Source organism: Microbacterium sp. CH1, assembly GCF_001595495.1.
GTDB lineage: Bacteria > Actinomycetota > Actinomycetes > Actinomycetales > Microbacteriaceae > Microbacterium.
This window is the reverse complement of the sequence record NZ_LOSO01000002.1, coordinates 1-42305: the sequence shown is the minus strand read 5'-3', so window position 1 is coordinate 42305 and position 42305 is coordinate 1. Positions and strand designations below refer to the sequence as shown.

Below are 42305 nucleotides of genomic sequence, written 5' to 3'. Positions count from 1 at the left end.
CGCGGCCTCCACCGCCCGCCCCGACATCGCCAGCACGTTGCGCTGCACGAGCCGGTCCATGCCCGCGATGCCGATGGCGGAGAGAAGGGCGCCGATCGTGGTCGGGATGAGGCAGACGAGCAGGGCGATGAGGACGGGGATGCTCACCGGCGACGCCGCGTACGAGGCGATCGGATTCAGTGCGAGGACGACGACGACGAACACGATCGACAGGCTCGCGAGGAGGATGTTCAGGGCGATCTCGTTCGGGGTGCGCTGCCGGCTCGCCCCCTCGACGAGGGCGATCATGCGGTCGACGAACGTCTCGCCGGGCTTCGACGTGATGCGCACGACGATCTGATCCGACAGCACCCGCGTGCCGCCGGTGACGGCACTGCGGTCGCCGCCCGATTCGCGGACCACGGGGGCGCTCTCGCCGGTGATGGCCGACTCGTCCACGGTGGCGATGCCCGCGACGATGTCGCCGTCGCCCGGGATCAGCTCGCCCGCGGAGACGATCACGAGGTCGTCGCGCCGCAGCTCCGCCGACGACACCGTCTCCGTCGGCGCTTCGACAAGCTCAGCGACCCACTCCGCGCCTTGAGTCCCTGAGCCGAGGCCTTGGGTCCCTGAGCCGCCACCTTGGGTCCCTGAGCCGCCACCTTGGGTCCCTGAGCTTGTCGAAGGGCCCACCACCCGTCGCGCCATCGTCTGGGTGCGAGTGTTCCGCAGGCTCGCGGCCTGGGCCTTGCCGCGCCCCTCGGCGACCGACTCGGCAACGTTCGCGAAGAACACGGTCAACCAGAGCCAGATCGCGATGCCCCACGTGAATGCGGCCGGGACGGGGGTGCCGCCGGAGGAGGCGGGTCCGCCGAGGAAGGGCTCCGCGATCGCGAGAACGGTCGTGAACGCGGCGCCGACCCAGACGAGGAGCATCACGGGGTTGCGCACGAGTGTCGCGGGGTTGAGTTTCCGGAGCGCGCCAGGGAGCGCCTGCGCGAGCTGGGCGCCGCCGAACGAGCGTGGGGGACGGGCGGGGGCCGCGGGGGCGTCCTGCTGTTCGGGAGGGGTGGTCAGGAGGGTCATGGTCAGAGTCCTTCGGCGAGCGGTCCCAGTGCGAGCACGGGGAAGTAGGTGAGGGCCGTCACGACGACGGTCACGGTGAGGAGCAGGCCGACGAACTGCGGCCGGTGGGTGGGGAGCGTGCCGGTCGTGGCCGGCACCCGCTCCTGCGCGGCGAACGACCCGGCGAGGGCCAGCACGAGCACGATCGGGAGGAAGCGCCCGAGCAGCATCGCGACGCCCAGGGCGGTGTTGAACCACGGGGTGTTCGCGGTGAGCCCGGCGAACGCGGAGCCGTTGTTGTTCGCGGCCGAGGTGAACGCGTACAGCACCTCGCTCATGCCGTGCACGCCCGGGTTGAGGATGCTCGTGGACTCCACGTCCTCGCGGATGCCGGGGATCGCGAAGCTCAGGGCCGTGCCGCCGAGGACGAGCACGGGGACCACGAGGATGTAGAGGCTCGCGAGGGTCATCTCCCGCGGGCCGATGCGCTTCCCGAGCCACTCCGGGGTGCGGCCGACGAGCAGCCCGCCGACGAAGACCGCGACGATCGCGAGCACGAGCATCCCGTAGAGACCGGAGCCGACGCCGCCCGGAGCGACCTCGCCGAGCATCATGTTGAGCATCGGCATCATGCCGCCGAGCGCGGTGTACGAGTCGTGCATCGAGTTCACGGCCCCGGTCGAGGTGAGGGTGCTCGCGCTGCCGAAGAGGGTCGAGCCGAGGATGCCGAAGCGCTGCTCCTTGCCCTCCATCGCCGCCCCGGCGAGTTCGGGCGCGGCGCCGCGTCCCGCCAGCTCCAGGGCCGAGAGTGCGGCGAGCGAGGCGAGGAACAGGGTGCCCATGACCGCGACGATCGCGTACCCCTGCCGGTGGTCGCCGACCAGTCGGCCGAACGTGCGGGGGAGGGCGAACGGGATCACCAGGATCAGCAGCACCTCGAGGAGGTTCGTCCATCCGGTCGGGTTCTCGAAGGGGTGGGCGGAGTTGGCGTTGAAGAAGCCGCCGCCGTTGGTGCCGAGCAGCTTGATGGCCTCCTGCGACGCGACCGGACCGCCGGGGATCGTCTGCGTGCCGCCGGAGACCGTGGCGACGTCGGTGAAGCCGTTCACGTTCTGGATCACGCCGCCCGCGAGCAAGGCCACCGCGCCGATCAGGGCGAGCGGGAGCAGCAGCCGCCCCAGACCGCGGGTGAGGTCGACCCAGAAGTTGCCGATCGTCGCGGAGCCACGGCGCGCGAGACCGCGGATCAGGGCGATGGCGATGGTGAGGCCGACGGCGGCGGAGACGAAGTTCTGCACCGTGAGGCCCGCGAGCTGCACCGTGTAGCCCATGGTCTGCTCGGGCGAGTACGACTGCCAGTTGGTGTTCGCGACGAAGGACGCGGCGGTGTTGAACGCGAGTCCCTCCGGCACGGCGGGCAGGCCGAGCGACGCGGGGAGGAAGGCCTGGAGCCGCTGCAGCCCGTAGACGAGCAGGAGGCCGACGAGCGAGAACAGCAGCACGCTGCGGGCGTAGGCGCGCCAGGTCTGCTCGGAGCGGGGGTCGACGCCGATCACCCGGTAGAGCCCGCGCTCGACGCGCAGGTCGCGGCCGGAGGTGTAGACGTGCGCGATGTAGTCGCCGAGGGGGCGGTAGAGGAGCACGAGCACGACCACGACGGCCGTGATCTGCAGGACGCCGTACAGGACCGTCGCGTCCATCAGAAGCGCTCCGGGGCGACGAGCGCCACGACGAGGTAGACGACCGCGGCGACGGCGAGGACGGCGGCGAGGATCTCGAAGACGATCATGCGCGGTCCACCGCCTTGGCGATGAGGGACACGAGGGCGAACAGCGCCAGGGTCAGCGCGAGGTAGATGATGTCGAGCACGTCCTCGATCCAACTGCGCCGCCCCGCCGCATCCCTCGATCCTCACGTTTCCCCTACGCCCGTTCCCCGGATGCATGCGGGTTGCTCACGGACGGCCTTCGAATCGCGCACCTGGTCCCCAACCCGCCGTCGATGCAGCCAGGTGCGCGATTCGAAAGGGGGCGCCGGCCCTATGCTCACGAGGTGGGAATCAGAAGGAAGCGGATCGGCGTCGGGACGGGGATCGTCGCCGGGCTCGTGGCGGTCGCGCTCGTGTGCGCGCTCACGGGGTTCCTGCCGCGCACGGACGCCGGTGCACTCGGGGAACGGATCGCGCCCGTGCTGGGGTTCGTCGTCGCGATCACGATCGTCGCCGAGCTCGCCCGTGATGCGGCGGTGTTCGACGTCGTCTCGCAGCGCCTCGCGCGGTGGGGTCGTGGCCGCGTGGTCGTGCTGTGGGCGCTGGTGGTCGTGCTCGCCGTGGTGAGTACCGTGTTCCTCTCGCTCGACACGACCGCCGTGATCGTCACCCCTGTGGTCGTCGTGCTGGCGCAGAGCATCGGCGTCTCCCCGCTGCCGTTCGCCCTGGCCACCGTCTGGCTCGCCAACACCGCGTCCCTCGCCCTGCCGGTCTCGAACCTCACGAACCTGCTCGCCGCGCCCGCGATGGGGGAAGGCCCCGGGGTGTTCATCGCGCTGAGCTGGGCGCCCACGCTCGTGGGGATCCTGGTGCCGGTCGCGATCCTCACGGTCCTGCATCGGCGCACGGTCTTCGGTACGTACGAGACGCCCGAGCCCCGACGCCCCGCCGATCCGACGCTGTTCTGGAGCGCCACCGGCATCCTCGTCGTGCTGATGCCGCTGCTCGCCCTGACCCCCGACGTGTGGATCCCCGCCACGGTCGCGGCTCTCGCGTTGATCGCGCTGTTCGCCGTCCGCCGCCGCCACGCTCTGCGACTGTCGCTCGTCCCGTGGCAGGCGCTCGCGCTCGCCGCGTCGCTGTTCGTGCTGGTCGAGACCGCACACGCGCAGGGGTTGCTCGAGTTCCTGACGTCGCCCACCGCGAACGGCGACTCTCTCGGCGACCTGTTCCGGCTCGCGGCGCTCGGGGCTGTGAGCGCGAACGCGATCAACAACCTCCCGGCCTACCTCGTGCTCGAACCGGCGGCCGGGGACCCGGTCGCCCTGATGGCCCTGCTGATCGGTGTGAACCTCGGTCCGCTCATCACGCCGTGGGCCTCGCTCGCGACACTCCTCTGGCACCATCGCGTGACGGCGCTCGGGGTCGAGATCCGCTGGGGCCGCTTCGCGCTCTGGGGGGCCGTCGCCGCGGTGCCCACCGTGGCCCTCGCCACGCTGGCCCTCTGACCCCGTTTCGAATCGCTCGCTTTGCTGCACATCCGGCCGAGATGGAGCAAAGCGCGCGATTCGAACGGGGGTCAGACGCGACGCATCTCGGCGGCCAGGGCGGGGTGGACCGCGTCGAACCGGGCGGCGATGCGCTCGCGCACCTCGGGGGCCTTGTTCTGGCTGAGCTTGGCACGCGCCTCGAACCGAGTGACCCGGAGCCGCAGGCCCACCGTGCCCTTCGCCGCCCGCCGGGTGCCGGGCTCGTCCTCCGCGAGGCTCCGCCCGTGCGGCTGGCCACCCTCGAAGTGGTCGGTGAGCCGGGTGAGCATGGCGTAGTTCTCCTCCGCGGTGAGGATCTCGGGGGTGCCGGAGAGGTGCGCGGTGACGTGGTTCCACGTCGGGACGAGGTCACCGGGTGCATAGAGGCTCGAGGACACGTAGTCGTGCGGCCCCTGGATGATCACCAGGACCTCGTGTCGACCGAGCTCGTGCAGCTCGTCGTCCGGACGCCCGAAGTGGCTCACGAGCACGATGTCGTCCTCGCCCTCCTCGAGCAGTACCGGGTAGTGCGAGGCGACGAGTCCGGCGGAGGTCGGCGAGACGAACGTCGCCCACGGGTGGGCGCGGATGAGGCGCTTGACCTCGTCGGGGTCGGTCATGAGGTAGCGGGGGGTGTGACGCACGGCGCCTCCTGTCGGGTGGGGGTGGGGGTGGGACGAGAGCTGCGGGTGCGCACGGCGAGCCCGGCGCACACGACGACGGCGAGCCCGCCGAGCACCGTGGCCACACCGACGTCCTCATGGAAGAGGAAGGCGGCCCAGGTGATGCCCATGACGGGCTGGACGAGCTGGATCTGACTCACCTGCGCCATCGGGCCGATGGCGAGGCCGCGGTACCAGGCGAAGAATCCGAGGAACATGCTGACCGCGGCCAGGTAGGCGAATGCGAGCCACGCGGTGGGGCTGGCGATGGGCGGGGCGGCGACCCCGGCGGCCACGGCCACCGCGAGCATGACGGGAGCTGCGAGCACCAGGGCCCAGGAGATCGTCTGCCAGGCGCCGAGCTCGCGCGCGAGCAGGCCGCCCTCCGCGTAGCCGACGGCCGCCGCGATCACGGCGCCGAACAGCTGGAGGTCGGCGGGGCGGAGGGCGCCGGGCGTGCCGTTCTGCACCGTCGCGAAGACGAGGGCCGCCGCGGACCCGAGAAGCGCGAACACCCAGAACGAGGCGGACGGGCGCTCGCGGGTGCGCAGCACGACGGCCACGGCGGTCGCGGCGGGGAGGAGGCCGATCACCACCGCGCCGTGGCTCGCCGGCGTCGTGGTCATCGCGAACGAGGTCAGCAGCGGGAAGCCGGCGACCACACCGAGGGCGACGATCGCGAGTCGTGCCCACTGGATCGGGCTCGGCGGCTGTTGACGCGTGACGAGGAGGACGACCGCGGCGAGCACGGCGGCGACGACCGCGCGCGCGGAGCCGATGAACAGCGGCGAGAGTCCGCCGCCGAGCGCGATCCGCGTGAAGGGGAGCGTGAACGAGAAGGCGACGACGCCCAGCAGCCCCCAACCGGGACCGGCGGCGCGGGATAGCAGTGTTCCGTTCGGACGGATAACGCTACTGTGTTCTTTCATGAGTCAGGATAGCACCGCGCGCATCGTGGCCGGCCTGCGGGCGTGGATCGCCGCCGTCGCTCCCGGCGCCCGCCTCCCCTCCAACCGCGCGCTGACGGCCGAGTACGCGGCGAGCCCCGTGACCGTGCAGAAGGCTGTGCAGCAGCTCGTCCGCCTCGGGCTCGTGGACGCGCGACCCGGCGTCGGCACGTTCGTCCGCGCGGCGCGCACGGTCCTGCCGGCGGACTACGGCTGGCAGTCCGGAGCGCTGGGGGCCGCCGCCGTACGCCTGGACGGCCTCTCCTCGGCGCAGCGCCCGACCTCGCCGGACGCGATCGGGCTGCACTCCGGGTATCCGGCTCCGGACCTCCTCCCCGAGCGGCTCGTCCGGCAGGCCCTCGTCCGCGCCTCCCGGACCGCGTCCGCCCTCACCCGCTCGCCCGCAGCCGGCGAGCCCGGGCTGCAGGAGTGGTTCGCGGCGGAACTGGCCGCCGCGGCCCCGGCGGGGATCACGGTGCCGACCGCCCGCGACGCCGTCGTCATCTCCGGAAGCCAGAGCGGGCTGAGCTCGATCTTCCGGGCGGTCGTCGGCGTCGGCCGGCCGCTGCTCATCGAGTCGCCGACCTACTGGGGCGCCCTGCTCGCGGCGGAGCAGGCGGGGGTCGTGCTCGTTCCCGTCCCCTCCGGGCCGCAGGGCCCGGATCCGGACGCGGTCGACAGGGCGCTCGCCGAGACCGGAGCCCGGGCGTTCTACGCGCAGCCCACGTTCGCGAACCCCACCGGCGCGCAGTGGCCGGCGGCGACCGGGGAGGCCGTGCTCGACGCGGTCCGTCGCCACGGCGCCTTCCTCATCGAGGACGACTGGGCGCACGACCTCGGCATCGACGCCGACCCGCGCCCCGTTGCCGCCTCCGACCACGACGGCCATGTGGTGTACCTGCGCTCGCTGACGAAGAGCGTGTCGCCGTCCCTGCGGGTGGCGGCGGTGATCGCGCGCGGTCCCGCCCGGGATCGCATCCTCGCCGATCGCGCGGCGGAGTCGATGTACGTCAGCGGCCTCCTGCAGGCCGCCGCCCTCGACGTGGTGACGCAGCCGGCCTGGCGCACACACCTCCGCGGCTTCCGGGAGCAGCTGCGCTCCCGACGCGACCTCCTGCTGTCGTGCCTGACCGCCCAGGCGCCGACCGCGCTGGTGGAGGCCGTGCCGGTGGGCGGGCTGAACCTCTGGCTCCGGCTGCCCGACGGCACCGACGCCGCAGCCGTCGTCCGGGAGTGCGCGGCGCGCGGCCTCGTCATCGCGCCGGGGACCGAGTGGTTCCCCGCGGAGCCCTCCGGTTCCTACCTGCGGCTCAACTACGCGAGCGCCGACCCGTCCCGTTTCCCCGAGGCCGCGACGATCCTCGGCGCGGTCCTCGCCGGCTCCTGACCGCCGCCGTCAGGACTCGGACGGCGGCCCGGCGGGGCGGTGCGCCCGCCGCCCCGACACCACGACCGGCCGCCCCGCCCGCTCCTGCCCGGGCAGCGGACGCGAGCGCCGCCCGTAGATGAGCTCGGACGAATCGAGCAGCCACGGCACCAGGGTGATCGACACCCCGTGCACGAGCATGAGCTGGTTCGCGAGGCGGCGGGCGCGCCGGTTGTGCAGGAAGTTCTCCCACCAGTGCCCCACGATGTACTGCGGCAGGTAGACCGTGACGACGGAGGAGCCGTGCTTCTCGCGGTACTGCCGGATGAACTGGGTCACGGGCTGGGCGAACGAGCGGTACGGCGACTCGACGATCACGAGCGGCACCGGCACGAGGTGGTCGGTCCACTCCTGCTGCAGGCGCGCAGCGTCGTCCTGCGACACGGCCACGTGCACGGCGAGGGTCTTGTCGTGCTTGGCGGCGATCGCGTAGTCGATGGCCTTCATCACCGGCTTCTGCAGATGGTTCACGAGGACGATCGCGACGTCGCCGGAGGCGCCGAAGCGGGTGGTGTCGTCGATGGCGATCTCGTGCTCGACGTCCCGGTAGTACCGCTTGACGCCGATCATGAGGAACGCGAGCACCGGGATGGCGAAGAACACGAGGTAGGCGCCGTGCGTGAACTTCGTGATCGTCACGATGACCAGCACGAGCACGGTCAGCGTCGCCCCAGCGGAGTTGATGAGCAGCCCCACGCGTGCGGAACGCCGGTCCGCGGCGCCGCCGCCGTTCGGCGGGACGGGTGCCCGGAGCAGGCGTCGCCAGTGCCGCACCATACCGATCTGGCCCAGGGAGAACGACACGAACACGCCGATGATGTAGAGCTGGATCAGCGTCGTCAGCCGGGCCTGGAACACCACGAGCACCGCGATCGCGGCGATCCCGAGGAGGATCATGCCGTTGGAGAACACGAGCCGGTCGCCGCGGGTGTTCAGCGACTTCGGGGCGTAGCCGTCGCGGGCGAGCACGGCCCCGAGCAGGGGGAAGCCGTTGAAGGCGGTGTTCGCCGCGAGGAGCAGCACGCAGGCCGTGGCCGCCTGCACGATGAAGAACGGGATGCTGCCGCCGCCGAACGTCGCCGCGGCGATCTGCGCCATGAGGCTCGGCTGCGGGGTCGTGCAGTCGAACCCGATGAGGTCGCAGGGGTTCTCGGCGTAGTGCACGCCGGCGATGAGGGCGAGGGCGGTGAGTCCGGAGAACAGGCAGATCGCGATGGTCCCCATGAGCACGAGGGTCGACTGGGCGTTGCGCACCTTCGGGGCCCGGAACGCGGGCACGCCGTTCGACACGGCCTCGACCCCGGTCAGCGCGGAGCAGCCGCTGGAGAACGCCCGGAGGATGAGCAGCAGCACGGCCGCCTGGCTGAGGCTCTCCGCCTGCACGGCGAACTCCGCGCTGGACGCGATCGGGGCGTCGCCGAGTGCCGTCCGGACGAGCCCGGTGACGATCATGATGCCGACCGAGCCGATGAACACGTACGTGGGGATGGCGAACACGAGCGACGCCTCGCGTACGCCGCGGAGGTTCACGATGATGATGAGCACGACGAAGCCGACCGCGAGCTCCACGCGGAGCGGGTCGAGCACCGGCAGCGCCGAGATGATGTTGTCCACCCCGGACGCGACCGACACGGCCACCGTGAGCACGTAGTCGACGAGGAGGGCCGCGGCCACGATCACCCCGGGGATCTCGCCGAGGTTCTTCGACGCGACCTCGTAGTCGCCGCCGCCGGAGGGGTACGCCTTGATGAGCTGCCGGTAGCTGAGCACCACCACGAGCAGCAGCACGACGACGGCCGCGGCGACGAGCGGGGTGAACGACAGGAACGTGAGGCCGCCGATGAGCAGGATCATCACGAGCTCCTGCGGGGCGTAGGCCACCGAGCTCAGCGCGTCCGAGGCGAAGATCGGCAGCGCCATGCGCTTGGGGAGGAGCTGCTCGTCGACCTGGGCGCTCGTCAGCGGGTCGCCGAGCAGGATGCGCTTGGCGCGCGGCGGCGCGTCCGGGGTCGGCCTCGTTTGTTCTGACACGTCCGGCGACACTACGCCGACCGGAGGCGCCCTCACGCGATCCTCACGGAATCCCTACGGCCCGGTGGCGCTCCCTCACGGAATCCTCACGGCCTCCCGGTATCCTTGCGTCAGTGGGGGATCAGGTCGTTCTGGGGGTCATCGCCGTGGCGATCGGCCTGGCCGCGGGCGTCGTCCTCTTCGTGCCCTTCGTCGCGATCAGCTACCGCCGCCGCGGACGCCTCTCGCTTGGCCGCACGCTGCTCTGGCTCGCGGCGCTCGTCTACTTCTGGGCCATCTGGACGTACACGCTGCTGCCGCTGCCCGATCCGGACGCCATCCGCTGCGTGGGGGCGATCACCGACCCGATGTCGGTCGTGCGCGACGTGCAGAAGGCGTTCGCGGCGCCGGGCAACCCGCTGCGCCAGCCCGCCCTGCTCCAGCTCGTGTTCAACGTGCTGCTGTTCGTCCCGCTCGGGGCGTTCCTCCGCGTGCTGGGCGGCCGCGGCCTCCCGACCGCGCTCCTCGCCGGCTTCGGGCTCTCGCTGCTCGTGGAGACCACGCAGCTCACCGGTGTCTGGGGTCTGTACCCGTGCGCCTACCGCTTCTTCGACGTCGGCGACCTGATGACGAACACGACCGGAGCCGTGCTCGGCTCGGTGCTCGCTCTCGTGGTGCCCCGGTCGCTGCGCGGCCTGCAGGCGCGGGCGGATGCCGACGAGCCGCGCCCGGTCACCCGGGGTCGCCGCGCGCTGGCGATGCTGTGCGACGGACTCGCGAACGGGTTCGTCGTGCTCGCCGGGGGCGTCGCGGTGCAGCTCTGGCTCGAGTATGTCGTGCAGGACCGTCAGGCCGTGCTCGACGGCACCCTCGCCGGCACGGTGAGCACGGCGGCCGCCTGTGCGCTGTGGCTCGTGGTCATCCTCGTCACCGGCCGCTCGGTGGGAGACCTCGCCGTGCGGCTGCGCTACACCGGGTCGCCGCTGCCGGCCGCGCTCGCCCGGCTGCTGCGCTGGGCGGGCGGCATCGGCGGACTCACGGCTCTCGGGATGCTCGGTGGGGTGTTCGACGCGCTGTCCTCGGTGCTGATCCTCGTCGCGATCGTGCTGCTGTTCACCACCCGCCAGGGGCGCGGCCTCCCCGGTCTACTCTCCGGCCAGCACCTCGAGGACGCCCGCGTCGCGCTCTCGAATCCACAGGGGTTTCCGATCACGGATCGATAACGTCGTCCTCATGAGCGTGATCCCGGTCGACGAGCACCTGATCTCCGAGGCGAAAGAGCTCCGCGACCAGCTGCAGCGCTTCCTCCGCGAGTACGAGTTCGGGATGCGCGAGGTGGAGACGAAGATCTCGATCCTCCGCGACGAGTTCACCCACGATCACGCGTACAACCCCATCGAGCACGTGAAGAGCCGGCTGAAGTCGCCGGACAGCATCGTCGAGAAGATCGCCAGGAAGGGCATCGACGACCCCGACTTCGACCGCATCCGTGCCGAGATCACCGACATCGCCGGAGTGCGGGTGACGTGCAGCTTCGTCGCGGACGTCTACCGGCTGTTCGATCTGCTGACCGCGCAGGACGACGTGACCGTCCGCACGGTGAAGGACTACATCGCGAACCCGAAGCCGAACGGGTACAAGAGCCTGCACGCCATCATCGAGGTCCCCGTCTTCCTCTCGACGGGCGCGCTGTCCGTGCCGGTCGAGGTGCAGTTCCGCACCATCGCGATGGACTTCTGGGCGAGCCTGGAGCACAAGATCTACTACAAGTTCTCCAACCAGGTGCCCGCGCACCTCGTCGACAGCCTCAGCGACGCCGCCGACGCCGCTGCCGAACTCGACACCCGCATGGAGCGGCTGCACCGCGAGGCGCACGGTGTGCCGCAGCGGCAGCTCGCGCCGCCGCCTCCGCCCGCGCCGGGGATCGTCGAGGTCTGAGCAGCCCGACCCGCGTCAGGCGAGGAACTCGCGGGCAGCGGCGGACATCGCCGTGACCCCCACCTCGATCGTCGGATGGATCTCCGGCGCGAAGAACGGCGAGTGGTTCGTGGGGATGTCCTTCGCCACGGTGCCCGCGGCGACGGCCTCGGCGAAGCGGGCGGGGTCCACGCCGCCCCAGAACCAGAACACGAGCGGCACCTCGGCGTCGCGGGCGAACCAGGAGACGTCCTCGCTGCCGGTGAACATGCCGGGGTCGACGACCGCCGACTCCCCGAGCGCCCGACGCAGCGCCGCCGAGACCCGCGCCGTCGCCTCCTCGTCGTTGATCGTGGCGGGGAGCGTGTGCTGCGTGTGGATCTCGGGTTCGCGCTCCGCGCCGGAGGCCATCGCCTCGGCGCGCACGATCCGCTCGACGCTCGTCAGCACCTTCTCCCGCACGTCCTCGTTCGGATAGCGGAGGCTGAGCTCCAGCTTCGCCTCGGCCGGAATGATGTTGTTCTTGAGTCCGGCGTGGATCGAGCCGACCGTCACCACGGCCACGCCCTGCGGGTCGATCTCGCGCGAGGCGATCGTCTGCAGGCGCATCACGGTCGCGGCCGCCATCACGACCGGGTCGATCGTGGCGTGCGGGCGGGAGCCGTGGCCGCCACGGCCGTGCAGGGTGACGGTGAGACCGTCCGACGCCGCCATCTGGGTGCCGCTGCGAACGCCGACGATCCCGGCGGGGAGCGGGGTGACGTGCTGACCGAGCACCACGTCGGGCTTCGGGTAGCGGGCGAGCAGGCCGTCGTCGAGCATCGCCCTGGCACCGGCGCCGTACTCCTCGGCAGGCTGGATGAGCACGACGAGGGTGCCCGACCACTCCGCGCGCGTGGCCACGAGCTTCTCGACCGCGCCGATCATCGCGGTGACGTGCATGTCGTGGCCGCACGCGTGCATCACCGGCACGGTGGTGCCGGCCGGGTCGACACCCTTCGCGGTGCTCGCGTACGCCAGCCCCGTCTGCTCCTCGACCGGGAGGGCGTCCATGTCGGCACGCACCCACACCACCGGCCGCGGGAACTCACCCTGGGTCCCTGAGCTCGTCGAAGGGCCTGAGCTCGTCGAAGGGCCTGAGCCCGTCGAAGGGTTCCGCAGCACCCCGACCACGCCGGTCACGCCGACCCCCTCCTCGACGTCGAGCCCGAGGTCGCGCAGGTGCTGGGCGGCGATGCCCGCCGTCCTGGTCTCCTGGAACGACAGCTCCGGGTGCTGGTGCAGATCGATGTAGAGCGCTTCGAGGTCGATGGCCATGCGCCCGAGCCTAGCCGGGAGGATTCTCGAACCGGCGGGAACGGCGTGCCCTCGACGGCGATCCCGCTCGGATCGGTGAGGATGTGAGACCCCCCACCCGCCCGACGGAAACGCGACATGACGACCACTGCACTGCCCTATCAGGACCCCGACCTCACCATCCCCGAACGCGTTGCCGACCTCCTTGCCCGGATGACCGTGGAGGAGAAGGTCGGACAGATGCTCCAGCTCGACGCCCGCGACGACATCGACGACCACGTGCTCCGGCGGCACGCGGGATCGATCCTGCACGCCTCGGACGAGCGTCTGCGTCGCGCTGCCGCCCTGGTCGCGCAGACCCGGCTCGGCATCCCGCTGCTCGTGGGCGAGGACTGCATCCACGGCCACTCGTTCTGGCCCGGTGCCACCATCTACCCGACGCAGCTCGGCATGGCGGCGTCCTGGGACCCGGCGCTCGTCGAGCGCGTGGCGCGGGCGACGGCCGAGGAGGTCGCCGTGACCGGCATCCACTGGACGTTCTCGCCCGTGCTGTGCATCGCCCGCGACCTGCGCTGGGGACGGATGGGGGAGACGTTCGGAGAGGACCCGTTCCTCATCGGGGAGCTTGCGAGCGCGATGGTCCGCGGGTATCAGGGTGACGGGCTCGACGACCCCACGGCCATCCTCGCGACGGCCAAGCACTTCGCCGGCTACTCCGAGACGCAGGGCGGACGCGACGCCAGCGAGGCGGACATCTCCCCGCGCAAGCTGCGCTCCTGGTTCCTGCCGCCGTTCGAGCGGGTCGCCCGCGAGGGCTGCCGGACGTTCATGCTCGGCTACCAGACGACCGACGGGGTGCCGATCACGCTGAACGAGTGGCTGCTCAGCGACGTGCTCCGCGGCGAGTGGGGCTACACCGGCACCCTCATCACGGACTGGGACAACGTGGGCCGGATGGTATGGGGGCAGCGGGTGCAGCCCGACCTCACCCATGCCGCGGCCGCCGCCGTGCGCGCTGGGAACGACATGGTGATGACCACGCCGGGGTTCTTCGAGGGGGCGCTGGACGCGGTCGCCCGGGGGCTGCTGCCGGAGGACGCCTTCGACGACGCGGTCTCCCGCATCCTCACGCTGAAGTTCGAGCTCGGACTCTTCGAGGACCCGCGGCTGCCCCGCGACGACGTGTCCGCCGTGGTCGGCAGCGCCGCACACGCAGACCTCAACCTCGAGATCGCGCGCCGTTCGCTCGTGCTGCTCGAGAACGACGGCGTGCTGCCGCTGGATGCCGCGGCGCCGCTGCGGGTGGCGGTGACCGGGCCGCTCGCGGACGACGCGCAGACGCAGCTCGGCGACTGGGCCGGCGGTTCGGGCCAGGCGGGCTGGCTCGACGGACAGCCCCGCGAGATGATCACGACCGTGCTCGACGGCCTCCGTGCGGTGGACGCGTGGACGGTCACGCATGCACGCGGCGCCGACATCCTCACGCTCGCCGACGACCCCCGCGGCACGCACTTCCCGGACAACCAGCCGCGTCCTCCCGTGGTGCAGCCGTGCCCGCCGGATCCTGCGCTCATCGCGGAGGCGGTGGCCGCTGCCGAGGCCGCCGACGTCGTGGTGGCGGTGGTCGGCGATCGCATCGAGCTCGTGGGCGAGGGGCGGTCCACGGCCACGCTGGAGCTCATCGGCGGCCAGAACGCCCTGCTCGACGCGCTCATCGAGACCGGGAAGCCCGTCGTCGTGGTGCTCCTCGCGTCCAAGCCGCTCGTGCTCCCGCCCTCGGTGCAGCGGGCGGCGGCGGTGGTCTGGGCCGCGAATCCGGGTATGCAGGGCGGACGGGCGCTCGCCGACATCGTCACGGGTGCCGTGGAGCCCTCGGGACGGCTGCCCATCTCGTTCGCGCGGCACGTCGGGCAGCAGCCGACCTACTACAACCAGATCCGTGGTCAGCACGGCGACCGCTACGCCGACCTCACCCAGGCGCCCGCGTGGGCCTTCGGCGAGGGCCGGTCGTACACGACCGTGGCGTACGCGGAGCTGGAGCTGGAGCAGACGGAGCTGCGCCTCGGCGACACCGTGGTGGGGAACGTGACCGTGACGAACACGGGGGACCGGCCCGTCCGCGAGACCGTGCAGGCCTACGTGCGGGACGAGGTGACGAGCGTGAGCTGGACCGACCGCGAGCTCAAGGCCTTCCGGCAGGCGGACCTCGCGCCGGGGGAGAGTGCGCGCGTGCGGATCGAGGTCCCCGTCGCGGACTGCACGATCGTGACCGCCGCCGGCGTCCGGACCGTGGAGCCCGGCGCCTTCACGCTCCTCGTCGGCCCCAGCTCCCGCGAGGAGCACCTCCTCCCCGCCCCCTTCCGTATCTCCCCGGCCTGATTCCCCGAGACCCCGCTTTCCCGCCGAGACCCCGTCGTGTCCGCGCGGCGGAGGCGGGGTCTCGGCGTGAAGTCGGGGTCTCGGCCTCGATTTGACCTCAAGTGCGCTTGAGGTTTTACGGTGGAGGGCGTGAGTGGGACAGAGAAGAAGTCGCGATGACGTATGTGATCGCACTGCCGTGCGTCGACCTCAAGGACAAGGCGTGCATCGACGAATGCCCCGTCGACTGCATCTATGAGGGGGAGCGGTCGCTCTACATCCACCCCGACGAGTGCGTGGACTGCGGAGCGTGCGAGCCGGTGTGCCCCGTCGAGGCGATCTACTACGAGGACGACCTGCCCGACGAGTGGCAGGACTACTACAAGGCCAACGTCGAGTTCTTCGACGAGATCGGCTCGCCCGGCGGCGCCGCCCGCACCGGACTCATCCGGCACGACCACCCGCTCATCGCCGCGCTCCCGCCGCAGGAGGTGCACGAGTGACGCCGCGCATCGCCATCGTCGGCGCGGGCCCCGCGGGCATCTACGCCGCCGACCTCCTCCGGGCGCAGGTGCCGGAGGCGGCCATCGACCTGTACGAGAAGCTCCCCGCTCCGTACGGGCTCGTCCGCTACGGCGTCGCCCCCGACCATCCGCGCATCCGCAAGATCATCGACGCGCTGCACGACGTGCTCCTCCAGCCCGGCATCCGGCTGCGCGCCAACGTCGAGGTCGGCGTCGATGTGACGGTCGACGAGCTCCGCCGGGCGTACGACGGCGTCGTCATCGCGACCGGAGCCGACCGTGACGTGGCGTTCGACGTGCCGGGAGCCGACCTTCCCGGATCGTTCGGCGCCGCGGATTTCGTGGCCTGGTACGACGCGCACCCCGACGTCGCGCGGGGCTGGGGCCTGGAGGCGGAGTCCGTGGCCGTGCTCGGGGCGGGCAACGTGGCCCTCGACGTCACGCGCATCCTCGCGAAGCACGCCGCGGCGCTGGAGTCGACCGACACCCCCGACCACATCCTCGACGCGCTCGCCGCGAGCCGGGTCCGCGACGTGCACCTGTTCGCCCGTCGTGGCCCCGCCGATGTGCGCTTCTCGGCCCTGGAGCTGCGCGAGCTCGGGGAGCAGCACGACGTGGAGGTGATCGTCGATCCCGCCGACCTCGAGCTCGACGACCACGCCGCCCGCATGCTGGAGCAGTTCTCGCAGCGCCGCATCATCGTGCGGACTCTCACGGAATGGGCGCAGCGTCCGTCCACTGGGGCCTCCCGGCGCATCCACCTGCACTTCCGGCATCGACCCGTCCGCGTCCTGGGCGCGGACCGCGTGGAGGGCATCGAGTTCGAGCGCACGGCCTCCGATCCGCTCGGCCGCATGGTCGGCACCGGCGAGCTCGTCCGGTACGAGGTCGGCGCCGTCTACCGTGCGATCGGCTATCTCTCCTCGCCCGTGCCCGGTGTGCCGTTCGACGCGGCACGGGGTATCGTTCCGAACGCGGAGGGGCGGGTGCTCGATGCCGACGGCACGCCCGTCGCCGGCCTCTACGCGACCGGCTGGATCAAGCGCGGGCCGATCGGCCTCATCGGCTCGACCAAGTCCGACGCCGCGCAGACCGTGCAGCATCTCGTGGAGGACCTCGCCGCGACCCCGTCCGCCCGCATCGACCCGGACCCGCCCCTGGACCTCCCCGACGTGGTGGACTGGGAGGGTTGGTTGCGCATCGACGAGGCCGAGCGCCGCGCCGGAGCCGTCCGCGGCCGGGAGCGCACGAAGCTCGTCGACCGCGCGGCCATGCGCGCCCACGCGACCCCCACCCCCATCCCTCTCGAGGAGAGCACCCGATGACCCCCGACCCGCACACCACCCCGCACCCTGCCGCTCCGGTGCCCACGCCGGTCGGGGAGGGGCTCAAGGTGGCGTTCCGCACCCACCCCGCCGGTGTCGCCATCATCACGGCGCAGGGTCCGGACGGCCCCGTCGGCCTCACGGCGTCGAGCGTGTCGTCGGTCGCGGTCGACCCGGCGGCGATCGTGTTCTCGGTGACCAGGGCGACCGGGAGCGCCGGGGCCATCCTCGGCGCCGACACCTTCGTCGTGCACCTCATCGACGACGAGCACTCCGCGCTCGCCCAGAGCTTCGCGGTGAGCGGCTCCGAGCGCTTCACGCCCGAGCAGGGCTGGACGACGCTGCCGACCGGCGAGCCGCACCTGGCGGAGGCCCGTGTCGCGCTGCGCTGCCGGGCGATCCAGACCGTGCCCGTCGGCTCGTCGACCGTGGTGATCGCCGAGGTGCTCGAGGTGCTCACCGGCCGCCCCGCCCGCCCGCTCGTCTACATCGACCGCCGATTCCACGCCCTGTCCCACGACACCGCCCTCTGACCCCGTCACGAAAGGAACCCTCATGTCCACTCCGTACACGCTCCCCGAGCTGCCCTACGACTACTCGGCACTGGAGCCGCACATCTCCGGCAAGATCATGGAGCTACACCACTCCAAGCACCACCAGGCCTACGTGACCGGCGCGAACACGGCGCTGGAGCAGCTCGCGGCGGCCCGCGACAGCGGCGACCTCGGAGCGGTGAACAAGCTCGAGAAAGACCTCGCGTTCAACCTCGGCGGCCACATCAACCACTCCGTGTTCTGGCAGAACCTCTCGCCCGAGGGCGGCGGGGCTCCGGAGGGCGAGCTCTCGGCGGCGCTCGCGGACTCATTCGGGTCGATCGACGGTTTCCGCGCGCACTTCACCGCGACGGCCCTCGGTGTGCAGGGCTCCGGCTGGGCCGTGCTCGCCTGGGACTCGGTGGGCGCTCGTCCCGTGATCTTCCAGCTCTTCGATCAGCAGGGCAACGCGCCGCTCGGCGTCATCCCGCTGCTGCAGCTCGACGTGTGGGAGCACGCCTACTACCTCGACTACCTCAACGTGCGGGCGGACTACGTCAAGGCGTTCTGGAACCTCGTGAACTGGCCCGACGTGCAGCGCCGCTTCGAGACGGCGCGCACCGCGACCACCGGTCTCCTCGTCCCCTGACCCCCCTTCGCCGACCCGGCCCCTTGCGTGCGCCCCGGCCTGTTGCGATCGTCCGCAACGGGCCGGGGTGGCCGCAAGGGGCCGGGTCGTGTTCAGGCGAGGGTGAGGAAGAGCTTCTCCAGGTCGGGGAGGGGGACGGCGTCGTCCTGCGCGGGGTCCTCCAGGCAGGTCTTCATGGCGGAGGCGATGATCTGGAACCCGGCCTTGTCCAGCGCCGAGGTCACCGCGGCCAGCTGCGTGACGACGGCCCGGCAGTCGCCGCCGCTTTCGACCGCGGCGATCACGGCGCCGAGCTGTCCCTGTGCGCGCTTGAGGCGGTTGGCGATCTTGCGCTGCGTGTCGGTGTCGACGGTGGTCATGGTCTCTCCCTGAAGGCCGGCTGTGCGTTCTACTATACCCCTGGGGGTATAGTAGCTGGATACCCACCGGGGTATCAAGTGAGGAGTGAACACATGTGTCGAGCAGCCCGTTGCCGTACCTGCGGGAAGACCACCTGGGCGGGGTGCGGCCAGCACGTCGATGCCGTCCGCCGCACCGTGCCGGCGTCGGACTGGTGCACGGGCCACCCGAAGGACGAGGCCAAGGGTGGTCTCCTGTCCCGGCTGTTCGGCCGATGAGCGCGCCGCTCCGCGTCGTCATCGTCGGTGGCGTCGCCGGCGGCATGTCGGCGGCGACCCGGCTCCGGCGGCTCGATGAGTCCGCGGACATCGTCGTCTTCGAGCGCGGGCCCGAGGTCTCCTACGCCAACTGCGGCCTGCCCTACTACGTGGGCGGCGTGATCGAGGAGCGCGATGCCCTCCTGCTGCAGACTCCGGAGTCGCTGCACCGCCGCTTCCGGATCGACGTCCGCGTCCGTCACGACGTGGTCGGCATCGACACCGCGAGCAAGACGGTCGAGGTCGTCGATCTCGACAGCGGCCACCGCAGCACCCACCCGTACGACCGCCTCGTGCTCGCCACCGGTGCCCGCCCCCGCGGCGACGAGCCGACCGGAGCCCTCCCCGCGCGGAGCCTGCGGACCGTGGCGGATGCCGATGCGATCGACGCGGCCCTCCGCCCCGGGCTGCCGGTGGTCGTCGTGGGCGGCGGGTACACGGGACTCGAGGCCGTGGAGAACCTCGTCGCCCGAGGCGCCGCGGTCACCCTGGTGCAACGCGGTGCCCAGCTGCTCGCCCCGCTGGATCCGGAGATGGCCGCCCCTCTGGCGGCCGAGGTCCGGCGTCGCGGCGTCGACGTGCGCCTCGGCGTCGAGGTCGTGGCCATGGCCGCGGATTCCGTGACCCTGAGCGACGGTGCCACCCTCCCCGCGGAGTTCCTCGTCGACGCCTCCGGGGTCGTGCCCGAGGCCGGACTCGCCCGCGCCGCGGGGATCCGTCTCGGCGAGACCGGCGGCATCGCGGTCGACGATGCCTGCCGCACCAGTGCCCCGGACGTCTTCGCGGTGGGCGACGGCGTCGAGAAGGCCGACCTCATCGGTGGCGGTGCGGCGCTGGTGACCATGGCCGGTCTCGCCAACCGCCACGGCCGCATGGTGGCCGACGTCATCGCGGGTCGGGAGGAGTCGGCGCGCCCCGCGCTCGGCACCGGCATCGTGCAGGTGTTCGGCCTCGCCGCCGCGAAGACCGGTTGGAGCGAGAAGCAGCTCCGTGCCGCGGGCCGCGCGTTCTTCGCCGTGCACGTGCACCCCGGATCGCACGCCGGCTACTACCCGGGCGCGGAGACCCTGTCGATGAAGCTTCTCGCCGACCCCGCCACCGACCGCATCCTCGGGGCGCAGATCGTGGGTCGTGACGGCGTGGACAAGCGGATCGACGTCATCGCGACGGCGCTGCAGGCGGGCGTCACCGCCTCCGGGCTCGCGCACCTGGAGCTCGCGTACGCCCCGCAGTTCGGTTCCGCGAAGGATGCCGTGAACATCCTCGGATACGTGGCCGAGAACACCCGCAACGGCACCACGCCGACCCTCCAGTGGCACGAGCTCGACGACGCCCTGCGTGCGGGAGCCGCCCTCATCGACGTCCGCTCCGAGGCCGAGCATGCGAACGGCGCCATCCCCGGCGCCAGGAACATCCCGCTCGACGAACTGCGCGACCGCCTCGACGAACTGCCCGAGGGGCCTCTGGTGGTGCACTGCCAGGTCGGCCTTCGGGGGCACATCGCCACCCGGCTGCTGCGGCAGCACGGGCGCGCGGTGCGCAATCTCGACGGCGGCTACCGGACTTGGAAGGACGCGACCGCGGCCTGATCCCCGGTCGGCTCAGACGAGTCGCGCCGTCGTGCCTCGGACGTTGAGCTCGTACGGCAGGGCGGCGGGCGGCCGCACGGCATCGGGGTCGGTGAGCTTCGCGAGGACCGCATCGGCCGCCCGCTCGCCCTGCCCGAGCGGGAACTGGTCGACCGTGGTGAGACGGAAGAACTCGCCGAGCTCATGGCCGTCGATGCCCACGATGGACAGGTCGCCCGGCACCGCGAAGCCGAGGTCGCGGGCGGCGAGGAGCGCCCCGATCGCCATCTCGTCCGAGGCGGCGAACACCGCGGTGGGGCGAGGCCCCGGGCGCCCGAGGAGCTGCTTCGCGGCGCGGTAGCCGCCCTCGACCGTGAAGTCGGCGGGCTCCAGGAACGCGGGGTTCAGGGGGACGTCGGCCTTCGCCAGCGCCCTCTCGAAGCCGAGCCGGCGATTCGTGGGGATGTGGAAGTCGATGTCGAACTCGGGGTTCGCGCCGATGTGCGCGATCTCCGTGTGCCCGAGCCCGAGCAGGTGCTCCGTCGCGAGCTGGGCCACGGCGACGTCGTCGACCGTGAGGGTGTCGAGCTTCGGGTTCGGGCCCCCGATCGCGATCACGGGGAGCCCGAGGTCGAGGAGCTGCTGGGTCTCGTCCTCGTCCAGCTCGATGGACACGGCGATCACGGCGTCCACGCGCTGGCGGCGCAGGAACGTGTCGAAGACGTGGCGGCGCACGTCCTTGTCGGCGGTGATGTTGTAGAGCGTGATGTCGTAGCCCGCACGCATGAGTGCGGCGGACACCCCCGACAGCACGGTGCTGAAGAACCAGCGGTCGAGGAACGGCACGACGACCCCGATGTTGCGCGTGCGCCCCGACGCGAGACTCGAGGCGCGGGAGGACACGACGTACCCGAGGGAGGTGGCAGCCGCCTGTACGCGCTCGCGCGCCGACTCGGACACGTGCCCGCGGCCGCTCAGCGCGCGGGAGACCGTCGCGGTGGAGACGCCGGCGAGCCGGGCGACCTCGTCGATGCTCGCCATCGTCTGTCCTTCGGATCGGAGACGCCCGTGACACGCCCCGGGTGGAGCGCGCCACGGGCGCAGCGGGTGTCAGGCCTTGGTGTACCAGACGGCGGTGTCGACGGGGACCTCGGGGCCGTCGAACGGCTGGCTGCGGAGCAGGACGACCGCGCCCTCCGGGAGGTCGAGCGGAGCCGTGCCGAGGTTCGCCAGCACGTGCACCTCGCCGCGGCGGAAGGCGACGGCATCGGGACCGGCGTCCTCCCACACCAGCGACCCGGTGCCGAATCCGAACTCGCGGCGGCCGGCGAGAAGGCGCTTGTACAGGGCGAGGGTCGACGCCGGGTCGACCTCCTCGACGTCCCGGGCATAGTCCGCCCACTCCGCGGGCTGCGGGAGCCACGAGAGGCCCGTGTCGTTGAAGCCGAACGCCGGAGCCTCCGCCTCCCACGGCAGGGGCACGCGGCAGCCGTCGCGTCCGTAGCGCTCGCCGTTCGTGCGGAACCACGTCGGGTCCTGACGGTACTCGTCCGGGATCTCCATCGCCTCGGGCAGCCCGAGCTCCTCGCCCTGATACAGGTAGGCGGAGCCGGGGAGTGCGAGCATCAGCGTCGTGGCGGCGCGGGCACGGGCCAGGCCGATGGCGGTGTCGGGCTTGTCGGGGGTGTTCGGGCCGATGCCCTCGCCCTGCGGGTTGTCGATCGTGAGGGCGAGGCGCGTGGCGTGCCGGACGACGTCGTGGTTGGACAGCACCCAGGTGCTGGGGGCGCCGACCGCGCCGAACGCGTCCAGCGACTCGCGGATCACGTCGCCGAGTGCCTTCGCGTCCCACGCCGTCATCAGGTACGGGAAGTTGAAGGTCTGGTGCATCTCGTCCGGACGCACCCAGAGGGCGGTCTCCTTCAGCGTCGGCATCCAGGCCTCGCCGCAGAGCGCGCGGTCGCCGTCGTACTCGGCGAGCACCTTGTGCCAGTCGCGGTAGATCTCGTGCACGCCGTCCTGGCCCCAGTACGGCACGTTCGACTCGCCGCCGCCCATGGAGTCCGCATCGGTCGGCGGCGTGTAGTCGGGCAGGCCGTCGGTCTTGATCATGCCGTGGGCGACGTCGACCCGGAAGCCGTCGACGCCGCGGTCGAGCCAGAAGCGCAGGATCGAGCGGAACTCCTCCTGCACCCCCTCGTTGTTCCAGTCGAAGTCGGGCTGCGTGGCGTCGAAGATGTGCAGGTACCACTGGCCGGGCGTGCCGTCGGCCTCCGTGACGCGCTGCCACATGCCGCCGCCGAATACCGACTCCCAGTTGTTCGGGGGCAGGTCACCGTTCTCACCGCGGCCGTCGCGGAAGATGTAGCGCGCGCGCTCCGGGCTGCCCGGCGCCGCCTTGAGCGCCTCCTGGAACCAGGGGTGCTGGTCGGAGGAGTGGTTGGGGACGAGGTCGACGATCACGCGGATTCCGCGGGCGTGGGCGGATTCCAGCATCTCGTCGAAGTCGGCCAGCGTGCCGAACAGCGGGTCGACGTCGCGGTAGTCGGCCACGTCGTAGCCGGCGTCGCGCTGCGGGCTGGTCATGAACGGGCTGAGCCAGATCGCGTCGACGCCGAGCTCCTGCAGGGCGTCGAGGCGGCTCGTGATGCCCGGCAGGTCGCCGATGCCGTCGCCCGACGCGTCCGCGAAGGAGCGGGGGTAGATCTGGTAGATGACGGCGCTGCGCCACCACTCGGAACCGGGGGCTGCGATCTGTTCGAGCTGTGCCATGCGATCAGGCTACTGCAAACGCTTACAGTCCCGCCACCACAGGTATCGAAACGGTTCGGCGCCCTCTCTCCCCCTCTCCGTCGACCCACCCCTTTCCGTCCGACCCACCCCCTTGCGGACGGCCGGAAGGGGCCGGCAGGAACGGAAGGGGGTGGGTCGACGGGGGATGAGGGTCAGGGCGTGGGCATGCCGCCGTTGACGTTCAGGGTCTCGCCGAGCACGTAGCTCGACTCGGGCGAGGCGAGGAAGACGTAGGCGGGGGCGAGCTCGGCGGGCTGACCCATCCGGCCGAGCGGAGTGTCCTGGCCGAACTGTGCGATCTTCTCCTGCGGCTGCCCGTCGCTCGGCTGCAGCGGGGTCCAGATCGGTCCCGGAGCCACGGCGTTCACGCGGATGCCCTTCGGCGCGAGCTGCTGGGCGAGGCCCTTGGTGAACGCATTGATGGTCGACTTCGTCGAGGCGTAGTCGACGAGGATGTCCGACGGCGAGTAGGCCTGGATCGAGGTCGTGTTGATGATCGTCGAGCCCGCGGGGAGGTGCGGGAGGGCGGCCTTCGTGATCCAGAACATCGCGTACACGTTGGTCTTGAACGTGTCGTCGAACTGCTCGTCCGTCACATCGGTGAGGGACTCCTGGAAGACCTGCTTGCCGCCGTTGTTGACGAGGATGTCGAGCCCGCCGAGCGCCGCGACGGCCTCGGCCACCAGGGTGCGGCAGTACTCCGGGTCGCGCAGGTCGCCGGGGATCGTGGCGACGGTGGCTCCCGCCTCGCGGAGGATGCCGGCGATGCGGCTCGCGTCCTCCTCCTCTTCCGGCAGGTAGGAGATTGCGACGTCGGCGCCCTCGCGGGCGAACGCGATCGCGGTGGCCGCGCCGATGCCCGAGTCGCCGCCGGTGATGAGTGCCTTGCGCCCGGTCAGCCGTCCGGTGCCGCGGTACGACTCCTCGCCGAGGTCGGCCTTCGGGGTGAGATCGGCGTCGAGACCGGGCTCGCGCATGTGCTGCTTCTGCGGCTGGATGTCGGCGTAGAGCTCGACCGGGTTGGTGAAGGTGTACTGGTCGCGGGACATGGGGTGTCCTTTCCGGGAGGTCGGGGACGGGAGGACCATCGTGCGCGCCGTGCTCCGGGTGCGGCAAACGCCTTGCACGCATCCGGTCGCTTTGGTACACGCGCATGTGGCCGAAAGACACTTCCCCCGGTGCCTCCTGTCATGACAGGGTTGCGAGCATCCCCCCGTGTCGCTCGCGGCATGTCCCCCGGGGATCCTGCCGTCGAGAGGTCGTGATGTCCGCTTCCGCCCGCCGATCCGCGCCCTGGGCGGTCGTCGCCGCGCTCGTCGTCGGTGCCGTGCTCGTCGGCGCCGCCCCCGCCGTGTCCGACGCATTCGGTGCCCGCGCGCAGCCCCCGGCGGACCCGGTGAACGACCCCGCGGCTTCGGTGGCGCTCGCGTACGAGTTCCTCGACGCGCGGGTCGACGAGTTCTGCGACGGCGAGGGCCGCTGCCTGCCCCGCAGCTACGAGGGCGGGTTCTTCACCACGCCGTCCTGGGACTTCACGCCCTCCTTCGTCTACGACGACGCCCTGGTCGTGATCGCCTACACGGCCCGCGGTCTGCCGGACGACCTGCGCCGTGCGCGGGCTGTCGCGGACACCCTCCTCTTCGTGCAGGAGAACGACCCCATCGGCGACGGCCGCGTCCGCACCTCGTACGAGCCGCACGGCATCCGTCAGGGCCGGATGGAGATCACCGGGCCCGGCACCTTCACTGGCAACCAGGCCTGGGTGGGCATGGCGCTCACCCGCCTCTTCCATGCCACCGGGGAGACACGGTATCTCGACGGCGCGGTGCGCATCGCGGAGTGGATCCAGGACAACACCGCCGACATGACGCGGGCACCCTACGGCTACACCGGCGGGCAGACCGATGCCGGGGTGCCGCTGGAGTGGAAGTCCACCGAGCACAACAGCGACATCGCCGGCTTCTTCACGCAGCTCGGCCAGCTCACGGACGACGGGGTGTGGGCGGAGCGCGCGGCGGTGGCCGCCGGATTCGTCGCGGCGATGCAGAGCGCCGACGGGCACGTGGACACTGGGACGCTGCTCGACGGCAGCACGATCAACACCCGTCCCATCCCGCTCGACGCCCAGACGTGGAGCCTGCTCGGCATCGGGGGCGCCCGATACGGCTCGGCCGTGGACTGGACGCTCGCGCACCTCGTGGCCCAGGACGGTCCGTACCGCGGTCCGTCGATCAGCGACGCGGACGTGTCGAAGGTCTGGTTCGAGGGCAGCGGGCACCTCGCACTCGCGCTGCAGGAGCGGGGGGCCGCCGGCGACCAGGATCGCGCGGAGGAGCTGCTGGCCGACATCCGGCTGGTGCAGCGCGACGCGGCGAACGGCGACGGCAAGGGCATCGTGGCGACGTCGACCGACGGGCTCGACTCCGGCTTCGGCGACCTCTACTACGCGAGCCTGCACACCGGCACGACGGCCTGGTACCTGCTCGCGGCCGTGGGCGACAACCCGTTCCGTCTCCCCTGACCCGCCTGTCGACCCGGCCTCTTGCGGTCGACCCGGCCCCTTCCGCGCGCCCGCAACGGGGTGGGACGCGCGCAGAGGGGTGGGTCGAGGGAGGTATCAGGCGGCGACGCGGGCGACGGCGGCGATCGCGCTCGTGAAGAAGTCGAGGCCGTCCACGCCGCTGCGCATCGCGACAGCGGTGTCCGGACCGAAACCGGGCTCGGTGGCGTGCTCGGGGTGCGGCATCAGGCCCACGACGTTGCCGGCCTCGTTCGTCAGGCCGGCAATGTCGCGCAGCGAGCCGTTCGGGTTCACGCCGGCGTAGCGGAACGCCACGAGACCCTCGCCCTCGATGCGGTCGAGCGTCTGCTCGTCGGCGATGTAGCCGCCGTCCGCGTTCTTCAGCGGGATGACGATCTCCTGGCCGGTGCGGAAGGCGTTGGTCCAGGCGGTGTCGGCGTTCTCGACCGTGAGCTTCTGGTCGCGGCGCACGAAGTGCTGGTGGTTGTTGCGGATCAGGCCGCCGGGCAGCAGGTGGGCCTCGACGAGCATCTGGAAGCCGTTGCAGATGCCGAGGACGGGCATGCCCTTCGCGGCGGCGTCCTTGACCTCGTTCATGATGGGCGAGAGGGCGGCGATGGCACCGGCACGGAGGTAGTCGCCGTAGCTGAACCCGCCGGGGAGGACGAGGGCGTCGACGCCCTCGAGGTCGTGCGAGCCGTGCCACAGGGCGACGGGCTCGGCGCCCGCGATGCGGACGGCGCGCTGTGCGTCGACGTCGTCCAGCGAGCCGGGGAAGGTGACGACGCCGATGCGGATGGTCACTCCGCCACCTCGACGCCCACGACGTCTTCGATCACGGCGTTCGAGAGCACCTCGTCGGCGATGCGGCGGGCCTCGGCGAGGACCTCGTCGGTGACCTCGCCCTCGACGGTGAGCTCGAAGCGCTTGCCGATGCGGACGTCGGTGAAGCCCTCGACGCCCAGACGGGCGAAGGCGCCGGAGACGGCCTTCCCCTGCGGGTCGAGCAGTTCGGGCTTGGGCATGACGTCGACGACGATGGTGGGCATGACGGCTCCAAGAGTCGCGGGCGGACGGGCGGGTTCAGTCTACCGGCTCCCCGTCCCGTCGATTCGCTCCGCCGAGACCCCTGCTCCTCGCCGAAACCCCGTCCTGCGCGCGGCGCTCCGACGGGGTGTCGGCGAGAGACCGGGGTCTCGGGGTCAGGAGTGGAAGACGGTGTGGAGGTCGCCGATCGTGTCGCGGCCGCCGAGGCCGTCGATCTCGAAGAGCACCGAGATGCCGGCGACGTGGCTGCCGAGACGCTCCACGAGCTGCCGACCGGCGGCCAGGGTTCCTCCGGTGGCGAGCACGTCGTCGATGAGGAGGACGCGGGATCCCGCGGGGAGGTCGTCGTGCATCTCGATGGTCGCCGTGCCGTACTCGAGGGCATAGTCGACGGAGGCCGCGGGGCGGGGGAGCTTGCCGGCCTTGCGGATCGGGATCAGCCCGACCCCCGCGGCGATGGCGGCGGCCCCGGCGAGGATGAAGCCCCGCGCCTCGATGCCGGCCACCACGTCGAACTGTCCCGCGAAGGGCTCGATGATCGCCTCGGTCGTCGCGCGGAGGGCCTCGGCATCGGCGAGGAGCGGCGTGATGTCGCGGAAGATGATCCCGGGCTCCGGGTAGTCCGGGATGCTGCGGATCAGGGACTCGGCGCGGGCGAGGGCAGGAGAGAGGGTGGCTTCGGGCACCGGACAAGGGTACGCCGGTTGTGCGGGAGGCACCTGTAGACGGCGCTCTTGACATCGTGGGAGCGCTCCCATAGAGTTCACGACAACCTTGTGGGAGCGCTCCCACAAGCCCCCATGCACCACCACCCGCACGAACCCACAAAGGAGTGAACCGTGAACTCACGTGCCCGCACCCGGATCCTGGCGACAGCCGCCGTGGCATCCGTCTCCGCTCTCGCCCTGGCCGGCTGCTCCGGCAGCACCGGCGGCGACGGCGACTCCGGCGCCAGCGCCGACGAGAAGGTCACACTGACCGTGACCACCTTCGGCACCTTCGGCTACGACGATCTCTACGAGGAGTACGAGAAGGCGCACCCGAACGTGACGATCGAGGCGACCAACATCGACACCGGTGGCAACGCCCGCACCGACGCCTTCACCAAGATCGCCGCCGGCTCCGGACTCAGCGACATCGTCGCGATCGAGGAGGGCTGGCTCGGCGCCATCATGGACGTCTCGGACACCTTCGTCGATCTGCGCGACTACGGCATCGAGGACCGCAAGGACGACTGGGTCGACTGGAAGTACGGCCAGGCGACCGACGCCGAGGGCCGCGTCATCGGCTACGGCACCGACATCGGCCCGAGCGGCATCTGCTACAACGGCGCCGCGTTCGAGGCCGCCGGCCTGCCCAGCGACCGCGAGTCGGTCGCCGAGCTGCTGAACGGCGACTGGGAGAACTACTTCCAAGTCGGCGCCGACTACACGGCCAAGACCGGCAAGGCCTGGTACGACCACTCCGGCTTCGTCTGGAACGCCATGGTGAACCAGCTCGACGAGGGCTACTACACCGCCGACGGCGAGCTGAACGTCGAGGGCAACGACGAGCTCCAGGAGCGCTTCGAGCTCCTCGGCGCCGCGACCGAGGGCGGCCAGTCCGCGGCACAGACCGCATGGGACTGGAACGGCGGCAAGTCGTTCGTCGACGGTACCTTCGCCACCTTCGTCTGCCCCGGCTGGATGCTCGGCGTCGTGCAGGGCCAGGTCGAGGCCGGCGGCGGAGACGCGTCGACGGGCTGGGACTTCGCCGATGTCTTCCCCGGCGGTGCGGCCAACTGGGGCGGCGCGTTCCTCTCCATCCCGGAGTCGTCGGAGCACAAGAAGGCCGCAGCCGAGCTCGCCGACTGGCTGACGCAGCCCGAGCAGCAGGTGAAGCAGTCCGCCGCCGCGGGCAACTTCCCGTCGACCATCAAGGCGCAGGAGTCCCTCGCCGAGGAGGCCACGCCCAACGAGTTCTTCAACGACGCGCCGACCGGTGCCATCCTCGCCGAGCGTGCCAAGGGCGTCGTCGCGCAGTTCAAGGGCGCCGATGACTCGGTGATCCAGGAGAACGTCTTCGGGCCGGCGCTGAGCGCGCTCGACCGCGGCGAGACCGACACGCAGGGCGCCTGGGACCAGGCGATCGGCCTGCTGAACGACCTCGTCGGCTGATGATCACGCTTCGACAGGCTCAGCGACCCACGGTGGTTGCTCAGCGACCCACGGTGGTTGCTCCGCGACCCACGGTGGCTGCTCAGCGACCCGGATGGGTGGCTGAGCCTGTCGAAGCCCGGCTAAGGACACGCCCATGACCCTCACCGCCCCGCCGGCGAAGCCGCAGGCCGCCGCCCCCGCCGCGGCGGACGCTCCGCCGCGACGCTCCTGGCGCACCCGCGTCTCCCGTTTCGACCACCGCGCCTCGCCGTACTTCTACATCTCCCCGTTCTTCCTCCTCTTCGGGCTCATCGGCCTCTTCCCGCTGCTGTACACGGTGTGGGTCGCGGTCCACGAGTGGGACCTGCTGAAGGGCGAGGGACCGTTCGTCGGCTTCGGCAACTTCGCGGCGATCCTCGGCGACGGCATGTTCTGGAACTCCATCCGGAACACGCTGAGCATCTTCCTGCTCTCCGCCATCCCGCAGCTCGCCGTCGCCCTGGTGATCGCGTACCTGCTGGACCGCGGACTGCGGACGCCGACGTTCTGGCGGATGAGCGTCCTCATCCCGTTCGTGGTCACCCCGGTCGCCGTGGCGATCATCTTCTCCAGCATCTTCAACGAGGCGGACGGTCTGGCCAACAACCTCCTCAACCTCGTCGGCATCGCCGATCAGCAGTGGAAGCACGACACGGTCCTGTCGCACATCGCGATCGCCGTCATGGTGAACTTCCGCTGGACCGGCTACAACGCCCTCATCCTCCTCGCCGCGATGCAGGCCGTGCCCCGCGACCTCTACGAATCGGCCGCACTCGACGGTGCCGGGGCGGTGCGGCGGTTCTTCGCCATCACGATCCCCACCATCCGTCCCACGCTGATCTTCGTCATCATCACGGCGACCATTGGCGGCCTGCAGATTTTCGCCGAACCGCGGCTGTTCGACGTCTCCACCGCGGGCGGCATCGGCGGCAGCGACCGGCAGTTCCAGACCACCGTGCTGTTCCTCTGGGAGCTGGCGTTCTTCCGCCGGAACCTGGGTGAGGCCTCGGCCGTCGCGATCCTGCTCTTCCTGCTGATCGTCGCGATCGGCCTCATCAACTTCCTGATCTCCCGGCGCATCGCCACCGGAGACGCCCCGAAGAACCGCGCGGCCCGACGCCGCATCCGCCCGACCGGGAAGGAGGAGGCGCGATGACCGCCACCCAGGCCCTCAGCGTGCCGGAGCGGATCCGCCGCCGGCGCGGCACCGCGAGCGGGAGCGCCGGCCTCGGCAGCCGCCCGGGCTTCCTCACCTACGGGCTCCTCGCGGCCTTCGTCATCGGCGGTGCCTACCCGCTGTGGTGGTCGTTCGTCGTCGCGAGCGGGACGAACGCGACCCGCGGCGAGACCCTGCCCCTCATCCCCGGCGGCAACTTCCTTGCGAACGCGGCGAAGGTGTTCGAAGCGATCCCGTTCTGGCTCGCCCTCGGCAACTCGTTCCTCATCTCGACGATCATCACGATCTCCGTCGTCACGTTCTCGACCCTTGCCGGCTACGCGTTCGCGAAGCTCCGGTTCCGCGGGCGGGACGGCCTCATGGTGTTCGTGATCGCGACCATGGCCATCCCCACGCAGCTCGGCATCATCCCGCTGTTCATGCTGATGCGCGAACTCGGCTGGACGGGGACGATCGGTGCGGTGATCGTGCCGACACTCGTCACGGCGTTCGGGGTGTTCTTCATGCGGCAGTACCTCGTGGATGTGATCCCGGACGAGCTCATCGAGGCCGCCAGGGTCGACGGCGCGGCCCAGTTCCGCACCTTCCTCACCGTCGGGGTGCCCGCAGCGCGGCCGGCCATGGCGATCCTCGGACTGTTCACGTTCATGACCGCCTGGACCGACTACCTCTGGCCCCTGATCGTGCTCTCCCCCCAGAACCCGACGCTGCAGACGGCGCTCAGCCAGCTGCAGTCCGGCTATTACATCGACTACTCGATCGTGCTCACCGGCGCGGTGCTCGCGACCCTTCCGCTCCTCGTGCTCTTCGTGATCGCGGGGCGGCAGCTGGTCAGTGGCATCATGGCGGGCGCGGTGAAAGGATGACCCCTATGACGCGTGCCTTCCCCTCGGACTTCCTCTTCGGCGCGGCGACCGCGGCCTACCAGATCGAGGGCGCCGCCTTCGAGGACGGACGGACGGCCTCCATCTGGGACGCCTTCTGCCGGGTACCGGGGGCCGTGGTCGGCGGCGACGACGGGGATGTAGCGTGCGACCACTACCACCGGTATCCGCAGGACGTGGCGCTGATGAAGGAGCTCGGCCTCCAGACGTACCGCTTCTCCACCTCGTGGTCGCGCGTGCGCCCCGACGGCGGGGCGGTCAACCAGGCCGGGGTCGACTTCTACAGCCGCCTCGTCGACGAGCTCCTCGCGGCCGACATCCTGCCCTGGCTCACGCTGTACCACTGGGACATGCCGCAGGCCCTGCAGGAGGTCGGCGGCTGGACGAACCGCGACTCCGTCGAGCGCTTCCTGGAGTACGCGGGCACCATGCACGACGCCCTCGGCGACCGCGTGAACGTGTGGACGACCCTGAACGAGCCGTGGTGCTCGTCCTTCCTCTCCTACACCGGAGGCGAGCACGCGCCAGGGCACACGAGCGTCGCCGAGGGGCTGCTGGCCTCGCACCACCTGCTGCTCGCGCACGGTGCGACGGTGCGGGAGCTCCGCGGCCGCGACGCGTCCCTCAACCTGGGCATCACGCTGAACCACACGGTGGCCGACCCCGCCGATCCGCAGAACCCCGCGGATGTCGACGCCGCCCGGCGGCTGGACGGCCAGTTCAACCGGTGGTTCCTCGACCCGATCTACCGCGGCGTCTACCCCGCCGACACCGTGGAGGACATCCGCGCGGTGGACCCCGAGGCCGTGGCGCGATTCGAGGCGGCGGTGCACGATGGCGACCTCGACACGATCGCCCAGCGCATCGACACCCAGGGTGTGAACTACTACCACGGCGACCTCGTGTCCGGCACGGGGCCCGACGACGCGGCGGTGTCCAGCGGCCCGGAGACGGCGCATGTGACGCGGAGCCCGTATCCCTCGCACGAGGGCATCCACGCGGTCGAGCGGGGTCTGCCCCGGACCGCCCAGGGCTGGGAGGTCCAGCCGGAGGGGCTGACGCGACTGCTGCAGCGGCTCTGGACCGAGTACGCCGAGCCCGCGGGCGTGGTGCTCTCGGTGACGGAGAATGGCGCGGCCTATGACGACACCGTCGTGGTGGCGGACGGGGAGCCCCGGGTGCCCGATGCCGACCGCACCGCGTTCCTGCGCGCGCACCTCGACGCCGTGCTGGACGCCAGGGACAGCGGCGTGGACGTCCGCGGCTACTTCTACTGGTCCCTGTTCGACAACTTCGAGTGGGCCTGGGGCTACGACAAGCGCTTCGGGATCGTCCGCGTGGACTACGACACCCAGGAGCGTTCGGTCAAGGACTCCGGCCGCGAGTACGCCCGGATCATCGCCGCCCGGTCCCTCTGACCCGTTCGAATCGCCCGATTGGTCCCATCTGCGGTCGAAATGGGACCAATCGGGCGATTCGAAGCGGGGATTTTCACGGCCTGGCTCCGGGTGGATGAGAATGGGGCGATGGAAGAGAGCAAGCGATGATGTCGCCCCGTGCGACCATCGAGGAGGTCGCGGCGGCCGCCGGCGTGTCCCGGTCGACCGTGTCGCGGGTGGTGAACGGGTCGACCGCGGTCAGCCCGGAAGCGCTCGCCGCCGTGCGCGCCGCGATCGACGAGCTCAACTACGTCCCGAACCGCGCCGCGCGCTCGCTCGCCTCCCGGCAGACGCACGCGATCGCCCTCATCGTCCCTGAGGACACGACCCGCTTCTTCGGCGACCCGTTCTTCGCGGCGATCGTGGCCGGCATCACCGGCGCGCTCCGCAGCTCCGACTACCTCCTGAACCTGCTGATCGCGAGCGACGATCCCGGTGACAAGATGACGAGCTTCGTGCGCAACGGCGGCGTCGACGGCGCGCTCATCGTGTCGCACCACACGAGTGACGCGTTCGTCGACCGGATCGCCGACGCGGTCCCCGTGGTCTACGGCGGCCGTCCGGTGCGGCGGGCCGACGGCGACTACGTGGTCGACGTCGACAACGTCGCCGGGGCACGGGCGGCCACGCAGCGCCTCGTCGACATCGGACGCACCCGCATCGCCACGATCTCCGGTCCGCTCACGATGCCGTCGTCGACCGACCGCGTGCAGGGGTTCCGCGCCGCGCTCGCCGCCGCGGGGCTGACGCCCTTCGCGGAGGAGGAGGGCGACTACAGCGAGGCGAGCGGAGCCGATGCCGCCCGCCGTCTGCTCGCGGAAGGGCGACCGGACGCGATCTTCGTCGCCAGCGACCTCATGGCCCGCGGGGCGCTCATGGCCCTCCGCGCCGCCGGGGTGCGGGTACCCGAGGACATCGCGCTCGTCGGCTTCGACGACTCCTCGGTGGCCCTCACGACCGATCCGCCCCTGACGACCATGCGCCAGCCGATGTACGCCCAGGGCGAGGCGATGACGCAGGTGCTGCTCTCCCGGCTTGCCGGCGAGGACCCGCCTCGGACGACCATCCTGCCGACCGAGCTCGTCGTCCGCGGTTCCGCCTGAGCCGCACCGACCGCGGACACCGGTGAGGCCCGGTCGCGGACGACCGGGCCTCGAGGATGACGGACCTCTGGGACGAGAGCGTCAGTTCCCGTACAGCGAGACGACGCCGCTGCGGTCGACGCTGGTCATGGAGAGATCCGCGGAGCTGCCGTTGCACTGCGGGTAGTGCATGATCGACGACGAGTCGTACGGCGTGAGCGGACGCCAGTTGTTGTCCTCGAAGCACGTGCCGGCCTCCGGGCGGGTGTGCTCGTGGCGGAAGCCGAGGACGTGACCGAGTTCATGGCCGATGACGTTGGTCGGCGTCCAGGCTCCGGCGCTCCAGATCGAGTCGTCGATGAGGACGTTCTGCTGTTGGGCCGGCGTGCTGGGGAAGAAGGCGCGGGCGATGTACTGCGTCGTGGCCACCGGCTCGACGGAGAAGACGACGGCGTTGTTCCGCGTGGTGCAGTTGGCGTCGGCGCTGCTCACGTAGCGGAAGTCGATCTTCGACGACGCGGACTCCCAGAGTGCCGCGCCGCTCTCCATCGCTCGGACGACATCGGCGTGACGATTGCCGAACTTCGTGCTCACGCAGTAGGTGAGGTTGGCGACCTGCGCGGGCGACCACTTGTCGACGACGTTGTTGACCGTGTTGACGATGAGGCCGTCGGTGCGGGTCTCGGGGCCGATCAGCCGGTCGTAGAACGCGCGCAGCTCCTTCTTGTTCGAGATCACCTCGTCGCCGTTGACGACGTAGGCGCCGTCGATGTCCCGAAAGGTCGATGCCGCGAACTCCTGGTACGAGGGCGCGGAGTCGTCGGGGGACGCGGCCGTGGCGGGGATGACCGCGCTGAGGCTGAGCGCGGCCGCCGCGGTGGCGGCGAGCGCGAGTTTTCTGGTGAATCGCATGGAAGATCCTCTTCGATCTGAGCGGTGCCGCGCGCCCGGTGAGCGAGCGGACTCCGGCCGGAACGGTGAGCATCGCTGCCACCGAGGGGCCGAAGCCCGCTCACGCTAACCGCGCGATTTCGACGGGGTCAAGGCGCGACACGGCCCGTCGCCCACTTTCTGCACTCAGGTCAGGAATCGACCGGATCGGTCGTCGTCGAACGTGCCGCCACGGCTCGGCCGGACGTCGGCACCGGCGATCGACGACCGGTCCTGGTCGTCGGTCCCTCGTCGTAGGCCGGAGGTCGAGGATGACCACGGACGCGTCTCCGCCACCCCCTCGATCGGCGGAAGACGCGTCCGTGGCCCGCTGCGGCGAACCCCCGCGCCGCGAGTGCTCGCACCCTCCATAGATTGAACGAGCATTCAGTGATTAATCTATCCCGAGACGGCCCGTGAGGGAATTCCGCCGGAGGACCCGGGAGGTGGACACCGCATGGCGCGATCGGATGCGCAGAACCGTGCGGCGCGGGAGCGCGCACGCGAGAACATCCTCCAGGCGGCGATCGAGGTCTTCAGCGAGCGCGGCGTCGCCGGGGCGGGCATCGCCGAGATCACGCGTCGCGCCGGCGTCGCCCAGGGGCTGGTGAACTATCACTTCGGCGGCAAGGACCAGCTCGTCGCCGCGGTGATCGACCGCTGGTTCGAGACGGTCCTGGCCTTCGCGCAGGTCGAGGGCACGCCCGACGAGATGCTGGCCGCGATCATCGACGGGGCGATCGGCGCCACGGCCTTCGCGATGCCGCTGCAGCGTGCGGTGCTCGCCATGCAGCAGCAGCCGCTGACGCATCGGCTGTTCGCGGAGTCGGAGCAGCGCTACGCGGACGGCGCGACGGCCGCCGAGGATGCCGTGCGCGCGGTGTTCCGCGCCCGCGGTGCCGAGGATCCGGCGCTGGAGGAGGTCATGCTCCGGAGCACGCTCGAGGGTGTGTTCGTGAAGTACTGCGTCTTCGGCGACACGTATCCGCTCGAGGACGCGCGGCGCTGGCTGCACCGCCGGTATGGTCTCCCAGAGCCGACCAGCGCGCTGCCTGGGCTGCCGGCCTCGCCGCGGGGCGAACCCCGACCCCGCGCGACGGCGGCGCTGCGGACCGACGCGTCCTGAGCCGCAGCGCTCAGTCGAGCTGCATCCGCGCGAACGCGCCGAGCACGACCCGCTCCGACTGCACGAGGTACCGCTCCAACTCGGCGGCCCCGGCCTCGGCGCCCCGCGTCAGGAACGTGTCGAGGACGGCGCGGTTCTTCCGGACGAACGGCTCGTGCAGGGCGCGGGGGTCGTCGATCTTCAGGAACGCGAGGCGCAGCTCCGCCGCGACGTTCCGGTAGGTGCGGGCGAGACGCGGGCTGTCGGCGAGGTCGACCAGCGCGACGTGGAAGGCCATGTTCGCGCTGCCGACCGCGCGCCAGGCGGACGCGTCGTCGGCCGAGACCCCGGCCACGGCGGCCTCGGCTGCGGCGACCGCGTCGGTCATGCGCTGGACGGCGGGATGCTCCGGCTCGGACTGCCGCAGAGCCGTGCACTCGATGACGCGGCGGGCGCGGTAGATGTCGATGACGTCGGCGATCGAGGGAGAGGCGACCGAGACGCCGCGGTGCGGGATGTGCGCGACGAGCCCCTGTTCCGCGAGCACCCGGAACGCCTCGCGCAGGGTGTTGCGCGACACGTCGAAACGCTCGGCCAGAGCCGATTCGGACAGCCGGGAGCCCGGGGCGACGTCGCCGTCGATGATGCGCTGACGGAGCACGTCGGCGAGCGGGCCCTGCTGGTTCATGCCTTCATCGTAGGGCGGCATCACGCCGATCATTACCGAAAAGCAATCGCGCTGTAGCACGACGGAAACATGATTGTTGAACAATCGGGTTCTGTCCGTTCTACACTGGGGGTCACCCGACACCCACCAACGACGATGGGACCCCCCCTATGTCCGAGCAGTCCGCCCCCGCCCTCACCCCCGAGGACGAAGCCCGCGCCACCCACGCGAAGAAGCGCGCCGGCCGCAGTGCCGTCATCGGCGCCATCTTCCTCATGGCGACGAGCGCCATCGGTCCGGGCTTCATCACCCAGACCGCGACGTTCACCGCCCAGATGGGAGCCGCGTTCGCGTTCGCCATCCTCGTGTCGATCCTCGTCGACATCGCGGTGCAGCTGAACATCTGGCGCATGATCACCTCGTCCGGCAAGCGGGCCGGCGAGCTCGCCAACAGCGCCATCCCGTTCTCCGGCCACGTCATCGCCGTCCTCGTCGTCATCGGCGGGCTCGCGTTCAACATCGGCAACATCGCCGGCGGCGGTCTCGGACTGAACGCCCTCCTGGGCATCGACCCGAAGCTCGGCGGCGCGCTCACGGCGGCCCTCGCGATCATCATCTTCCTCGTGAAGAAGGCCGGCAAGGTGATGGACGTCGTCCTCATCATCCTCGGCGTCGGCATGATCGTGATGACCCTCGTCGTCGCCCTCATCGCCCAGCCGCCCATCGGCGACGCGCTGCGGCAGACCTTCGTGCCCGACCAGCTCAACTTCGCCACCATCACGACGATCGTCGGCGGCACGGTCGGCGGCTACATCACCTACTCCGGCGCCCACCGCTACCTTGACTCCGGCCACGTGGGCCCGCAGTACGCGAAGCCCGTCATGCGCGCCGCCGCCAACGGCATCCTCGTGACCGGCATCATGCGCTACGTGCTGTTCCTCGCGATCCTCGGCGTGGTGGCCTCCGGCGTGGCGCTCGACCTCTCCTCGCAGGCCGCCAACCCGGCAGGGCAGGCATTCGGTGCGGTGCTCGGCGACGCCGGTCTGCGGATCTTCGGCGCAATCTTCTGGGCCGCCGCGATCAGCTCGGTCATCGGCGCCGCGTACACCTCGGCGACCTTCCTCTCGACCTTCACCGCCAAGCTCCGCGGGGGCTGGCCGCTGCAGCTCGCCACCGTCGCGTTCATCGTCGTGTCGCTGGGGGTCTACCTGGCGATCGGCACGGCCCCGGCCGCGATCCTCGTCTTCGTCGGCGGTTTCAACGGCCTGATCCTCCCCATCGGGCTGACGGTGTTCATGTACATCGGCTGGTTCCGCCGCGACCTGCTCGGCGACCGGAAGTACCCGATGTGGCTGCTCATCGCGGGCACCGTCGTGACCGCGCTCACCTGGTACATGGGCGCCGTCTCGATCGGCCCCATCTTCGCCTTCCTCGGAATCGGAGCGTGACATGGCGACCATCGACCTGAACTCGGACCTCGGCGAGAACGTCCCCGACCGGATCGTCAGCGACGACGCGAGCATGCTCGAGATCGTCACGAGCGCGAACGTCTCGTGCGGGTTCCATGCGGGCAGCCCGGAGGGGATCCGCGAGACCCTGGCCGCGGCCGTCGCCGGCGGCGTCGTGATCGGCGCCCACCCCGGGTACCGCGACTACGAGAACTTCGGGCGCACGAAGGTCGACATCGACTCGGCCACGCTGCAGGCGCACGTGGAGTACCAGCTCGGTGCGCTCCTCGGGCTCACCGCGGCGGTCGGCGGGCGGGTCTCCTACGTCAAGCCGCACGGGGCGCTCTACAACACCATCGCCCGCGACGAGCGGCAGTCGAAGGACGTCGTGGCGGCCATCAAGGCGATCGACCCCTCGCTCGTGCTGCTCGGTCTCGCCGGCGGCGTCGTGCTCGACGTCGCCGAACGAGCAGGGCTCGCGGTCGCCGCGGAGGCCTTCGCCGATCGCGCCTACCAGCCGGACGGTCAGCTCGTCTCCCGCACCGAGGAGGGGGCCGTGCTGCACGACCCCACCGGGGTGGCCGAGCGGATGGTGCGCCTGGCCGCGGACGGCGTGATCCGGGCGATCGACGGCACCGACGTGGCCGTGTCCGCGCAGTCGATCTGCGTGCACGGCGACAGCCCGGGCTCGGTGGCGATGGCGGCGGAGACGAAGCGCCTGCTGCAGGCGGAGGGCATCACCATCGCCCCGTTCGCCGGAGTCTGACATGGCCGTGCTCGCGACTCCCGCCCAGCTCGCCGACGCCCGCGCCGCTCGTGCGGCGCACCGCGCCGGCCACTCCGTCCCGACCAGCGGCGTCGCGCCGGGGCTGACCCAGGCGAACCTCATCGCGGTGCCCGCGGACTGGGCCTTCGAGACCCTCCTCTACGCGCAGCGCAACCCGAAGCCCTGCCCCGTCCTCGAGGTGATCGAGCAGGGGGAGGTCGAGTCGCGGCTCGCGCCGGGCAGCGATATCCGGACCGACATCGGGCGGTACCGCATCTGGCGGGACGGCGAGCTCGTGGAGGAGGTGTCCGACGCGACGGCGGCGTGGGACGAGCATCCCGACCTCGTCGCCTTCCTCATCGGCTGCAGCTTCACGTTCGAGACGGGGCTCGTCGAGGCCGGGATCCCGATCCGTCATCAGGAGCTCGGACGCAACGTGCCGATGTACCGCACGGCGGTGGACTGCACCCCGGCCGGACGGCTGCGCGGCGAGATGGTGGTCTCGATGCGTCCGATCCCCGCGGATCGCGTGGCGGATGCCGTGCAGATCTCCGGGCGCACCCCGGCGGTGCACGGTGCGCCCGTGCACATCGGCGACCCGGCGTCGCTCGGTATCGCCGATGTGATGGCGCCGGACTTCGGGGACGCCCCCGAGATCCGGCCCGGCGAGATCCCCGTGTTCTGGGCGTGCGGCGTGACCCCGCAGGCGGCGATCATGGCGTCGAAGCCGCCGTTCGCCGTCACCCATGCCCCGGGCTACATGTTCGTCACCGATGTGCCGGATGCGGAGTACCGGGTCTGATGCGCATCCTCACGGCCTCCGACAGCGCGCTGCTCGTCGAGGCGGACGACCTCGAGCAGGCCATGCGGCTGAACCTCGCATGGAGCGACGTGCCTGGTGTCCGGGAGCGCATCCCCGGAGCCCGTACCGTGCTCGTGCGCTTCGACCCGCACCGCACCTCGGCTGCTGCGCTCGCCGAGGTGCTCGCCGCGACCGAGGTCGACGCCGCGGCGCTGCCCGACGCGGGCGAGGTCACCATCCCGGTCCGCTACGACGGGGAGGATCTGGACGAGGCGGCCGCGCTCCTCGACGTCTCGGCGGAGGAACTGGTGGCCCGTCACCTCGCCGCCGACTGGCGCGTGGCCTTCTCCGGCTTCGCTCCCGGCTTCGGCTATGCCGTGAGCGGCGACCCCCTCTTCGACGTGCCGCGGCGGTCGTCGCCCCGCACCCGGGTGCCCGCCGGTTCCGTCGCCCTCGCCGGGGCGTTCAGTGGCGTGTATCCGCGGGAGAGCCCCGGCGGCTGGCAGCTCATCGGCCGGACCCCCCTGGAGATGTGGGACATCGACCGCGACCCGCCGGCTCTGCTCGCACCGGGCCGCCGCGTGCGCTTCGTGCGTGCGGAGCGGGAGTCGGTCGCGGCGTCGCCGGCATCGGCCGACGCGACGCGGGTCGCCCGTCGCGGGGACGGTCCGGCGGTCGAGGTCGTGCGACCGTCGCTGCAGCTCCTCGTGCAGGACGCGGGACGCCCCGGTTTCGCGGCGCTGGGCGTCTCGGCCTCCGGCGTCGCCGATCGGGTCGCGATGCACGCGGCGAACCGGGCCGTGGGCAACACGCCGGCGGCGGCTGTGCTGGAGAGCGTCGGTGGGGCCGTGCTGCGCTTCCACGGCGCAGGTGTGGCCGCCGTCACCGGGGCCACGGGCTCGCTCACGCTCACCGACGCCGACGGCATCGAGCGCACGCTCCTCCCCGGCGTGCCGTTCGCGACCGTCGACGGCGACGAGCTCACGCTGGGCCCTCCCGAGCGCGGTCTCCGGTCCGTGATCGCCGTCCGCGGCGGCTTCGCTCCGGCGGCGGCGCTCGACAGCCGCGCGACCGACACGCTCGCCGGGCTGGGTCCCGCGCCGTTGGCCGCCGGCGATCTCCTTCCGATCGGGGCTGCCGCCGTGGCCGCCGTGGAGCCGGATCCGGTGCCCCGCCCCCTTCCCGCAGCCGGGGAGCTGGTCACGCTGGAGATCACGCTCGGGCCCCGCGACGACTGGTTCACCGCTGCCGGCATCGACGCGCTCACCGGGCAGGAGTGGACGGTCACGCCGCGCTCCGACCGCGTGGGCATCCGCCTGCACGGCGACGTGCCCCTGGAACGCGCGGTCGGCGGCGAGCTGCCGAGCGAAGGCGCCGTGACCGGGGCCATCCAGGTGCCGCCGGACGGCCAGCCCGTGCTCTTCCTCCCCGATCATCCGCTCACGGGCGGCTATCCCATCATCGGTGCCCTCACCGACCGCAGCCTCGACCTCGCCGCTCAGCTCCCGCCGGGCGTGCGGGTGCGCTTCACCGTCAAGGAGACCTCATGACCTCTGTGCTGATCGCCAACCGCGGCGAGATCGCGGTCCGCGTGATCCGCGCGTGCGCCGAGGCCGGCTACACGTCGGTCGCCGTCTACGCCGATCAGGACGCGGATGCCCTGCACGCGCGGCTCGCGGACGAGGCGATCGGCCTGGGCGGCGACACCGCGGCGACGACGTACCTGTCCATCGAGGCGCTGATCGACGCGGCCCGCCGCAGCGGCGCCGACGCCGTGCACCCCGGCTACGGGTTCCTGTCCGAGAGTGCCGCCTTCGCGCGGGCCGTCGAAGACGCCGGACTCGTCTGGATCGGGCCGTCGCCGGAGAGCATCGACGCGCTCGGCGACAAGATGACCGCGCGCCGGATCGCGCAGCGCGTCGGCGCCCCGCTCGCCGCGGGCACGGATCAGCCGCTGTCCGGGCCGCAGGAGGCGGTGGCGTTCGCCGAGGAGCACGGTCTGCCCATCGCGATCAAGGCCGCGTTCGGTGGCGGAGGCCGAGGGCTCAAGGTCGTCCGCGAGCTGGCGGAGGTCGCCGACGCGTTCGACGCGGCCACCCGCGAGGCGACCGCCGCGTTCGGCCGCGGGGAGTGCTTCGTGGAGCGCTTCCTGGAGAGTCCGCGGCACATCGAGGTGCAGGTGCTCGGCGACGGGCGCGGCGGCGTGGTCGTCGTGGGCGACCGCGACTGCTCGATGCAGCGCCGCAACCAGAAGCTCATCGAGGAGGCTCCTGCGCCCGGTCTCACGGCGGCGCAGCGGACGGCGTTCCACGACGCGGCACGGGCGATCTGTGCCGAGGTGCAGTACCGCGGCGCCGGCACGGTCGAGTTCCTCCTCGCCGCGGACGGCACGATCTCGTTCCTCGAGGTGAACACCCGGCTGCAGGTGGAGCACCCCGTGACCGAGGAGGTCACCGGGACCGACCTCGTCCGCGAGCAGTTCCGTATCGCGTTCGGCGGGGGGCCGTCCTTCACCGAGACCCCGGCGCCGACCGGGCATGCGTTCGAGTTCCGCATCAACGCCGAAGACCCCGGCCGCGGGTTCCTGCCCAGCCCCGGACGGGTGGACGGCCTGCGCATCCCCGGGGGGCCCGGCGTGCGGTGGGACAGCGGCATCGAGGCCGGAGACACCGTGCAGCCCGCGTTCGACTCGATGATCGCGAAGCTCATCGTGCACGCGGACACCCGGGACGCGGCTCTCGTCCGTGCGCGTCGGGCCCTGCGGGAGCTCGCCGTCGAGGGTCCGGCGACCGTGATCCCGTTCGACCTCCGCGCCATCGACGACCCCGCGTTCGCGACCGCGACCTTCGCCGTGCACACCCAGTGGATCGAGACCATGCTGCTCCCGGCACTGGAGGCGCAGCCACGCCCCGCAGTCGCCCCGGTCTCCGGACTGCAGCGGTTCCCGGTGGAGATCGACGGCCGCCGCGTGATGCTCGGTCTGCCCGCGGAGCTGCTGGCGGGCATCGGCCGTCCGGCGGGAGAGGTCACGGCACCCGTGCCGTCGGCGGACCCCTCCGAGCTCCGGGCCCCCGCGCCGGGCACGCTCGTCCGCTGGCTCGTCGATGACGGGGCCACGGTGGCCGAGGGAGACCCGGTGGCCGTGCTCGACGCGATGAAGATGGAGACCACGGTCACCGCGCACCGTGCCGGCACCCTCACCCCGCGCGCCGACACCGGCGCGACCCTCGCCGCCGACGCCCTCCTCGCCACGATCGCCTGATCCGTCCCGTCCCCTCCCGTCCCGTCCCCCTCCCGTCCCGTCCCCCTCCCATC

General features: G+C 71.4%; 39 protein-coding genes. 23 read left to right on the top strand and 16 right to left on the bottom strand.

What is annotated here, in order from left to right; all coding sequences use genetic code 11:
- The 3 genes from AUV07_RS01075 to AUV07_RS01065 form a co-directional block, all read right to left on the bottom strand.
- Positions 1 to 1065: P-type ATPase (locus AUV07_RS01075; RefSeq protein ID WP_442922868.1), on the bottom strand; the 1065-nt coding region annotated here is incomplete at its 3' end.
- A 2-nt stretch (positions 1066 to 1067) separates the two neighbouring features.
- A complete protein-coding gene (gene kdpA / locus AUV07_RS01070; RefSeq protein ID WP_062633113.1) occupies positions 1068 to 2744 on the bottom strand; it encodes a potassium-transporting ATPase subunit KdpA in 1677 nt (558 codons plus the stop codon).
- Positions 2744 to 2833 carry a potassium-transporting ATPase subunit F gene (locus AUV07_RS01065; RefSeq protein ID WP_036292752.1) on the bottom strand — a complete coding sequence of 30 codons (90 nt, stop codon included), beginning with the start codon at positions 2831 to 2833 and terminating at the stop codon, positions 2744 to 2746. The genes kdpA and AUV07_RS01065 overlap by 1 nt, the downstream gene beginning before the upstream one ends.
- Before the next feature lie 269 nt (positions 2834 to 3102).
- Between AUV07_RS01065 and AUV07_RS01060 the strand changes: the two genes are divergently transcribed.
- Positions 3103 to 4260 carry an SLC13 family permease gene (locus tag AUV07_RS01060; RefSeq protein WP_062633368.1) on the top strand — a complete coding sequence of 386 codons (1158 nt, stop codon included), beginning with the start codon at positions 3103 to 3105 and terminating at the stop codon, positions 4258 to 4260.
- 71 nt (positions 4261 to 4331) lie between these two features.
- Here the strand turns inward: AUV07_RS01060 and AUV07_RS01055 are convergent, their stop codons facing one another.
- Positions 4332 to 4925: an FMN-binding negative transcriptional regulator gene (locus AUV07_RS01055; protein WP_062633111.1), complete on the bottom strand. Its 594-nt coding sequence runs from the start codon at positions 4923 to 4925 to the stop codon at positions 4332 to 4334.
- The gene (locus AUV07_RS01050; RefSeq protein ID WP_062633109.1) at positions 4898 to 5872 is read right to left on the bottom strand and encodes a DMT family transporter; all 975 of its coding nucleotides are present in this window, start codon (positions 5870 to 5872) and stop codon (positions 4898 to 4900) included. Before AUV07_RS01050 ends, AUV07_RS01055 begins: the two co-directional genes overlap by 28 nt.
- On the opposite strand from AUV07_RS01050, the gene AUV07_RS01045 reads away from it, so the two are divergent.
- Positions 5871 to 7277 carry an aminotransferase-like domain-containing protein gene (locus AUV07_RS01045; protein WP_062633107.1) on the top strand — a complete coding sequence of 469 codons (1407 nt, stop codon included), beginning with the start codon at positions 5871 to 5873 and terminating at the stop codon, positions 7275 to 7277. The two genes, AUV07_RS01050 and AUV07_RS01045, sit on opposite strands and share 2 nt — an antisense overlap.
- A 9-nt stretch (positions 7278 to 7286) precedes the next feature.
- Here AUV07_RS01045 and AUV07_RS01040 read toward each other — a convergent pair whose 3' ends face one another.
- Positions 7287 to 9236, bottom strand: a complete 1950-nt coding sequence (locus AUV07_RS01040; RefSeq protein WP_442922870.1) for an APC family permease — start codon at positions 9234 to 9236, stop codon at positions 7287 to 7289.
- Positions 9237 to 9460: 224 nt separating this feature from the next.
- Between AUV07_RS01040 and AUV07_RS01035 the strand changes: the two genes are divergently transcribed.
- Together AUV07_RS01035 and AUV07_RS01030 are read left to right on the top strand one after the other, a co-directional pair.
- The gene (locus tag AUV07_RS01035; protein ID WP_062633103.1) at positions 9461 to 10549 is read left to right on the top strand and encodes a VanZ family protein; all 1089 of its coding nucleotides are present in this window, start codon (positions 9461 to 9463) and stop codon (positions 10547 to 10549) included.
- A gap of 10 nt (positions 10550 to 10559) precedes the next feature.
- Complete coding sequence (locus AUV07_RS01030; protein ID WP_025104005.1) at positions 10560 to 11264, top strand: GTP pyrophosphokinase; 705 nt, start codon at positions 10560 to 10562, stop codon at positions 11262 to 11264.
- A 15-nt stretch (positions 11265 to 11279) separates the two neighbouring features.
- On the opposite strand, the gene AUV07_RS01025 is transcribed toward AUV07_RS01030, so the two are convergent.
- Positions 11280 to 12560, bottom strand: coding sequence for an amidohydrolase (locus AUV07_RS01025; protein ID WP_062633101.1), 1281 nt, complete (start codon positions 12558 to 12560; stop codon positions 11280 to 11282).
- A 117-nt stretch (positions 12561 to 12677) separates the two neighbouring features.
- Here AUV07_RS01025 and AUV07_RS01020 point away from each other — a divergent pair, with 117 nt between their 5' ends.
- The 5 genes from AUV07_RS01020 to AUV07_RS01000 all read left to right on the top strand — a co-directional run bounded on the left by AUV07_RS01020 (position 12678) and on the right by AUV07_RS01000 (position 17928).
- Entirely contained in the window at positions 12678 to 14918 is a 2241-nt protein-coding gene (locus tag AUV07_RS01020; RefSeq protein ID WP_062633099.1) for a glycoside hydrolase family 3 N-terminal domain-containing protein, read from the top strand.
- Positions 14919 to 15073: 155 nt separating this feature from the next.
- Positions 15074 to 15400 (top strand): ferredoxin, encoded by a 327-nt coding sequence (gene fdxA, locus AUV07_RS01015; RefSeq protein WP_025103996.1) that lies wholly within the window; start codon positions 15074 to 15076, stop codon positions 15398 to 15400.
- Positions 15397 to 16746 (top strand): FAD-dependent oxidoreductase, encoded by a 1350-nt coding sequence (locus tag AUV07_RS01010; protein WP_062633097.1) that lies wholly within the window; start codon positions 15397 to 15399, stop codon positions 16744 to 16746. Before fdxA ends, AUV07_RS01010 begins: the two co-directional genes overlap by 4 nt.
- On the top strand, positions 16743 to 17279 hold the full coding sequence (locus AUV07_RS01005) for a flavin reductase family protein (protein WP_197462088.1): 537 nt from the start codon (positions 16743 to 16745) through the stop codon (positions 17277 to 17279). Before AUV07_RS01010 ends, AUV07_RS01005 begins: the two co-directional genes overlap by 4 nt.
- 22 nt (positions 17280 to 17301) lie before the next feature.
- Positions 17302 to 17928 (top strand): superoxide dismutase, encoded by a 627-nt coding sequence (locus AUV07_RS01000; RefSeq protein ID WP_062633094.1) that lies wholly within the window; start codon positions 17302 to 17304, stop codon positions 17926 to 17928.
- 92 nt (positions 17929 to 18020) lie between these two features.
- Here AUV07_RS01000 and AUV07_RS00995 read toward each other — a convergent pair whose 3' ends face one another.
- A complete protein-coding gene (locus AUV07_RS00995) occupies positions 18021 to 18287 on the bottom strand; it encodes a metal-sensitive transcriptional regulator (RefSeq protein ID WP_025103992.1) in 267 nt (88 codons plus the stop codon).
- Positions 18288 to 18380: 93 nt separating this feature from the next.
- Here AUV07_RS00995 and AUV07_RS17710 point away from each other — a divergent pair, with 93 nt between their 5' ends.
- Both AUV07_RS17710 and AUV07_RS00990 read left to right on the top strand, forming a co-directional pair.
- Positions 18381 to 18545: a hypothetical protein gene (locus AUV07_RS17710; protein WP_197462087.1), complete on the top strand. Its 165-nt coding sequence runs from the start codon at positions 18381 to 18383 to the stop codon at positions 18543 to 18545.
- Entirely contained in the window at positions 18542 to 20173 is a 1632-nt protein-coding gene (locus AUV07_RS00990; protein WP_062633092.1) for an FAD-dependent oxidoreductase, read from the top strand. Before AUV07_RS17710 ends, AUV07_RS00990 begins: the two co-directional genes overlap by 4 nt.
- Before the next feature lie 12 nt (positions 20174 to 20185).
- Here AUV07_RS00990 and AUV07_RS00985 read toward each other — a convergent pair whose 3' ends face one another.
- The 3 genes from AUV07_RS00985 to AUV07_RS00975 all read right to left on the bottom strand — a co-directional run bounded on the left by AUV07_RS00985 (position 20186) and on the right by AUV07_RS00975 (position 23994).
- Positions 20186 to 21193, bottom strand: coding sequence for a LacI family DNA-binding transcriptional regulator (locus AUV07_RS00985; protein WP_062633090.1), 1008 nt, complete (start codon positions 21191 to 21193; stop codon positions 20186 to 20188).
- Positions 21194 to 21262: 69 nt separating this feature from the next.
- A complete protein-coding gene (locus AUV07_RS00980) occupies positions 21263 to 22924 on the bottom strand; it encodes a glycoside hydrolase family 13 protein (protein ID WP_062633088.1) in 1662 nt (553 codons plus the stop codon).
- Between the two features lie 173 nt (positions 22925 to 23097).
- Positions 23098 to 23994, bottom strand: coding sequence for an SDR family oxidoreductase (locus AUV07_RS00975; RefSeq protein WP_060923499.1), 897 nt, complete (start codon positions 23992 to 23994; stop codon positions 23098 to 23100).
- 215 nt (positions 23995 to 24209) lie between these two features.
- Between AUV07_RS00975 and AUV07_RS00970 the strand changes: the two genes are divergently transcribed.
- Positions 24210 to 25466, top strand: coding sequence for a hypothetical protein (locus tag AUV07_RS00970; protein WP_062633086.1), 1257 nt, complete (start codon positions 24210 to 24212; stop codon positions 25464 to 25466).
- A gap of 96 nt (positions 25467 to 25562) precedes the next feature.
- Here AUV07_RS00970 and purQ read toward each other — a convergent pair whose 3' ends face one another.
- From purQ to AUV07_RS00955, 3 genes are all read right to left on the bottom strand, one after another.
- Positions 25563 to 26270, bottom strand: a complete 708-nt coding sequence (purQ, locus tag AUV07_RS00965) for a phosphoribosylformylglycinamidine synthase subunit PurQ (RefSeq protein WP_062633085.1) — start codon at positions 26268 to 26270, stop codon at positions 25563 to 25565.
- Positions 26267 to 26515, bottom strand: coding sequence for a phosphoribosylformylglycinamidine synthase subunit PurS (purS, locus tag AUV07_RS00960; protein ID WP_025103985.1), 249 nt, complete (start codon positions 26513 to 26515; stop codon positions 26267 to 26269). The genes purQ and purS overlap by 4 nt, the downstream gene beginning before the upstream one ends.
- A 153-nt stretch (positions 26516 to 26668) precedes the next feature.
- On the bottom strand, positions 26669 to 27199 hold the full coding sequence (locus tag AUV07_RS00955; RefSeq protein WP_062633083.1) for an adenine phosphoribosyltransferase: 531 nt from the start codon (positions 27197 to 27199) through the stop codon (positions 26669 to 26671).
- A gap of 153 nt (positions 27200 to 27352) precedes the next feature.
- Between AUV07_RS00955 and AUV07_RS00950 the strand changes: the two genes are divergently transcribed.
- The 5 genes from AUV07_RS00950 to AUV07_RS00930 all read left to right on the top strand — a co-directional run bounded on the left by AUV07_RS00950 (position 27353) and on the right by AUV07_RS00930 (position 33293).
- On the top strand, positions 27353 to 28669 hold the full coding sequence (locus tag AUV07_RS00950) for an ABC transporter substrate-binding protein (RefSeq protein ID WP_062633081.1): 1317 nt from the start codon (positions 27353 to 27355) through the stop codon (positions 28667 to 28669).
- Positions 28670 to 28805: 136 nt separating this feature from the next.
- Complete coding sequence (locus AUV07_RS00945; RefSeq protein WP_062633065.1) at positions 28806 to 29846, top strand: carbohydrate ABC transporter permease; 1041 nt, start codon at positions 28806 to 28808, stop codon at positions 29844 to 29846.
- A complete protein-coding gene (locus AUV07_RS00940) occupies positions 29843 to 30733 on the top strand; it encodes a carbohydrate ABC transporter permease (RefSeq protein WP_062633063.1) in 891 nt (296 codons plus the stop codon). Before AUV07_RS00945 ends, AUV07_RS00940 begins: the two co-directional genes overlap by 4 nt.
- A gap of 5 nt (positions 30734 to 30738) precedes the next feature.
- Complete coding sequence (locus AUV07_RS00935) at positions 30739 to 32169, top strand: GH1 family beta-glucosidase (protein WP_197462086.1); 1431 nt, start codon at positions 30739 to 30741, stop codon at positions 32167 to 32169.
- 128 nt (positions 32170 to 32297) lie between these two features.
- A complete protein-coding gene (locus tag AUV07_RS00930; protein ID WP_062633359.1) occupies positions 32298 to 33293 on the top strand; it encodes a LacI family DNA-binding transcriptional regulator in 996 nt (331 codons plus the stop codon).
- A gap of 81 nt (positions 33294 to 33374) precedes the next feature.
- On the opposite strand, the gene AUV07_RS00925 is transcribed toward AUV07_RS00930, so the two are convergent.
- Positions 33375 to 34184 (bottom strand): M57 family metalloprotease, encoded by an 810-nt coding sequence (locus AUV07_RS00925; protein WP_062633059.1) that lies wholly within the window; start codon positions 34182 to 34184, stop codon positions 33375 to 33377.
- A gap of 475 nt (positions 34185 to 34659) precedes the next feature.
- Here AUV07_RS00925 and AUV07_RS00920 point away from each other — a divergent pair, with 475 nt between their 5' ends.
- Positions 34660 to 35328 (top strand): TetR/AcrR family transcriptional regulator, encoded by a 669-nt coding sequence (locus tag AUV07_RS00920; protein WP_062633057.1) that lies wholly within the window; start codon positions 34660 to 34662, stop codon positions 35326 to 35328.
- A 10-nt stretch (positions 35329 to 35338) separates the two neighbouring features.
- Here AUV07_RS00920 and AUV07_RS00915 read toward each other — a convergent pair whose 3' ends face one another.
- On the bottom strand, positions 35339 to 35995 hold the full coding sequence (locus AUV07_RS00915; RefSeq protein WP_062633358.1) for a GntR family transcriptional regulator: 657 nt from the start codon (positions 35993 to 35995) through the stop codon (positions 35339 to 35341).
- A gap of 149 nt (positions 35996 to 36144) precedes the next feature.
- Here AUV07_RS00915 and AUV07_RS00910 point away from each other — a divergent pair, with 149 nt between their 5' ends.
- From AUV07_RS00910 to AUV07_RS00890, 5 genes are read left to right on the top strand one after another with little or no spacing between them, the layout of a single operon-like run.
- The gene (locus tag AUV07_RS00910; RefSeq protein ID WP_062633055.1) at positions 36145 to 37422 is read left to right on the top strand and encodes an NRAMP family divalent metal transporter; all 1278 of its coding nucleotides are present in this window, start codon (positions 36145 to 36147) and stop codon (positions 37420 to 37422) included.
- A 1-nt stretch (position 37423) separates the two neighbouring features.
- Positions 37424 to 38188 (top strand): LamB/YcsF family protein, encoded by a 765-nt coding sequence (locus AUV07_RS00905; protein WP_062633053.1) that lies wholly within the window; start codon positions 37424 to 37426, stop codon positions 38186 to 38188.
- Position 38189: 1 nt separating this feature from the next.
- Entirely contained in the window at positions 38190 to 38990 is an 801-nt protein-coding gene (locus tag AUV07_RS00900) for a putative hydro-lyase (protein WP_062633051.1), read from the top strand.
- Complete coding sequence (locus tag AUV07_RS00895; RefSeq protein ID WP_062633049.1) at positions 38990 to 40540, top strand: urea amidolyase family protein; 1551 nt, start codon at positions 38990 to 38992, stop codon at positions 40538 to 40540. Before AUV07_RS00900 ends, AUV07_RS00895 begins: the two co-directional genes overlap by 1 nt.
- Positions 40537 to 42252 carry an acetyl/propionyl/methylcrotonyl-CoA carboxylase subunit alpha gene (locus AUV07_RS00890; protein ID WP_062633047.1) on the top strand — a complete coding sequence of 572 codons (1716 nt, stop codon included), beginning with the start codon at positions 40537 to 40539 and terminating at the stop codon, positions 42250 to 42252. The genes AUV07_RS00895 and AUV07_RS00890 overlap by 4 nt, the downstream gene beginning before the upstream one ends.
- The last annotated feature ends 53 nt before the right edge of the window (positions 42253 to 42305 follow it).

Excerpts from the sequence above, each read along its gene's own strand:
- kdpA (WP_062633113.1), bottom strand. The coding sequence starts at position 2,744 with ATGGACGCGACGGTCCTGTACGGCGTCCTGCAGATCACGGCCGTCGTG.
- AUV07_RS01065 (WP_036292752.1), bottom strand. The coding sequence starts at position 2,833 with ATGATCGTCTTCGAGATCCTCGCCGCCGTCCTCGCCGTCGCCGCGGTC.
- AUV07_RS01045 (WP_062633107.1), top strand. The coding sequence starts at position 5,871 with ATGAGTCAGGATAGCACCGCGCGCATCGTGGCCGGCCTGCGGGCGTGG.
- AUV07_RS01050 (WP_062633109.1), bottom strand. The coding sequence starts at position 5,872 with ATGAAAGAACACAGTAGCGTTATCCGTCCGAACGGAACACTGCTATCC.
- AUV07_RS01040 (WP_442922870.1), bottom strand. The coding sequence starts at position 9,236 with ATGGCGCTGCCGATCTTCGCCTCGGACGCGCTGAGCTCGGTGGCCTAC.
- AUV07_RS01030 (WP_025104005.1), top strand. The coding sequence starts at position 10,560 with ATGAGCGTGATCCCGGTCGACGAGCACCTGATCTCCGAGGCGAAAGAG.
- AUV07_RS01025 (WP_062633101.1), bottom strand. The coding sequence starts at position 12,560 with ATGGCCATCGACCTCGAAGCGCTCTACATCGATCTGCACCAGCACCCG.
- AUV07_RS01020 (WP_062633099.1), top strand. The coding sequence starts at position 12,678 with ATGACGACCACTGCACTGCCCTATCAGGACCCCGACCTCACCATCCCC.
- fdxA (WP_025103996.1), top strand. The coding sequence starts at position 15,074 with ATGACGTATGTGATCGCACTGCCGTGCGTCGACCTCAAGGACAAGGCG.
- AUV07_RS01005 (WP_197462088.1), top strand. The coding sequence starts at position 16,743 with ATGACCCCCGACCCGCACACCACCCCGCACCCTGCCGCTCCGGTGCCC.
- AUV07_RS01000 (WP_062633094.1), top strand. The coding sequence starts at position 17,302 with ATGTCCACTCCGTACACGCTCCCCGAGCTGCCCTACGACTACTCGGCA.
- AUV07_RS00995 (WP_025103992.1), bottom strand. The coding sequence starts at position 18,287 with ATGACCACCGTCGACACCGACACGCAGCGCAAGATCGCCAACCGCCTC.
- AUV07_RS17710 (WP_197462087.1), top strand. The coding sequence starts at position 18,381 with ATGTGTCGAGCAGCCCGTTGCCGTACCTGCGGGAAGACCACCTGGGCG.
- AUV07_RS00990 (WP_062633092.1), top strand. The coding sequence starts at position 18,542 with ATGAGCGCGCCGCTCCGCGTCGTCATCGTCGGTGGCGTCGCCGGCGGC.
- AUV07_RS00985 (WP_062633090.1), bottom strand. The coding sequence starts at position 21,193 with ATGGCGAGCATCGACGAGGTCGCCCGGCTCGCCGGCGTCTCCACCGCG.
- AUV07_RS00980 (WP_062633088.1), bottom strand. The coding sequence starts at position 22,924 with ATGGCACAGCTCGAACAGATCGCAGCCCCCGGTTCCGAGTGGTGGCGC.
- AUV07_RS00975 (WP_060923499.1), bottom strand. The coding sequence starts at position 23,994 with ATGTCCCGCGACCAGTACACCTTCACCAACCCGGTCGAGCTCTACGCC.
- AUV07_RS00970 (WP_062633086.1), top strand. The coding sequence starts at position 24,210 with ATGTCCGCTTCCGCCCGCCGATCCGCGCCCTGGGCGGTCGTCGCCGCG.
- purS (WP_025103985.1), bottom strand. The coding sequence starts at position 26,515 with ATGCCCACCATCGTCGTCGACGTCATGCCCAAGCCCGAACTGCTCGAC.
- AUV07_RS00945 (WP_062633065.1), top strand. The coding sequence starts at position 28,806 with ATGACCCTCACCGCCCCGCCGGCGAAGCCGCAGGCCGCCGCCCCCGCC.
- AUV07_RS00940 (WP_062633063.1), top strand. The coding sequence starts at position 29,843 with ATGACCGCCACCCAGGCCCTCAGCGTGCCGGAGCGGATCCGCCGCCGG.
- AUV07_RS00935 (WP_197462086.1), top strand. The coding sequence starts at position 30,739 with ATGACGCGTGCCTTCCCCTCGGACTTCCTCTTCGGCGCGGCGACCGCG.
- AUV07_RS00930 (WP_062633359.1), top strand. The coding sequence starts at position 32,298 with ATGTCGCCCCGTGCGACCATCGAGGAGGTCGCGGCGGCCGCCGGCGTG.
- AUV07_RS00925 (WP_062633059.1), bottom strand. The coding sequence starts at position 34,184 with ATGCGATTCACCAGAAAACTCGCGCTCGCCGCCACCGCGGCGGCCGCG.
- AUV07_RS00920 (WP_062633057.1), top strand. The coding sequence starts at position 34,660 with ATGGCGCGATCGGATGCGCAGAACCGTGCGGCGCGGGAGCGCGCACGC.
- AUV07_RS00915 (WP_062633358.1), bottom strand. The coding sequence starts at position 35,995 with ATGAACCAGCAGGGCCCGCTCGCCGACGTGCTCCGTCAGCGCATCATC.
- AUV07_RS00910 (WP_062633055.1), top strand. The coding sequence starts at position 36,145 with ATGTCCGAGCAGTCCGCCCCCGCCCTCACCCCCGAGGACGAAGCCCGC.
- AUV07_RS00905 (WP_062633053.1), top strand. The coding sequence starts at position 37,424 with ATGGCGACCATCGACCTGAACTCGGACCTCGGCGAGAACGTCCCCGAC.
- AUV07_RS00900 (WP_062633051.1), top strand. The coding sequence starts at position 38,190 with ATGGCCGTGCTCGCGACTCCCGCCCAGCTCGCCGACGCCCGCGCCGCT.
- AUV07_RS00895 (WP_062633049.1), top strand. The coding sequence starts at position 38,990 with ATGCGCATCCTCACGGCCTCCGACAGCGCGCTGCTCGTCGAGGCGGAC.
- AUV07_RS00890 (WP_062633047.1), top strand. The coding sequence starts at position 40,537 with ATGACCTCTGTGCTGATCGCCAACCGCGGCGAGATCGCGGTCCGCGTG.